This window comes from Sphingomonas sp., assembly GCF_036269755.1.
Taxonomy (GTDB): Bacteria; Pseudomonadota; Alphaproteobacteria; order Sphingomonadales; family Sphingomonadaceae; genus Sphingomonas.
This window is the reverse complement of sequence record NZ_DATBDV010000012.1, coordinates 1-57,671: the sequence shown is the minus strand read 5'-3', so window position 1 is coordinate 57,671 and position 57,671 is coordinate 1. Positions and strand designations below refer to the sequence as shown.

Here is a 57,671-nt window from a genome sequence, read left to right as displayed (position 1 = left end):
GTCGTCGATCATCACCTCGACCCCCCCCACGTCGAGGTTCATCGCGGCGGCGATCCGTTCGGCGGCGTCGACCAAGTCGGACGAAGGCTCGGCCGCGCGCATGCTGATGTTCGAATCGGCGACGCAGGCATCCGCCGGGCACAGGTCGAATGCGCCGCCCCCGGCGATGTCGATCGCGTAGAGATATTGGCGGTCGAGCGTTTCGATCCGCGTGATCTCGCCGCCGCGCGCCGGCACGTAATCCTGCACCAGCAACACGCCATCGACGCTCTTGGGCAACTCGCCCTCGTTCACCGCCCAGCGCAGTTCGGCCATGTTGTCGAACCGCATGATCCCCGCGCCCGACCCGCCGATATTGGCCTTCACGACGAGCGGGAAGGCGAGCGTCGCGGCGGCGGCTTCCACGTCGGCGGCGCGGTGGACGATTCGAGTCTCGGGGATGGCAAGGCCGAGGCTGGCGATCAGCGCGAGTTGGCGCGCTTTCGAGGCATCGATCGCCATCACGTCGGGCCCGTTGACCACCCGCGCGCCCGAGCGCCGCCAATGATCGAGCAACGCGATGGTGTGGAAGATCGGGTGCTCGTCGGCGCGCAGGAAGCTCGACATCGCGATTCGGTTGAGCACCACCGGCGCCGGGATCGCGGAATCGGCCGGGTTCCAATGCCCGTCGGCGCCGAACGCGGTGTAGTCGACTCCGCGCCGGTCGAGCGCGGCGAACAAAGGCGCGAACCACTGCGGATGTTCGTAGAGAATCGCGAGGTCGGTCATCTTTATCCGTCACCCCGGCCGCAGTGCCGGGGTCCGCGTCGCCCCGACCGACTCCGCCGAGCCTCCTGCCGGTCGCTTGCCGCTAGGCGGACCCCGGCACAAGGCCGGGGTGACGAAAAATTATTACACAGCGACCGTCACGGGTTCATCGACCGTCGCATAGGTCTGCCCCTGCCGCCACAGCAGCAGCGCGAGCACCATCGACGCCACCGACGCGCCGATCCAGAACGCGACCACGCTCGAAAAATCGTAATGGTGCGCGCCCGCGACCGTCGTCGTGCCGCGATCGATCAGCGCCCCGGATACCTGCTCCTGAATCGCCGAGCCGAGATAGGAGAACGTCCCGATCACCCCGAGCGCCGCGCCGACGACGCGCTTTGGCACTAGGTCGGTCGCGAACAGCCCGGTGGCGGTGACCAGCCCGGTCATGCCGAGCCCGAACAGCACCATGCCGAACACCAGCACGGGGGTCGTGCCCGGGCCGTAGAAGATCACCAGCATCCCGACGATCTCTACCATCGCGAAGATCAGGTTGGCGGGCGGACGGCGCCCCTTGAAGACCAGGTCGGAGCAATAGCCATAGGCAACCGCGCCGGCGATGCCGGCGAGGTTGCTGATCAGGATCAGCGTCCCCGCGCTGGTCAGCGACAGCCCATGGGCTTCCTGGAGATAGAGGATTCCCCACGAATTGATCGCGTAGCGCGTGACGTAGATCAGCGCGCTGGCGAGCCCGAGCAGCCAGATCGACGGGATCGCCAGCACCGCGGCCTGCGCCTTGAGCACGTCGATCGGCCGCGACCCGACCTCGCCGGTTCGGCGCGGATGGTGAAGATTGGGGATTAGGGCGAGGGCGAGCAACGCGGCGACTCCGCTCAAGACCGCCGCCGACCAATAGCCCCAGCGCCACCCCCACCACGTCACCGCCGCGGTCACCGCGAGGAACGTCAGTCCCTCGCCGATCGAGTGCGACGTGCTCCAGATGCCGTAGGCGCGGCCGCGCTGCGCGTCGGGAAACGCGGCGGTCAGCGCGATCACGCTGCCCGGAGCGCCGGCGCTCTGGAACCAGCCGTTCAATCCCCACAGCAATGTCGCCATCGCCACCCCGGTCGTCGCGCCCATGCCGAGGCAGCACAGGCCCGACAGCGCGAACCCGGCGACGATGAACAGCCGCACGTTGATATGGTCGGCGATGAAGCCGTTGAAGAACTTGCCGATCGCGTAAGCGAGGAACAGCGCCGATCCGATCGTGCCGAACTCGCCGGCGGTGAATACGCCGCCGTCGATCAGCGGCTTCTTGATCACCCCGATCGCGAGGCGGCACGTATAGGTCAGGCCATAGCCGAGCGTGATCGCGACGAGGATGCGATAGCGGACGGCGTTCGCGGTCTCGGTCGTCATCGAAGCCCTCCCGGTTCGACGTGTAGCGTCGCCCCTCCCAATCGTCACCCCGGGCTCGACCCGGGGTCCCGCTTCTCACCGACCGGGAAAATAGCGGGACCCCGGCTCAAGGCCGGGGTGACGAGAAGGCTTTCCTCCCCTACAGGGCGCCCAATCATGCTAAACCTGACCGACATCACGGTCCGCCTCGGCGGGCGGACGATTCTCGACGGCGCGACCGCCAAGCTGCCGCCGAAGAGCCGCGTCGGGCTGATCGGTCGCAACGGCGCGGGTAAGACCACCTTGGTCCGCGTGATCGCCGGGATGCTCGATCCCGATACCGGCAGTGCCGACATGCCGCGCGGCAGCCGGCTCGGCTATATCGCGCAGGAAGCGCCCGCGGGCGCAGCGACGCCGTTCGAAACGGTGCTCGCCGCCGATATCGAGCGCGCCGCGTTGATGCACGAGGCGGAAACCAGCCACGACCCCGACCGGCTGGGCGAACTTCACGAGCGATTGAATGCGATCGACGCCCACGCCGCGCCATCGCGCGCCGCGCGCATTCTGGTCGGGCTCGGCTTCGACGAACCGGCGCAGCACCGCCCGCTCGACAGCTTTTCGGGCGGCTGGCGGATGCGCGTCGCGTTGGCGTCCTTGCTGTTCTCGCAGCCCGATCTGCTGCTGCTCGACGAGCCGTCGAACCATCTCGACCTCGAAGCCGTGCTGTGGCTCGAGGATTTCCTGCAATCCTATCCCGCGACGATCCTGATCGTCAGCCACGAGCGCGATTTCCTCAACAACGTGGTCGACCACATCCTCCACCTCGAGCGCGGCAAATTGTGGCTGTATCCCGGCGGGTACGATTCCTTCGAGCGCCAGCGCGCCGAGCGCCAGGCGCAGATCGCCTCGGCGCGGCAGAAGCAGCAGGCCGAGCGCGAGAAACTGCAGGATTATGTCGCGCGTAATTCGGCGCGCGCCTCGACCGCCAAGCAGGCGCAGAGCCGTGCCAAGGCGCTCGCGCGGATGCAGCCGATCGCCGAACTGGTCGACGATCCGTCGCTGAGCTTCGACTTCCCCAGCCCGGCCGAGCTGCGTCCGCCGCTGATCACGCTCGACCTCGCCAGCGTCGGCTATGGCGATACCCCGGTGCTCAGCCGCCTCAATCTCCGGCTCGATCCCGACGACCGAATCGCACTGCTCGGCCGAAACGGCAACGGCAAGACCACCCTGGCCCGCCTGCTAGCGGCGCAACTCGCGCCGATGGACGGATCGATGAACGCGTCGGGCAAGATGCGCGTCGGATACTTCACGCAATACCAGATCGAGGAGCTCGACGCCGACGACACCCCGCTCCAGCACATGACGGTGCAGATGCGCGGCGCGAGTCCCGGCGCGGTGCGCGGGCAGCTCGGCCGGTTCGGCTTTTCGGGCGACAAGGCGATCACCAAGGTCGGCAAATTGTCGGGCGGCGAGCGCGCGCGGCTCGCGCTCGCTTTGATCACGCGCGACGCGCCGCACATGCTGATCCTCGACGAGCCGACCAACCATCTCGACGTCGATGCGCGCGAAGCGCTGATCCAGGCGCTCAACGCCTATTCGGGCGCGGTGGTGATCGTCAGTCACGACCGCCACATGCTCGAGATGACGGCGGATCGCCTGGTGCTGGTCGATGCCGGCACCGCGAAGGAATTCGACGGCAGCCTCGACGATTATATCGCGTTCGTGCTCGCGAAGGACGCGTCCGACACGGCGAAGGAAGTGTCCAAGCTCAACAAGAAGGATGCGCGGCGTGCCGCCGCCGAAGCGCGCGAGGCGAGCCAGGGACTGCGCAAGGCGGCGAAGGCGGCGGAGGCGGAGCTCGCCAGGCTCAACGAGCAACGCAGCGCGATCGACCGCGCTATGTTCGATCCCAAGTCTGCGGCGGCCGACCTCGCCAAGCTGACGATGACCGACCTGATGAAACGCCGCGCCGATGTGGAGGCGAAGATCGACGCCGCCGAAGCCGCGTGGATGGAAGCGAGCGAGAAGCTCGAGGCGATCGCGGCGTAACTATTCCAGGGGGGCGGCCCCTTCCCGCCCAACTCTCCCGCGCCTCGCATTGGTTAGTAAATTGTCAAAGCTTCGCCCGTACGACCGGTCGGGACTATGAAGGGATTCACGGCATGAGCGCGTTTGGGCGCCGTAACGGACTAGGCGCTGGAACCGCCGGGCGGCCGGCGTTCGGCGTCGCAAAACCGATGCAGGGCAGCGGCGGCGCGCGGTCCGAGCCAGACGTCGCGGAGCAGTTTCCGCCGCTCCCGGGTGGACAGGATCCCACCCTCGCAGCCACGCCGCCCGATATCGCCGCCGGCACGCCCGCGGGCAACATGCCGGGCGTCCAACAGGACGCGATGCAGCGCCTCGCCGATCGCCAGAACGCCAGCGCCGAATCGGGCAGCTCGCGCGGCGAAGGCTTCGAAGCCTCGGTCCATAAGATCAAGGAACAGGTGCTGCCGCGCCTGCTCGAACGCGTCGACCCAGAAGCCGCCGCCACGCTCAACAAGGACGAGCTGGCCGAGGAATTCCGCCCGATCATCGGCGAAGTGCTCGCCGAGCTCAAGCTGACGCTCAACCGCCGCGAGCAGTTCGCGCTCGAAAAGGTGCTGGTCGACGAATTGCTCGGGCTCGGGCCGCTCGAGGAATTGCTCGCCGACCCCAACATCTCCGACATCATGGTCAACGGGCCGGACCAGACGTTCATCGAACGCAAGGGCCAGCTCGAGCTCGCGCAGATCCAGTTCCGCGACGAGGAGCATCTGTTCCAGATCGCGCAGCGCATCTGCAACTCGGTCGGCCGGCGCGTCGACCAGACCACGCCGCTCGCCGACGCCCGCCTCAAGGACGGTTCCCGCGTCAACGTCATCGTCCCGCCGCTCAGCTTGCGCGGCACCGCAATCTCGATTCGTAAATTCTCCGACAAGCCGATCACGCTCGACATGATGGCCGGGTTCGGATCGATGAGCCCGAAGATGGCGACCGCGCTCAAGATCGCGGGTGCCTGCCGGTTCAACGTCGTGATCTCGGGCGGTACCGGTTCGGGCAAGACGACGATGCTCAACGCGTTGTCGAAGATGATCGACCCCGGCGAGCGCGTGCTGACGATCGAGGACGCGGCCGAATTGCGGCTGCAACAGCCGCACTGGCTGCCGCTCGAAACGCGCCCGGCGAACCTCGAAGGGCAAGGCGAGATCACCATCCGCGATCTCGTCAAGAACGCGCTGCGTATGCGCCCGGATCGCATCATCCTCGGCGAAATTCGCGGGTCGGAATGCTTCGACCTGCTCGCCGCGATGAATACCGGCCATGACGGATCGATGTGCACGCTCCACGCGAACAGCCCGCGCGAATGCCTCGGCCGCATGGAGAACATGGTGATGATGGGGGACATCAAGATCCCCAAGGAAGCGATCAGCCGCCAGATCGCGGACTCGGTCGAGCTGATCATCCAGGTCAAGCGCCTGCGCGACGGTTCGCGCCGCGTGACCAACATCACCGAGGTGATCGGCATGGAAGGCCCCGTCATCGTGACGCAGGAGCTGTTCAAGTTCGAGTATCTCGACGAGAGCGCCGACGGCAAGATCGTCGGCGAATATCGCTCGATGGGGCTGCGCCCCTACACGCTCGAGAAAGCGCGCCAGTTCGGGTTCGACCAGGCGTTTCTGGAGGCTTGCCTTTAACGAAAAGTCAGAGTCGCTTGCACTTGACCGTCTCGACGATTGCCACGTCCACGCCCCCACGAAAGATGGAGGTGAGCGTCAGCGCGTCGGTGTCCAAGCCGATCATGGCGTCGAACGGCTTTGGTCCGTCCAGCTCGACATAGTCGGCCACGACGGCGTCATCCGCAAAAGTGACCGTGCATCGCGGCGTTACTTCCTTAAGTGTGTCGCGCGCGATTTTGTCGAACCAGGCGCAGATCGGTCGACGGCCAAGCCCGCCACTCCGGCCTTCCGAAAAACTGAACTCTTTGGTGTCTCGGTCGATCTGGACGATATCGGTCTCGCCTTTGACCTTTGCACAATCGTAGCGCTCAACCACCGCGTTGGCCGCGTTGGCCGCCAACAAAACACCTGCTGCCATTGCAAAAGCGATTCGCTTCATCGCGATCCCCTCCATCGTATCGAAATTATCAGCGCCGCAGGCTCATGGCCAGCAACGCAAGAACGGGGTTAACACGCCGCTAACGCTGTTCCGGCGGCGGGCAGGCCGCGCTATGGCATGACCATGCGCCGGCTGCTCCCGCTTCTCGCCCTCCTCCCCGCGCCGCTCGGCGCGGCGATGGCGCCTGCCATGCCGCTACCGCTCCCCGACCGCACGACGCTCTCGCCCGATGCCGAGGCGCAGTGGGTGTCGTTCGACCTCACGCCCGGCAACCAGATCGCCTTCACGATGACGATCGACGGGCGCCCCGCTCTGGCGATCCTCGACACCGGGTTCAGCCAGTCGGTGATCTCGCGCCGTTGGGCGAGCGCGGCGGGGTTGCGGATCGGTGACGGCGGGCGCGGCATCGGCGTCGGCGGCTCGGTCGCGATGGGCGCGACCAACGGGCGCACGCTGGTGATCGGCGGAATGACCAAGACCGGCGGGCGATTGGGCGTGCTCGATCTGCCGACGAGCGCGACTGGGGGTACCGCCGCGGTCGACGCGGTGATCGGCAGCGACCTGTTGCGCCCCTATGCGCTCGACATCGATTTCGCCGCGCATCGCTTTCGCCTGCTGCCCAGCGGCCGGATGCCGTTCGCGGGGCGAAGCGCGCCGCTATCGCTGTCGGGCCGCGACCAGCTCTACATCAGCGAGATGCGCGTCGGCGACACGCGGCTGCGGCCGATGATCGTCGATACCGGCGATGGTGCTACGATCACCGTATCGACCGATGCCTGGCGCACGATCGACGGCGCGCGGCCGGCGACGACCACCACCGTTTCGTACAGCGTCGCCGGGCCGGTCCAGTCGGACCTCACCGTGCTGCCCGAGGTCGCGGTCGGCGACGCGACGTTGCGCGGTGCTGAGACGCTGATCGAATCGGGCGGCGGCTTTTCGACCCGGATGGGCGCGGCAGGCCGGATTGGGATCGGTTTCCTGCAGCGTTTCCGCGTGCTGCTCGATCCGCGCGCGGGGCGGATGGTGATGGCGGTCACCCCCGACACCGACCGGCCGGCGCTGCGCTCGACCAGCGGACTGCTACTCGCGACCGGCGCCGATCGCCTTCGCGTGCTCCACGTCATGCGCGGCAGCCCGGCGGCTGCGGCGGGATGGAAGCCCGGCGACGAAATCTGCAGCGTCGACGGCACCGCGATTTCCGCCGCTTATGCCGGCGAGCCGATCGCGGCGTGGCCCGCCGCGGCCCCGGGGCGCGTGGTGCGGCTCGGCATGTGCGGCGGCGGCGTCCGTGCACTGACGCTCGAAAGCTTCTACTGAGTCCGAGCGGCTCACGCCGGTTGGCGGAAGCGCATCAAAACTAAAGGTTCACCGCGACGCTGAACGCGACCACCGCCGCCACCAGCGCGAAGAACTGAACGCTGCGCCAGTCGAGCAACGCCACCCGGTCGAGATCGTCGCGCTTGCGATGCCGCCAGTCGGCCACGCCTGCGAGAGAAGCGACGACGAGCGCCAGCGCGATCGCGGCTTCGGCGATCTGCTTGCCCGACCAGTCCATGCGCTAGTGCCCGAGCTTGTCGATCTTTTCCCGCAACCGCGCGAGCTCGGCCTTGAGCGCGGCGACATCCTCATCGTTGCTCACGGGCGCGGTCTCTTTGGCGCCGGCGGGTTTGAACGCCTGCGTCGCGGCCTCAAACATCTGCATGTTGCGCTTGGCGATCTCCGCGAACGGGGAATTGGCGAACGCGCCCTCGACCGCGGTCTTGAACTGCTCGTGATTGCGGCGAAAGCTGTCCATCGAGGCTTCGAGATACCCCGGCACCATCGCCTGCATCGAATCGCCGTACATCGCGATCAACTGGCGCAGGAAATTGACCGGCAGCATCGTCTGGCCGCGGCTTTCCTCCTCCATGATGATCTGCGTGAGGACGTTGTGGGTGATGTCCTCGTCGGTCTTGGCGTCGACCACCTTGAAGTCGCGCCCTGCGCGAGTCATCGCCGCCAGGTGGTCGAGCGTGATGTAGGACGAGCTTTCGGTGTTGTAGAGCCGCCGGTTGGCGTACTTCTTGACGATCACCGGGCCATCGCCCGCCGCGTGCTTCTTCATGCGCCTGGCGCCCCTGTGCAGCTTCGCCGCCTGCCTAGAACGTTGCTTGACGCACCGCAACATGCTGCGCGGAATATCCGCAGCATGACGTAGGGGCGCTCGATAAAAATCTGTTGTGCGATTGCAGCGCGGGCGGTGCAGGCCGAACGCTCACGGCAAGCGATCGAACCGATCTCCCAGCCCGGTCAGCAATTCGTATTGCGACATGCCCGATTCAGCCGATGCGCGCGGCAAATCATAATCGAGCTCGAGCCAGTCGCCTTCCGCCACCGCCTGCCCCGTCACGTCGACCGCAATCAGGTCCATCGACACACGCCCCAGCACTGGCAGCGCGACGCCTTCGCACATCGCCCGCCCCCGCCCCGAAAAGCCCCGCCAATAGCCATCGGCATACCCGATATTGAGGATCGCAACCTCGGTATCGGCGGGCGCGGCCCAGGTCGCGTTGTAGCCGACCGTCTCGCCCGCTCGCACTCGGCGGCGCTGCAGCACCTGCGCCTCGGGCCGCGCGACCTGGACGATTGCGCCGGCAAGTTCGCGCCGCGGGACGCCGCCGTATAGCGCAAGGCCCGGTCGAGTGAGGTCGAACGCGTAATCGGTGCCGAGCGCGATCCCGGCCGAATTGGCGAGGCTCAGCCGCTCGGCGCGCACGCCGGCGGCCATTGCGACGAAGCGGCGGCGCTGGTCCGCATTCCTGGGCGAATCGTCGTCGGCCGAGGCCAAGTGGCTCATCAGCGTGTCGGTCGCGAGCCCGTCCAGCGCACCCGCCGCGAGATCCTCCGCGCTCAAACCGAGCCGGTTCATCCCGGTGTCGAGCATCACGTCGCACGCCCCGCCCCCGGCTTCACGCCAGCGCGCCACTTGCGCCGCGGTGTTGAGCACCGGCCGAGCGATCCCCGATCGCGCCGCGGCCATGTCCTCCGCGCGGACCCCGTGAAGCACCGCGAGGCCGGGCAGCCCAAGCGGCGCGAGCGCCTCGGCCTCCGCCCAGGTCGCGACGAAGAAATCGCGGCACCCGGCAGCGGCGAGCGTGCTCGCCACCCACGCGGCACCGAGCCCGTAACCATCCGCCTTGATCGCCGCGCCGCACGCCGCCGCGCCGCTCAACCGCGCCAGCGCGCGCCAATTGGCGACGAGCGCGTCCGCGTCGCGACGCAATCGAAGAGGAGCGGGAACCATCGCGGCTGCGTAGCGACAGGTCAGCCCGGATGCTAGCCGACCGGCGATACCGGCTGAATGCCCTCGCGCCTGGATGAATATGCGTCAGCGCTTATGTCCTTCGGTGATAAAATTGATACAAATTGATACAAATCGCCATATTTTGACATAAATTGAGGAGGTACGCGGCTCCATCCGCTTGCCAGAAAGGTCCGGAACGGTTTTGTGGGCCAACGCGCTTAGGGAAAAAGCGCCTTCTGGTTTGGGGGTCTCACAACAATGAAAATTTCGCACCTTTTGGCGGCGACCGCGCTTGTTTCGTGTGCAGCGCTGGCACCGGTAACCGCGTTTGCTCAGACCGCGCCGAAACCCAACGATACCACGGTCGTCCCCGATCAGGTCAGTGGGTCCACCACGCCCGGAACGACGACCGACACGGCCAATGCCGACGGTTCGGACAAGAGCGCCGGCGACATCGTCGTTACGGGCTCGCGGATCCGCAACAGCCGCTACAAGGGTGCCGATCCGGTCACCGTGCTGACGCGCGACGATGCGATCGCAAATGGTTTCAGCACAACCACCGATCTTCTGCAGAGTAATGCAGTCACCAACGGCACGTCGCAGATCAACAATGCGTATGGCGGCTATGTCACCAATGGCGGTCCGGGCGCAAACACGGTGTCGCTGCGCGGCCTCGGTACGTCGCGCACGCTACTTCTGCTCAACGGCCGTCGGCTTGCCCCATCGGGCTCGCGCGGCGCGGTGGGCGCGGCGGATCTCAACTCGCTGCCGAACGCGATGGTCGACCGGGTCGAGGTCCTCAACTCCGGATCGTCGTCGATTTACGGTTCGGACGCGGTCGCCGGCGTGATCAACGTCATCACGCGCAGGAAAATCAACGGAATCGAATTGAACGGCGAAGTGAACGTGCCGCAAGTCGGGGCCGGTGTACAAAAGCGTCTCGGGCTGCTGTTCGGCGCCTCGGGCAACCGCTTCGAGATCGATGGCTCGCTGGAATATTACCAGCGCGATGCGCTGACGTATGGCGACCGCGATTTCATGCAATGCCAGATCGGTGGCCGCTATAACGGCACCGGCGGCGGCTATGGTTCGGGCGACTTCATCGATCCCGCGACCGGTCAGCCGAAATGCTATGGCATCGTCAACGGTACCGGCGACAGCGGTCTGACGATCAACACCATCGGTCTCCCCACGGTCGCGGGCAGTTCGGTTGCGTTGGCGGCGGGCGTTCCCGCCGGATACGGGACGTTGCCGACAACCGCCGGCTACGGCACGATTGCGCAACAGGTCTGCAACCGCTTCCGTCCAAATGCGGCGGTCACGACGGGAGCCTATCCGGGCTATGAGTGCGTCGGCGGCGGCTTGCTGTCGACCAACATTCGCGACACCTTCCCTCGCAGCCTGCTCAATCAGGCCCTCATCTCGCCGACCGAAAACTATAACGGCTTCTTGTCGGGCTCCTACAAGCTGCATTCGCTGGGCGACGCCGAAGTCTATGCCGAACTGCTCGTGTCGCGTCGCAACTCGAGCCAGTTGGGTGAGCGGCAGTTCACCATCGACTATAACCAAGGCAGCCTGTTGTTGCCGACCGCCCTGCGCAACGGCAATTTCGGCACCTGCAGCCAGGCCAGCTTCCCGACGTGCATTACCGGCACGCCGGTCGCCGCGCGGGTCTTTGCGAACTACGGCAACTACAACAACTATCAGACGTCCGACTTCGTGAAGTTCGGTGGCGGCATTCGCGGCAACCTGCCGTGGAATTTCCACTATGACGCCTACGCCAGCAAGTCGTGGTCGGACTCGCGTTACACCACCGATTTGATCCTGACGAGCCGCTTGGCGCAGAGCCTGGATGTGGTGGCATCGGGGTCCGGGTTTGCTTGCCGCAACCCGACCGGCGGCTGCGTCGCCGCTCCGCCGCTGAGTGCAGCGATCATCGGCGGCGACTTCTCGCAGTACCAGTCGTTCCTCAACTACGTAGTCGCCCCGGTCACGGGAACGACGAAGTTCCGTGAGACGACCTTCGCGTTCAACATCGACGGTCCGCTGTTCAAGCTGCCGGGCGGTAGCGCGCAGATCGCCTTGGGTGCCGAGCGCCGCACGCAAAGCATCGACGACACGCCCTCGACCGAGAGCCAGAACGGCAATCTCTACGGCTTCACTTCGTCCACGATCACCCGCGGCAGCGACGCCGTGTCCGAAGTGTTCGGCGAGTTGCAACTGCCGGTGCTGCACGATCAGATCATTCACGATCTGACGATCAACGGGTCTGCGCGTTACACGAACTATCGTTCGTACGGCGGCAACACGACCTATAAGATCGGCGGCGTGCTGGCGCCAACCAAATGGTTGCTGTTCCGCGGCAGCTACGGCACGTCGTTCCGCGCGCCGCAGCTGTTCGAACAGTATCTGGGTGCGACCTCAGGCTTCCAAGCTGCCTCGAGCGACATTTGCGGCAACTTGACCGCGGCATCATCGCCAGTCCGCGTCCGCAACTGCGCAGCCGACGGCGTGCCGCTGGGCTTCACCCCGACGAACGGAATCCAGGTCAATCAGCGCGGCGGCGCCGCGTCGGGCCTCTCCGCCGAAAAGTCGCGTAACATCAACTTCGGCGGGGTGCTCTCTCCGCGGTTCGGCAACATTGATGTGTCGCTGTCGGCCGATTACTTCAACGTTCGCGTCAATAACGGCGTCAGCCAGCTGAGCTTCTCGACGATCCTCAGCCAATGCTATGACGATCCCGCCTTCCGCGCGAATGCTGTCTGCAATCTGGTGGTTCGCAGCCCTGTCGCACCGTACAGCCTGATCGTGACCACCGGCTATGTGAACATCTCGAAGTCGGTGTTGCGCGGTATCGACTATAACGCCCGCATCGGGCTGCCGCTGGGCCCCGGCAAGCTTACCCTCAACGCCGCCGTGACTCAGTACCTGCAACGTTACAACCAGACGCTGCCGACCGATCCGATCACGGAGTTGACCGGGCTGTACACAGGCAACGCGTATCCGCGCTTCACCGGTGTGTTCGACGGCACGTATGCGGTTAATCGCTGGAGCATCCACTACAGTCTCGAGTGGACGCAGCATCTCGACAGCAATGCCTATTTCGGGGGCGGTCCGACCTATAACTTCAAGACTCCCGATTACTTCCTGCACTCGCTGTCGGGCACCTATCACGGCGACAAGTTCGCGATGACGATCGGCGTCCGCAACCTGCTCAATACCGATCCGCCCAAGATTTCGTCGGGTGCAGTCAACCGTATCGGCGATTCGCCGCTGTACAGCGGGTTCGACTTTGTCGGGCGTTCGTTCTTCGTGAACGTCTCGACGAAGTTCTGATCAGGAACTGAGCGAAAAAGAAGGGCCGGGCGATCAGCGGATCGCCCGGCCCTTTTCGTGTCGGCTGTCGGCCCGACACCCCTCGGCACCGAGGATCGTCAGCCCGGGTGCGGCTCGTCCTTCCACTTCAATCCCCACAGCGCCACCAGCAAAGCGACCAGCACGACCCACCACGTATACCACAGCCCGCCATAGGGATTGCCCGTCTTGGCGACGATCAGCTGGCTGATGAACGGCAGGAACCCGCCGAAATAGCCGGTGCCGATGTGATACGGGATCGACATCGAGCTGTAGCGGATGCGCGGCGGGAACATCTCCGCGAGCAACGCCGCGACCGGGCCATAGGTCGCCCCCGCCAGCGCGCTCATCACCAGCATCGCGAACAGGATCGCGGCGATCCCGATCCAGGTCGGCTTGACCTTGTCGAGCTTGTACCCCGCCGCGGTCAGCGCGGCGTCGAGCCCGGCGGGGCTGGTGTCGGGCACCGCCTCGCCGCCGATCAGCACCACCACCGCGGGGGTCGATCCCTTGGTATAGGCAACGCCCTTCTTCGAGAAATAATCGAGCAGCTTGCCGCACTCGTCCACCTGCGCCTTGGCGAACGGATCGTAGCTGCAATGCGGCCCCGACACGATCACCGGCGCGCGCGCATTGGCATGCGCAAGGCCGGGGTTGGCCGCGCTTCCCATCACCCAGAAGATCGGGAACAGCAGCGCCAGCGTCAGCGCGTAGCCGATCACGATCGGCGCCTTGCGCCCGACGCGGTCGGACAGCCGCCCGAACAGCACGAACCAGAACAACCCGGCCAAGCCGCCCGCCCCGACGATCAGCTGCGCCGTCGTCTCGTCGACGCGCATCGTCGTCGTCAGGAACGACAGCGTGGAGAAGAGCGCGGTGTACCAGATCACCGTCAGCCCGGCCGCGATCCCGAACAAGGCGACGAACAGCCGCTTCAAATTGCCGGGATAGGTGAAGCTCGCGACGAACGGGTTTTTGACCGTCTCCCCCGCTTCCTTGAGCGCGCGGAACACCGGGCTCTCGCTCAGCTTCAATCGCATCCACAGCGACACCGCGAGCAGACCGAGCGAGAACACGAACGGGAAGCGCCACGCCCATGCCGCCCACGTGTCGCCGCTCACCACCAGCTTGGTCAGCAGCACGACCGCGAGGCTGAGGATGAAGCCGCCCGCGACGCTGGCCTGGATGAAGCTGGTGTAGAACCCCGCTTTACCCGGCGGCGAATGCTCCGCGACATAGATCGCCGCCCCGCCATATTCGCCGCCCAGCGCGAGGCCTTGGAGCACGCGCAACAGGATCACGATCCCCGGCGCCCACAGCCCGATCCGGGTCGCCGGCGGGATCAGCCCGACCCCGGCGGTGGCGATGCCCATCATCGTGATCGTGATCAGAAAGGTGTATTTGCGCCCCAGCCGGTCGCCGAGGAACCCGAACAGCACTGCCCCGATCGGCCGGAAGCCGAACCCCACCGCGAAGGTCGCCCAAACCAGCAACGTCTGCAGCGTGACGTTGTCACCGGGAAAGAACGCCTTGCCGATGATCGAGGACAAGGTGCCGTAGATGAAGAAGTCGTACCATTCGAACAACGTGCCGAGCGACGACGCCGCGATCACCAGCCGGATGTCCGACACGCTGGGATCGGGCCGCAATTCCTCGGGTGCCATCGTCGCCATGCTTTCCCCCCTGGTCCTGGTTTAGCACGGTCCTACCGTGTCGCGCGGGGGAGTGGAATATGCAGGCGGTGAGGACTGCGATCCCGCGGCGGAGCGTCAGATCGACAGCTTGGCGTCGCCTTCGAGCACGCGCTGCTCGAGCCTGGGCGGCGTGCCCGGTTGCCACAGCCGGGCTTGGTGCGACACGCGATAGCGCAGCGGGCCGCCGTCGGGGGTCGTCGCGCGAGCCACCGGCCGGACGATGCAGACGAACTCGGTGTCGATCGAGTTCGGCCCGGCGCTGACCACGGCATAGCCATGCCCCGCCATGTCGACGAATTCGAGGTGCGGCGCGACGTCGGGATTGGTCAGCGCGCGCGCCCTGGCGATGTCGCCGCTCGCGGCATATTCGAGCGCGCTCAGCACCCCGCGCTTGATCGTCAAATTGACCGTGTGCTCGGGCGCGGCGCCGGGCGTCGTGCGGACGAACAGCGGCTGCAGCGGGGACGGCTTCGAGAATTCGACCGCCTCGCCCATCCCGGGCGCGGAGATCGAGCCGGTGATGAAGCTGATCCCGACCGGCGCGAACCCGGCCGGCGGCAGATGCGGCGCGGCATAGCCCGCCCAGAAGCTGTGGCGATCGCCCGACACGGTGACGAACCCCGACACCTTGTGGTCGCGCACGGTGTCGTAAATTTCCGCGCGCTCGGCGAACGCCCCGCTGAAATCGCCGCCGCCGAACGTGCCGAAGTCCTTGCCCATCCACGGCGTCTTGACGAGCGCGGCCGGGATGTTCTGCGCGTCGGTCCGCATGTCGAGCGTGCCGTTGGTGGCACCCCAGATCTTCCACGTCGCGGTCGACCGGGTCAGCCGATCCTTGAGCCACGCTTTCTGCTCGCGGCCGAGCGCGGTGTAGGGCGGATCGTCCTTGCGGAAATTGGGGATGGTCTTGTCGCCGATCGCGATCGTCGCCGGGGGCTTGCCGCCATTATAGTCCCGCCCGCCGTCGGTGATCTCCAGCCATTCCTGCGGCAGGACCGGATACTCCCCCGAATCGAGCGCCGCCGCCTCCGGGCGATCGGTCGGGTCCGCCGCCTTGTAGCTGTGCAAGTCGGTCAGGATGAGCTCGACGTGCCGGCCATAGCGCATCGCCCGATACGCGGTCATGCTGCCGACCGCCGCGCGGTTGTTCGCCTCGGTCCCGAAGCCATGATCGTCGAACGTCGCGATCGGCGCTTTGGTCACCGCGGGCGGGCCGAACTGATCGAGCCCCGCCCCCGAAGCCTTCGCCACCCGCGACGGAATATATTCCCACCATGCCTGGTTGGCGGCGACTCGCAGCGGCTGCGCGGGCTCGACCCCGCTGCCCGGATATTTGATGAAGCTCTGCCAGCCCTGCCACGAGAATTCGTGATTGTCGCCGATGCACACGAACGGGAAGTGCGCGCGCGCGTCCTGGATGTCGGGGTCGTCGATATGCGCGCGATAGATGTGGCGATAGCCGGCGAGGTTGGTGGGAACGTAGAAATATTTGCTGACCTTGCGCGCGTCGGGGACGGGGCCGAGATCATAGACGGTGCGCGAATAGCGCTTCGGCAGCTCGGCGGGTTTTTCGAAAACCTCGTAGATGAAGTCGCCCAAGTGGAGCACGAAGCCGAGCTTGCGGTCGGCGGGCGCGCGCTCGTCCTCCCAGATCATCCGGGCATAGGCGTTCTGCGCGCCTTCGTTGACGCTGTTGCACGACACGAACGCGAAGCGGACCGGGCGCGGATCGCTGGCGCGCGGCGCGGTGATCGTCCGCCCGACCCGGCTGCCCGCGCCGCTGTCGTCGCTGAAGCGATACCAATAGGTCGTCGCCGGTGAGAGCCCGCCGACCAGGGCGCGGCACGTCCAGTCGGCCGCCGCCAGCACCGGCGCGCGCGCCGTCGCGACCACTCGGCGGAAGTCGGCATCGAGCGCCACTTCCACCGTCAGCTCGTGCCGATCGCCCCGATCGAACGGCCGCCGGGTCCACAGGATGACGCTATGCTCGTCCGGGTCGCCCGACGCGACGCCCTGCGGATAGAGCGCGCGATCCTCCCGCCATGCCACGCGCGACGGCGCCGCGGCCGATCGAGTCGCCCAGATGCCGATGACCCCGAGCGAAGCCGCGCTCGCCAGAAATTGCCGACGGTCCATGTCACGCTCCCAGCCTCTGTGGCGTGATAGTCTCGTAACACAGTCCCCAGGTCAAGCTCGTCGGTGGCCCGGCGGGCGGCATATGGGTAACAGTGCCCGGCCGGAGCGGATCGCCGGGAAGAGCGCGTTGCCGACGATCGACGACAAGGTGCCGTAGATAAAGACGTCGTACCCATTCGAACAACGTGCCCACCGAGGAGGCGGCGATCACGAAGCGGATGTTGGAAGGAGCGGGATCGGGCCACAATTCTTCCGGTGGCATCGTCACCATCCCTGTTCCCCCCGGTCTTGCTCTTGGGGCGGTCCTACCGTGTCGGGCGGGAGAGGGGAATATGGGGGCGCTGATGAGCGGACATACGTCACGCCGCGATCACCGTGCCTAATTCGCCGTAACGATCGCGGTCTTCACATGATCAATCGATTGCGGCGCATATACCGCCAGTCCCACAAGAAGGATCGTGCGGCAAACGATGCGAAGACAGATGGCAACTAACGCCATTCGCGGATGACCATTCTCGACCAGCTTGCCGATTTGCTCCGTCTCGGCTTCGCCGGGATATCTGAAAGTCACGTAGGCGCACTCCTGCTCAAAAAAAGACGCTCTTCGGCTCTTCTTGGCTGTGGCGCAGGGTCGGACTTTGCCGCGATCCCTACGGGATGGTGCACACCTTTTCTGATTCGTCGTCAAGAGGGGCGCTCTGGATATCCACCTAGTTATTCACACCCCCCTTTTTACTCGTAAGTAGCTGCAAAATAACCATTGCACGCGTCCACGCGCTGTGCGGAGGCGTTTCTATGTGCACAATAACCACGTTATCCACAGGTGGTGGCCATCGAATTTCGCGATTCACGATCCGCCACCAATGGTTCAGACGCAATCTTGAGCGCTTCGATACAAAACTCATTGCGAAAATTACTGGCAAGGTAGTTCGATAGCCAACAGGTCAATCACATGCGAATACACAACGCCATTCAAACACCGTCTACACCGCCAATTCCGCGCCAGAAAATACGTTAGGAAACACGCCAGCATATACGTCGGATATAATGTTGGAAAAACGTACGATAAAAAGTGCAATCCAATTGCAACTTCAGTACGAATTATATATGCGGAATAATAATGGTGGTTAGGAAGGCGTCCAAACGGGCCTTCTGGAAGGGCCCATCGGTTTCAACACTGGGCCTTCCTAACCACCGCCCTTCCGAAGGTTGGAATCTTCTTTCGGACCTGCTCCGCAGAGCATGTCTGATCTTTGCCTGATCTTAGTTATTACCACAAGGGCGATTTGGCCTTGGTTAGTGCCGGTGTGCATGATTTCCGGCCATTTCCATCCATTGGTCTCCCGCCTTACAGGCGGTGCGCCATGGCGAGCGCGAACATGATCGGCCCCGCCGAAGTGGTGATCAGCCATAGGGCGCCGTAGGCCAGCGCCATCCACGGGTGCCCCTTCTGGATGAATACGCTGATTGCGGTGGGCTCGATAGCGCGAATGGCCGGAAGTTTGATCGGTGACATAGGTCGGGCCTTTATGATCGGTAGCCACCCTACCCGCGGCCGTCTCGCTCGACCGGGTGGTTTGGGTGGCCCCGCGTCCTACATGGACGTGTTGGCACCGCTCTACCGACGCTTGAATCAGCCTGTCACGCCTTTGCGCGACAACCATAGTCAATCGCCGAAAGATCAGCGCAGCGTTCTCCGCCGCGCCCTTCCAGTTATAAGCTGTTCTCCAGATGACGCGTCGCGACGCTTTGCAGTTCCCCGGTTAACGCTGTGATCATCGAGAGCGCCGATTCCATCTCACCCGCCTCCCTTCCGCTTCCCCGCCGGAATATCCTCCATCCGCCATCCCCCGAACAGCGCACGGCTCGCGTCGGTCGACGGCTTGTCGCTCGCCCTCGACCATCCCGTCACTTGCGCGAGGTCGGGCAGCTCGCCCGGTTCCCATCGGTGATAGGTCGGCTCGCCGCGGGCGAGGCGCTCGGCCTCGGCGATGCGGTACTTCATCCGCTCTCGTTCGCGCCTCGCCTCGTACATTTCGCTCAGCCGGATCAAATGCGCCTCGCGGTTCTCCCCGCGGCGTCGCTTGAGGTGCGGCGGTTCGTCGAGGTCGAGCGCTTCCTTCCGGTGAAGATGCATCAGGTGCAGCGCTTGGCTCACCGTCATCGGCGGCAGCGCAGGCGAGTCGTTGCAGCGCCAGTCGTCGTCCGCGAAGGATTCGGGCAGGCCGGTTTCGAGCAACGCGAGCTTCAACCGCTCATATCCCCTTTCCAGCGCCAGCCGCCATTCGCGCGCGAAGGCGGGGTTCCTACGCCGGTGTTCATAGATCGCGTTGGTCGAATAACCCGCCGCCGCGGCCGAGAGCACCACGTTCGCCGTGGCGCTGAGCGCTGCCAGAAAGTTCTGCCGCGCGGCATGGTCGATCGTGCGAGACCGCGCCTTGCGGATATGGAGGCGGCCGGATTTGCCGCGCACGATGTGCGGCTCGCCGGTCAGCGAAATTGGCCTTTCCGGCGATGCCGGCGCCGCCCTGCCGAGCGCTCCGTGGGCAAGCGCGAGCGCGGCGTCCCATTGCAGCGCAAACCCCGGATGCTTGCGTCGGCGTTCGAGAAACCGCCCGCGCTCGAACCCCACAGCGCGCGCCGCCGTACTGGCGTTGCCGGTTCGGCGCAGGTGGCGCAAAAACTCGGCATTCTCCATCTGCTGGGCGCGGGTGAGGGGTTGAGGCACAAAGTGCTCCTGTTTTGGAACCGAAGGTTCCCGGACAGGACCGCACCGGATTAGCGCACGCTAATCCTGAGACGGCGAAGCCCGGCCAGCCTCGCGCAAGCGAGGTCCGGCGACGCGGAATCACCTCCGCGTCGAACGCGAGCCGGACCAATTCTGCCCGGAAACCCAACATTGCAAGCTGGATTACACCCCCCTCTCCCCTTTGCGGGAGAGGGTTGCGCAGACTTAGGGCGCGCTTCTTCGGCGCGGCCTTAGTCGGAGCTGGGTGAGGGGTATGCGGTCGCGCTTGCGACCGCGCGGAGCGTTGCTCCGCTCACCCTCTCCAAGCTGCGCTAGCGAGCAAGCTCGCAAGCTTCGCTATCCTCTCCCTTCAAGGGAGAGGAGGTGGTTGGATCGGGTTTTGACGAATAATCCTCCCCGTTTACGGGGAGGTGGCAGCGCATAGCGCTGACGGAGGGGGCGGGCCGCCCTCGAATCGCGCGTGGCGATCCCCCTCCACCATGCTTCGCATGGTTCCCCTCCCCATGCATGGGGAGGATTAGAGCAGCGCCACCACCTCCACCGCGTCCGGCTTTCCGGGCAGCGACACCACATCGTCCTCCCCCGCGCCGATCAGCGCACGGGCGAGCGGGGCGCTGAACGCGATCAGGCCGGCTGCCGGCTCGGCTTCGTCGTCCCCGACGATGCGGATATCGCGCTCGGTGCCGTCCATCGCGATACGCACGCGCGAGCCGAACGCGATTGCGTCGGCCGGCGGCGGCGGGGCGACGATCGCGGTGACTCGCCGCGTGTGCCAATAGCGCAAGCTCCGCGCGATCTCCGAGCGGCGCGGTTCGTCGGCGTGCGTCGCTTCCGCCTCTAGCGCGGCGATGCGCGCATCGATCAGCGCCGGGCTGTTTTCGGTGACCAGGTTCGGCCCGGCCGGGATCGGCAGTTCGAAGCGCGGTTCCTTATGCTCTTCGTCGGAATCGCGACGGAACGCGACGCTCATTCGCGCTTTCCGAGCGCGCGGATGATCGCGGAGAAATCGAGTCCGCCATTCCCCTCGTCGTTGAACGCCGCGTACAGTTCGGCAGCCTTCGCGCCCATCGGCGTGTCGGCATCGACCGACGCCGCCGCCTCCATCGCCAGCCGCAGATCCTTGAGCATCAGCGCGGTCGCAAAGCCGCCCTGGTAATCGCGGTCGGCGGGCGTTTCCGGCCCGACCCCCGGCCACGGCGCGTAGCTGGTCAGCGACCAGCTCTGTCCCGACGAAACGCTGGCGATGTCGAAGAATTTCTGCGGGTCGAGGCCCAGTTTGTCGGCGAGCAGGAACGCTTCGCACGTCGCGATCATCTCCGCGCCCAGCACCATGTTGTTGCAGATCTTCGCCGCTTGGCCGGCGCCGCTCGCGCCGGCGTGAATCACGGCCTTGCCCATGTCGGCGAGGAACGGTTGCGCGCGGTCGAACGCTTCGGCCGATCCGCCGACCATGAACGTCAGCGTGCCCGCATTGGCCGCCGCGATCCCGCCCGACACGGGGGCGTCGACCATCGTCAGGCCCTTGCTCAGCGCAGCTTCGCCGACGCGCTTGGCGGTGGCGACGTCGATCGTCGAGCAATCCATCAGGATCGCGGACGCCGGCGCGGCGCCGAACACGCTGTCGGTATAGACGCTCTCGACGTGGCGGCCCGCGGGGAGCATCGTCACCACCGCCTCGGCGCCGTCGCAAGCCTCCGTGGCGCTAGCGGCGGGCAGGCAGCCCGCCGCCTTGGCCTTCTCGAGCGCGTCGGCCGACAGGTCGAACGCGCGGACGTCGTGGCCTTTCTTGGCCAGATTCGCGGCCATCCCGCCGCCCATATTGCCGAGGCCGATAAATGCTACGCGTGCCATTTAGTGTTCTCCCAAAAAACTCCCCTCTCCCCTTGCGGGAGAGGGTTGCGCAGACTTAGGTCGGCTTCTTCAGCCGGCCTTAGTCGAAGCTGGGTGAGGGGTAAGCGGTCGCGCTTGCGACCGCGCGGCGCTTGGGCGCCGCTCACCTCTCCAAGCTCCGCCAGGCAGCAAGCTGCCAAGCTTCGCTATCCTCTCCCGTCAAGGGAGAGGAAAATAAGTGGTCAACGCCCCACCCATTTCCCCGCCCGCTTCTCGACGAACGCCGCCATGCCTTCCTTCTGGTCCTCGGTCCCGAAAAGACCGTGGAACAAGCGCCTCTCGAACTGAACGCCCTGCCCGAGCATCGTCTCGAACGCGGCGTTGACCATTTCCTTGTTCGCCTTGACCGCGAGCGGCGCCATTCCGGCGATCTGCGCGGCGACCTTGACCGCCTCCTCGACCAGATCGGCCGCCGCAACGATCCGCGACACCAAACCCGCGCGCTCGGCTTCCTCGGCATCCATGAAGCGCCCGGTCAGGCACATCTCCATCGCCTTCGCCTTGCCCACCGCGCGCGTCAGCCGCTGGCTCCCGCCCATCCCCGGCGCGACGCCGAGCCTGATTTCGGGCTGGCCGAACTTGGCGGTGTCGGCGGCGAGGATGAAGTCGCACATCATCGCCAGCTCGCACCCGCCGCCGAGCGCGAACCCGGCGACCGCGGCGATCACCGGCTTGCGGGTGCGCGTAAACATCTCCCACCCGGCGAAATAATTGTCCCCGTACATGTCGCCAAAGCTCTGCGGGGCCATTTCCTTGATGTCCGCCCCCGCCGCGAACGCTTTCTCGCTGCCGGTCAGCACTGCGCAGCCTTGCGACGGGTCGGCATCGAACGCCTGGCACGCCGCGACCAGCTCCCCGAGCACCTGGTTGTCGAGCGCGTTGAGCGCCTGCGGACGGTTGAGCGTGATCAAAGTAACGCCGCCGTCGCGTTGCTCGACCAGCAGGGTTTCGTAATTGGCCATGTTCATTCCTTCGGGGGCAGCGGCGACCACGCCTGATCGGCGGGGAGCGGCTGGAAATAGGCGTCGACCATCGCGTCGGTAACGTCCGCCGCGCTGGCCGGGTGCCATTGCGGATCGCCGGTCTTGTCGATCAGCAGCGCGCGCACGCCTTCGGCGAAATCGTGCGCCTGGTACATCCGGATCATGATCGCATATTCCATCCGCATCTCGTCGACGAAATGGAGGTGGCGCGGGCTTTCGACCAGCATCTTGAGCGAGACCCTGCACGAGGTCGGCGAGCGTTGCGCCAGCGTTGCGAGCTGCGCCGCCGCCCACTCGCCGCCGTCGACCTCAAGGTCGCGCAGGATCGTCTCGTAATCGTCTGACGCGAACAGCCGATCGATGTCGGGAAGCTGTGCTACGATCTTGGCTGGCGGCGGCGACACCGCCGCGCCGGCGAGGATCGACTCGGTCTTCTCCGGGGTCGCGCAGATCTCCGCCTTGACCTCCTCGAGCCGATCCGACGGCACGTAGAAATTCGCCAGCCCCAGCGCGACGCAATCCGCCCCGTCGAGCCGCGCCCCGGTCAGCGCCAGATACTGCGCGCTTCGCCCGCGCAGCCGCGACAGATAGCGCCCGCCGCCGACATCGGGAAACAGGCCGATGGTGGTCTCGGGCATCGCGAACACCGTCCGCTCGGTCGCGACGCGATAGCGGCATGGGCACGAAATCCCGACCCCGCCGCCCATCGTCACCCCGTCCATGAACGCCACACCCGGCTTAGGATAAGTGTACATCAGATGATTAAGTCTATATTCTTCAAAGAAAAATTCACGCCCAACGGTCGCGCCCGCTGGCACGTCGTTCGCGATCGCCACCACATCGCCGCCCGCGCAGAACCCGCGCCCCTCGGCATGGTCGATCAGCACGATCCGCACATCGGGATTGGCGCGCCAGTCGAGCAGCGCACGCGTCATTGCCTGCACCATGTCGAGGTTGAGCGAGTGCAGCGCCTTGGGCCGGTTAAGGCTCAGCCGCCCCGCGCAATGGTCGACATAGGTGCGGACGTCATCGGTCGTCATGAGGTTCACGCAAATCCCCTTAGTGCGTGATGGAAACGTAGCTGCCCGGCGCCAGCTCGATCGCGTCGGCGGGAGTGCGGGCGGGGACGCGCTTGCCTGAGCCCTGCTCGGCCAGCCACTTGTCCCAGGTCGGCCACCACGACCCTTCGTTCTTCGTGGCGCCGGCCAGCCAGTCCTCGGCGTGCTCGGGCTTGGCATCGCTGGTCCAAAACCCATGCTTGTTCGCCGCGGGCGGATTGATCACCCCGGCATTGTGCCCCGACCCGCCGAGCGCGAACGTCACAGGCCCGCCGAACAGCTTGCCGCCGTCGTACACCGCGCTCCAAGCCGAGACATGGTCGTCCTTGAGCGCGATCAGAAAGATGGGGGTCTTGACGTCGGAAAGATCGATCTCGACCCCGCCAACCGCGAAACCGGTCTTTTCCTTGAGCGCGTTGGCGGCCAGCAAACCACGATTGTAGCTCTTCAGGAACGCCTGCGGGATTCGCGCGCCGTCCTCGAACCAGTAAAGCAGGTCGCTCGGTGGTGCGGCCTTGTCGAGCAGGTAATGGTTGATCACCGACGACCAGATCAGGTCGTTCGAGCGCACCGTCGCGAATAATTGCTGAAGCTCGGTCGAATCGATGAACCCCTGCCGCTCGAGATGGCCTTCGAGCGCCTCGAGATGCGCTTCGTGAACGAACGCCGCCCAGTCGTTCATGTCGGCGAAATCGACCATGCTGCCGATCAAAGTTGCGGTGTTGACCTCACCGGCGCGGCCCTTTGCCTGCAGCCAGGCCAGCGTCACCGCGACCAAAGTCCCGCCAAGGCAGAAGCTGAACAGGTCGACCTGCTTCGCGCCACTCGCCTTGCGCGCCGCGCCGATCGCTTCGACGATGCCGTCGAGCACATATTGTTCGACCCCGCAGTCGCGATGGCGTTCGTCGGGGTTGATCCACGAGATGACGAACACCGTCCGCCCCTGATCGACCAGCCATTTGACCAGGCTCGATTTGGGCTGGAGGTCGATCATGTAGAATTTGTTGACCAGCGGCGGGACGTAGAGCAAAGGCTCGGCCGCCACATCCTTGGTCGCCGGATCGTACTGGATCAGCTGAAACAGATGGTTCTGGAACACGACCGATCCCGGCGTCGCGGCGATCGTCTTGCCCTTTTCGAACGCGCGCGGATCGGTGCGGCGGCGGACGATGCCTTTTCCTCCGGCGACGTCCTCGATCAAATGCGCGAAGCCCTGCGCGAGGTTGGCGCCGCCCGTCTCGACCGTGCGCTTCACCACATCGGGATTGGTCATTGCGAAATTGGTCGGTGCGATCGCGTTGAGATACTGATCAACCAGGAAACCGATCATCGCAGCGCTCGGCGCATCGCCCTTCTCCGCCACCTCTGCGACGCTGCGAATCTGCTTCGACGCGAGCAAATAGGCATCGCGAATGTTACGGAAATAGGGGTTCGACTCCCATTCGGACGAAGCGAAGCGGCGGTCGCGCGACTTCTCCGAATCCGGTTTGGGCAGGAACGCCGCCGACCAGAAATCGCCCCACTCGCGCGCCGCCTGCAACTGCACCTGAAGCAATTGCTGCGGATGCTGACCGAGCCCGATCGCGAACTTGGTCATCGTGTTCATCAACGCCAGCGGATCGTACGGCCGAGTCGCCTCCGCCTTGATCGGCGCGCGCGCCGCCTGCGTCATCGCGTTGGTGATGTTGGCCAGCGCGTCCTGCCAGAGTGCGGTGGGAGACTGCTCGGTCACGCTATCCGTCACTGCCGAGTCAAGTCCCGGCCGACGATCATCCGCATCACCTGGTTAGTGCCCTCCAGGATCGAATGGACGCGCAAGTCTCGCCAGAAACGCTCGATCGGATAATCGCGGAGATAGCCATAGCCGCCGTGAAGCTGGAGAGCGCGGTCGACGATCGAGCTGCCATTGTCGGTCGCGAGCCGCTTCGCCATCGCCGAGAACCGCGACTTGTCGGGCGCATTCGCGGTCACCTTGGCCGCCGCGAGGTAGAGCAACGCGCGCGCCGCTTCCAAATCGGTCGCCATATCGGCGAGCGTGAATTGGGTGTTCTGGAAATCGGCAATCGGCGAACCGAACTGCTGGCGCTCCTTGGTGTACTTCACCGATTCATCGAGGCAGCGCTGCGCGCCGCCAAGCGAGCAGGCTCCGATATTGAGCCGCCCGCCGTCCAATCCCGCCATCGCGAAGCGGAACCCGTCGCCCTCGGCGCCGACACGGTTCTCGACGGGCACACGGCAATCCTCGAAGATCACCTGCGCGGTCGGGCTCGCGTTCCAGCCGAGCTTCTTTTCGGGCGCGCCGAACGACAAACCGGGGGTGCCTTTCTCGATCACCAGACACGAAACGCCCTTCGACTTCTCCTCCGACGTCCGCACCATGCAGACGTAGATGTCGTTATACCCGGCGCCCGAGATAAACTGCTTGGTGCCGTTGAGCAGGTAATGGTCGCCGTCCAACTTCGCGCTGGTCTTGAGCGCCGCGGCGTCCGATCCCGATCCGGGCTCGGTCAGGCAATAGCTCGCGACCTTGTCCATGCTGACGAGGTCGGGGAGGAAGCGGTCCTTGATCTCCTGCCCGCCGAAGCGGTCGATCATCCACGTCGCCATGTTGTGAATCGAGATGTACGCGCTGGTCGCGGGGCAGCCATAGGCCATCGCCTCCATTATCAACGCGGCTTCCAAACGCCCGAGCCCGATCCCGCCCGATTCCTGGGCGACATAGATCGCGCCGAAACCGAGCTCGCCCGCGGCCTTCCACACGTCGACCGGGTAATGGTTGTTCTCGTCCCACTCCCCCGCGAATGGCGTGATGCGATCCGCGGTGAACCGCCGCGCGAGCTCTTGAATCTCGCGCTGGTCGTCGGTCAGGTCGAACTGGTTGGTCATTGCGCGTTGGTGCCCCCCGGCGCGTCGCCGTCATCGGCGGGGACGTCGGTGATGTTGGCGTCGTCGGGCATCGCGTTGGTGTCGAGCGTGGTGATGTTGGCGGCGGCCTCGTTGGCCGGTGCCGGCGCTTGCCCGGAATGGCACGCAGCGATCGCCAGCGCCGCGACGGCGAGGACAAAGAGGCGGTTCATAGATAACTCCCGATCTGGCCGTTCGGCCATAAACGCGCGACGCGTGTTACGCCAAGGGGAAGCGTGGCCTATCTTGTCACTGGCCATCGCCGATCCGATCCGCCAGCCAGGCATGCGCCGCGCCGGCGTCGCCGAAGATCCGGATGTGCGGCGCGACGAACACGCGGAGCGCCTGCAATCGCAGCAGCACACTTTTGGTCAGTACCGCGGTCGGCACCAGCAAGTCCTTGTCCAGCCCGCGCACGATATCCATGAACCCCAGACTGATCGGGATCGACTGCACCGGAAAGTTGGTGGCATCCGCCAACACGCCAAACGGACGCCCCTCGTCGGCGACCGAACGCAGCTTGGTCACAAGCGCGGCGGCGAAACGGTCGAGCAGCGCGCGATCCCAGAAGCCGGTCGCATATATCGTGACGAGGCGCCGGTCGCCGTCGAAGCCGAGCACGTAATCCGCGATCTCCGTTGTGACCGGCATCGCCCTAACCCATCGTCGGGATGACGAAGGCGTTGGCGCCATCGCCGACGCCCCCATCGGGCCAGCGTTGCGTCACCTTCTTGTTCTTGGTCCAGAAGCGAACGCCTTCCATGCCGTGCTGGTCGATGTCGCCAAACCCCGAACGCTTCCACCCGCCGAACGAATGGTACGCGACCGGCACCGGGATCGGCACGTTGATCCCGACCATCCCGACATTAACTCGCGCCGCGAACTCACGCGCGGCGTGGCCGTTGCGAGTGAAGATCGCGACGCCGTTGCCGTATTGGTGGTCGCTCGGAAGGCGCACCGCGGTCTCGAAATCGGGCGCGCGGACGATCTGTAGGACGGGGCCGAAAATCTCTTCCTTGTACGATTCCATGTCGGGGGTGACATGGTCGAACAGCGACGGGCCGATGAAGAAGCCTTCCTCATGGCCCTGCAATTTGAAGCCGCGTCCGTCGACCACTAGTTCGGCGCCCTCGTCGAGCCCCTTCTGGATCCAGTTTTCGACCCGCTGCTTGTGCGCGGCGTTGACCACCGGGCCGTAATGCGCCTCGGCATCGGTCGACACGCCGACCCGAAGCGCGTCGATCGCCGGGATGAGCTTTTCGCGCAAGGCATTGGCGGTCTTGTCGCCGACGGGAACTACCACCGGGAGCGCCATGCAACGCTCACCGGCCGATCCGAACGCAGCGCCCGCGAGGTCGGCGACGACTTGGTCGAGATCGGCATCGGGCATGACGATGCCGTGGTTCTTGGCGCCGCCCATCGCCTGGACTCGCTTGCCCGCCGCGACGCCGCGCGAATAGACATACTGCGCGATATCGCTCGACCCGACGAAGCTGACCGCCGAAATCGCCGGATGGTCGAGGATCGCGTCGACCATTTCCTTATCGCCATGAACGACCTGGAAGATGCCTTCGGGCAGCCCCGCCTCAAGGAACAATTCGGCGAAGCGGACCGGCACCGACGGGTCGCGCTCACTGGGCTTGAGGATGAACGCGTTGCCGCACGCCATCGCCACCGCGGACATCCACAACGGGATCATCGCCGGGAAGTTGAACGGGGTGATGCCGGCGACCACACCGAGCGGCTGGCGCATCGAATAGACGTCGATGCCGGGGCCGGCGCCATGCGTGTATTCGCCCTTGAGCGCGTGCGGAATGCCGGCGGCGAATTCGACCACGTCAAGCCCGCGCTGAACGTCACCGCGCGCGTCGGCGACGACCTTGCCGTGCTCGGACGCCAGGAGATGCGCGAGTTCCTCCATGTTCGCCTCGACCAAAGCCTTGAACGCGAACATCACGCGCGCACGGCGCTGTGGGTTGGTCGCCGCCCATTCGCGCTGCGCCGCCTGCGCCGCCACCACTGCACGGTCGAGATCGGCCTGTGTGCCGAGGTTGACACTCGCCTGGACCTTGCCGGTGTTGGGGTCGAACACGTCCGACGTGCGGCCGCCCGCGCCGCCCTGATGGCCGACGATATGATGATCGATGATACGCATGAAAATCTCCTGCCGGGGAGGGGCCGGCTCTGCCGAGCATCTGTAATTTAATTGCGCCTGATTCAATAGTCTCGCGCGGTCAACGGCGGTCGACCGGTATGCAGATCGGGTGACCGGGCACGGCGACCAGCCGCACACCGAACAGCTCGCCGAGCCGGTCGGGCGTGAGGATGTCGGGCGCGGGGCCGGCGGCGACGACTCGCCCGCCCGCCATCAGCACCGCATCGTCGGCGACTCGCGCGGCTTGCGCGAGGTTGTGGAGCACCACCGCCACCCCGGCCCCGCCCCGCGCGACGGCACGGAGGCGATCGAGCAAGTCGAGCTGGTGGGCCGGGTCGAGGCTCGCCAGCGGTTCGTCGGCGAGCAGCCAGCGCGGCTCTCCCGCCAGCACGCGCGCAAGCAGGATGCGCGCGCGCTCGCCCCCGGACAGTTCGCCGATGCGCCGGTCGGCGAGCGCTGCGCTGTCCGTGGCGGCCAACGCATTCGCGATCGCCGCCTCGTCCGCCACAACGCCGGAACGATGAGGCAGGCGGCCGAGCGCGACGACATCGCGCGCACCCATGTTCCAGACGACCTCACTCTGCTGCGGCAGGTAGCCGATCGTCCGCGCGCGGTCGCGAGTGGCCATTGCGGCGATATCCTCGCCGTCGATCGCGACATTGCCCGTGCTCGGCCGCACCAGCCCGGCCATCGCGCGCAACAGGCTGGTCTTGCCCGCGCCGTTGGGGCCGAGGATCACGGTCACGCGGCCGGGTGCGATGCTCAAGCTCACGCCGTCAAGCACGCGCTGCGGCCCGAGATCGAGCGTCACCTGGTCGAGGCTCAGCGCCATTGCCGCGTGCCTTCGCGAAACAGCAGCCCCAGAAAGAATGGGGCGCCAATCAGCGCCATCACCACGCCGAGCCGCACCTCCCCCGCGCCGGGCGCGAGCCGGCACAGGCTATCCGCGACCAGCGTCAGCGCCGCGCCGCCGAGCGCGCTTGGCACCAACAGCGCCGAGGGCCGCGCCCCAAATATCGGACGTAGCAAATGCGGCACCACCAGCCCGACGAACCCGACGACTCCGGTCACGGCCACCCCCGCGCCGACGGCCAATCCCGTGCCAAGCACGATCGTCCAGCGCAACCGCGTCAGACTCACCCCCAGCGACCGCGCGGCATCCTCACCCAACGCCAGCGCATCGAGCGCTCGCCCCGTCGTCAGCAACAGCAACGCCCCGCCCGCGATGAACGGCGCGGCGAGCAGCACGTCGTCGGTGCCGCGATCGGTCAGCGCGCCCATCAGCCAGTCGATCGCTTCGGCGACCGCATAGGGATTGGGCGCGATCGAGATCAGGAACGCGGTCAGCGCCCCCGCCAGACTGGCGAGCACCGTCCCCGCCAGCACGAACCCCACCGGGCTCTCGCCGCGCGCGGTGAGCAATGCGAGCAACGCCATCGCGCCCCCTGCCCCCGCCATCGCCCAGCCGAACTGGCCGAGCCCTGCCCCGCCCAAGCCAAGCACGATCGACGCGACCGCGCCGAGCGCCGCGCACGACGACACCCCGATTACCGTTGGGTCGGCGAGCGGATTGCGGACATATCCCTGCAGCACCGCCCCCGACAGCCCGAGCGCGCCGCCGAGCAACGCACCGAGCACCGCGCGCGGCACCCGCAACTCCACGATGATAGCCCAACGTGGATCGTGTCCCGTCCAGGCACCCCATGGCAGCCATTGCTTGCCCGCGGCGAGCGACAGCGCGAACGCCGCGACGGTCAGCGCGAACAGCAGGGCCAGGCGAACCGCGCGGCTCATCGCACCACCTTGGCACGGATCGCGGCCAGCCGAGTCATCGCATCGGCGATCGTCGGCCCGCCGCAATTGATCAGCGCGCGCGGGAAGCGCGCTTCGACGACGCGATATCCCGCCTTGCCGAGAATTTCACGCCGCAGGCTCGCGGTGCGGCTGCCCGGATCCGGGTCGAGGATGACCTGGGGCGGATGGGCAAGCAGGCGCTCGACCGACAGCGGCGTGGATTGCGTCAGCCCGAACGCTCGCCCGCTATCGCCGAACCCTGCCCGACCCAACATCTCGCCGAGCAGGGTCGGTCCGCCACTGGCGAGATTGCCCGAGATGAACAGCAAGGCGCTGGGCCGCGCGGCGCCCTTGGGTGCGGCGGCCGCCACGGCGCCGTCGATCCGCGCGATCAGCGCGTCGCCGGCAACCCTCTCACCGAGCGCGGCAGCGACAGTGCGAATCTGCTCGCGACTCGCGGCGATCGTCGTCGGCGAATCGAGCAGCAGCACCTTGAGCCCCAGCCGCCGATACGCCGCCAACGTGTCGTTTGGCGTGAAGCTCGATGCCAGCACGAGGTCGGGCTTGAGCGCAATCACTTCCTCGGCGGTGCCGGCAATCCCGCGATACCGCCGCGCAACATCGAGCGGGATCGAGCTTTCGTCGGCTTCCTGCGAATAATGGCTGATCGCCGCGATCCGCCGGGGCGGCGCCAGCGCGATCAGCAGCTGGTCGGCGCAGGGATTGGTCGACACGATTCCGCCGGTTGTGAGGGGCCGCGGTTGTCCGCAGCCTCCCAACGCCAGCGCAAGCAAGGCAATGGCGGCCCTCAATCGAACCTCACACGCATGCCGCCATAGGCCGCCCGGCCCGGCGTGCCGTAACCGCGCACGACCTGATAGTTCGCGTCGAACAGATTATCGACTCGGCCGTAGAGCGCGAACTTGTTCCCGATCGGCATTTCCGCGCGCACCCCCGCCACGACATACCCGTCGAGCCGGTTGAAATTGCCGGCATCGTCGAAGCTGTCCCCGACCATCAAGACGGTGCTGCCGACGCTGAGCCCGATCGGCGTCTTCCAATCGACCGACGCACTCGCCGACTGGCGCGGGCGGCGCGCCAGGTCTTTGCCGAAATTGACGTCCGCGGGCCCTCGGTTCTTCGAACCGATGAAGCTGTACGACGCGCTCAACGTCAGCCTGTCCGATGGCCGGACGGCCAGAGCGAACTCGACGCCTTGCGCGCGGGCGCGCAGGATATTGCCGTAGGTGAAGGTACCGAGGTCGAAGTCGATCTGGTCGCGCGTGTCGCGCTGGAACCAGGTCACGCCGGCGGTCACTCGATCGGCGAGCAGCTTTTGTTCGATGCCGACATCGTAGCTTCGCGCAATTTCCGGCCGGAGGTTCGGATTGCCGAGCCCGAAAGGGCCATAGAGCTGGTAGAGCGTCGGCGCCTTGAATCCTTGGGCATAGCTCGCGCGGAACGTGGTGGCGGTCGGCAGCGCGTACACCGCGTTGCCCCCCCACGTCGTGTGCCCGCCATAGGCAGAGTCATCGTCGTAACGCACACCCCCGGTGAGCGTCAGGCGTTCGGCGGGCGACACAATCGCCTCGCCATAGACACTGGTGACGCCGCGCGTCGGCTTGACCATACCGTCCGTGAAGCGCGTGTCCTCGCGCTCGGCGCCGCCGACCAGCCGCACCGCATCGCTCGCGCGCCAATCGCCCAGATATTCGTATCGCTCGCTTCGCCCGCGCGCGAAGAAGATCGGCGTCGAACCCGCGGCGGGGTCGAAATTGTCGCGGTCGATATCGGCGATCGTGAAAGCCACGCGGTTCCGCAGGCGGCCGAGCCGGACGTCGAGCGCGGCATAGCCATAGGCTTCTCGAGCCTTGGCATATTCGCCGTCGTCGACCGGCAGGAACGGCGGGTTAAAGTCGAACCCGTCGCTTTCGACTCGGCTGTCGGCGTAATAGCCGCGCAGCTCGAGGCTGACGGCATCGCTGATCGCTACTTGGACGCGGCCGGTCGCGCCATATTGGCGATAGCCGTCGGGCTCGGTCCCGCTAGCCGCCGCGGAGATGCCCTCGGTTCGCAGATACCCCGCGGTCAGCGCGCCCGACACGATGCCGGTCTTGCCCGACACGCCGGCATTCGCGAACACCGAGTTGAAGCTGCCATATTCGGCATTGCCGCGCGCTTGTAGGCCATTGCTCGGCTGAAGCGTGATGACGTTGACCACGCCGCCGATCGCCTGACTGCCCCACGGCACCGAATTGGGGCCGCGCAATATCTCGACTCGATCGATCGACCCCGACAGCAAATTGGCGAAGTCGAACCCGCCGCCCGGCGACGACGGGTCGTTGACTCGAACCCCATCGATCAGCGTCAGCGTCTGCTCGCCCTCCGCGCCGCGGATGCGTACCGCGCTGAACCCGCCGATCCCGCCGTTGCGCGTGACGGTGACGCCCGGCGTGGTCGCGAGCAGATCGGCCAGCACCACCGTCTGGCGCTGATCGAGCGTCGCGCGGTCGATCAGCGTTACCGCCTGGCCGATATTTTCCGCATATTGCGGCGCGCCGGACGAGACGATGATGTCGGGCGCGATGCGCTGATCGGCGAAGACGATACAGTTTTCCGGATGCGCGTCACAGTCATCGGCCGGCGCGGTTTGCGCGGCGGCGGGCGCAGCCAGGACGATCGCGGCGAGCGCCGACGATGCGAGGATGGATTGCTTCAACATTGAGACATGACCCCTTCGAGGGGCCATCGACCGGGATGCCAACATGACACCCGGCCTCCGGCCCGGTTCATGTCGTTCACGCGAGGGTGCGCCCCTCGTCCGCTCGGCACACCCCGTCCGCGCGAAGGATCGACCGTGGCGGGCAGGTCTCCTGGCTCCCGGGTCGTCGCTTTCGCGCCGCCTTCCCAGCCCGAGGGCCAGTGGCAAATGGCGCGACCGCTATCCGGTCACAGTTGCGGGGGCAGCGCCGGCCTGACACCGGACTTCCCTCTTGCTTCGCCTTGCGGCGAACCCGTCACAGGGCCGCGTCTAGGCGCAACGCTGCAGCGCGGCAAGCCGCGTTCAGAATCCAAACGACTGCTGTGGCGATTGCGGTGGTGGCGTGGGTGCCTTCGATGTTTCGACCCCCTCCAGCGCCAGCATCCGCGCCTTCGCAACCGATCCGCCCGGTGCCGAAAAGCCGCCAACCTTCCCGCCCGCGGCGAGCACACGGTGGCACGGCACGATCAGCGGGATCGGGTTCGCCGCCATCGCCTGCCCGACGTCGCGCGCGAATTCGGGGCCCGCGCCGAGCTGCTTGGCGACCGCGCCGTAGGTCGTGCTCTCGCCCCATCCGAGCGCGCGCACCGCAGCGTAAACGCGCGTGAAGAACGGCGACTGCTCGCCGAGATCGATCGGGGTCGCGTTGAAATCGATCCGCTCGCCGGAAAAATATCGCTGCGCCGCCGCGATCAGGCCCGCAATCTCGGCAGGCGGGTCGCTGCGCACCGCATCGGGCAAGCGCCGCAGCAACGCGCGTTCGGCCTCCGCCGGCGTTGCGGCCGGCAACCGAAAAGCGTTCACGCCCCGCGCGCTCCAGCCGACCGCGGCAAAGCCGTGCGCCGTCTCGAACACGTGATAGCGATGCATGCTCGGTCCTCTCGCCCGCTTGGTCGGCATAGGCCAACTCGCGAGCTGGCTGCGAGCTATACGATAACCCGCAGCCCTTCGACCGGTCTAGTGGCTCGCGGTCTCGCCTTGCTGACGCAGCTCCATATACTTGCGAGTGATCGCCGGCAGGCTCTCGTCGCAGAACCGCGCCATCGCCAGTTCCTCATCCAGCGTCTGCTGAAGCAACGGCAAGGCGTCGCCGAAGCCGCCGCTTTCGCCCATCGTGATGAGCGACTTGTAGCTCGCCACCTCGAAATTCTCGAAGGCGAAATTGGCGAAGCTGTTCTTGAGGATCTCGTCGGGTGCAAATACGTGGCCGAGCGCGGCGAGGTTGCCGACCAGGCCTAGCGCGGTGTCCTTCAGCGCCGACGCGCTCTCATCGAACCCGTGAAGGATCTGGTCCAGCCGTTCGATCTGGCCTTCGGTCTCGCGCCGATGCGCCTTCAGCCGCTGCGCCACTTCGGGATAATGACTGAGATGGTCGATCTGGCGGTCCATCAGGGCGAGCGCCTGATGCTCGACGGCATGCGCGTTGCGCAGTCCGACGACGAAGAGGTCGCGAACGACAGGGTTACGTTCGAGTGTTTCGGTCATCACGTTCTCCATTGGCTTCAGATTTGACTCAGCGTCCGCTCGGCTGCCCGGACTAGGCAGCCGCCGCCGCAAGCTGTTTGGATGGCACCTCCGGCACCTTTAGATCGTTGCTCAAGCGACGATACGCCGCCAACGCCTGACCCACGACCTGGTCCATGTTGTAGTAGCGATAGGTCGCCAGCCGGCCGACGAAGGTCACGTCGGGCTCGGCCAGCGCCAGCGCTTCGTAGCGCTTGAACAGCGCCTGATTCTCCTCGCGCGGGATCGGGTAATAGGGGTCGCCCGTATCGCTTGGATATTCGTAGGTTACGCTGGTGCGCGGGGCGTCCTGCCCCGTCAGGTGCTTGTATTCGGTGACTCGCGTGTAGGGCACCGCCTCGTTCGGGTAATTGACGACGGCGACTTCCTGGTGCTGGCGCTCGTCGAGCGTCCGGTGATCGAAGCGCAGCGACCGGTACGGCAGCTTGCCGTAGCGATGGCCGAAATATTCGTCGATCGGCCCGGTGAACACCAGATGGTCGTGCGGCCAGACCGAGCGTGCTTCGAGATAATCGACGCCCAGCAGCACATCGATATTGGGGTGATCGAGCATGCGCTCGAACATGCGCGTATAGCCCTCGGCCGGCATGCACTGGAACGTGTCGGTGAAGTAGCGGTCGTCGGTGTTGGTGCGCGTCGGGACTCGCGCGGTCACCGACTTGTCGAGGTCGCTGGGATCGATGCCCCATTGCTTGCGCGTATACCCCTGAAAGAACGTCTCGTAGAGTTCGCGCCCGACCGCCGAGACGACGACGTCGGCCGAGCTTCGGACCACGTCGACCGGCTCGGCCCTGCTCGCGAGAAACGCCGCCGCCTCCTCATCGGTCTTGAGATCGAGATCGTAGAGCATGTTGAGCGTGGTGCGGTTGATCGGCATCGGCACGCGCTTGTCGCCGAGGTCCGCCAGAACGCGATGCTCGTAGGTCCGCCACTCGGTGAATTGCGATAGATAGTCGACGATCTGTTGCGAGTTGGTGTGAAAGATGTGCGGCCCGTATTGGTGCATCAGGATGCCGGCATCGTCGTATCGGTCGAACGCATTGCCGGCGATGTGCGGGCGGCGATCCACCACCAGCACCTTCTTGCCGGACTGCGAGGCAAGCCGTTCGGCCATCACCGCGCCGGCGAACCCGGCACCGACCACCATCACATCGTAGCGACCGCTGGCTTTGGTGGATCGCTTGGACGGCGACACGATCGGCTGAACGCGGCGCGCTTCGGCGATGACGCTTTCGATCAGATCGCTCATCCGGCCATGCGTCCGGTCCCAACTCCCTTCCGCCAACAGCGCATCCACTTCCGGCCACCAGTCGCGACTGCGCGACGTTTCGAGCGCCTCGTCGCAAGCGGCGACAAACGACGCGGCGTCGCTGGCAATGCGCACCGCTTCGACCTCGCCATAATGGCGGATCACGTCCTTGATCGGCGTCGAGACGACGGGTCGCCCGGCGGCGAGATATTCGGGAGTCTTGGTCGGGCTGATGAACCGGGTCGCTTCGTTGATTGCGAACGGCATCAACGCGACATCCCAGCCGCGCAGATAGTTCGGCAACTCGGCATAGGATTTGCCGCCGAGGAAATGGAGGTTGGCGCGTTGCGGCAGATCGTCGGGGCTGATCTTGACGACGGGGCCAACGATGACGATCGACCAATCGGGCCGCGCGTCGGCCAGCGCCGCGAGCAGCTCGAGGTCCATCCGCTCGTCGACCACGCCATAGAAGCCGAAGCGCGGACGCGGCAGCGCCGTCTGGTCGGCCGGATCTCGGCCCTCTTTGCGCGCCGCAGCAAAGTGCTCGACATCGACGCCCGACGGGAACGGGTGGATGCTCGAATGGCGATCGCGCTTCGCCTCATAGAGGCTGTAGCCCCCGGTGAAGACCAGATCGGCGCAATCGAGCAGGCGCTGTTCGAGCGGAACCAGCTCGGCCGGCGCGTTCTTGAAGTTGGCGAGCTCGTCCATGCAATCGTAGACGGTGCAATCGGCCTGGATGTGCTGCGAAAACGGCAGCATCATCGGCGTATAATACCAGCGCACTACCGTCCCGCTGGCGTCCGCCATCGCACCGTCGAGCAATCGCCGCAGAACCTGCTGATCGGTGCCGCGGTCATCCTCCGCACGCAATTGCGGGACCGCGACTTCGACCCCGGTCGCCGGACACGTCGTGATCTCGAGGACGGCAGACTCCAGCCCGTCGACGATCGTCGGCTCTTCCCAGAAGATGACCCGAGCGTCGCGCGCGAAACGACTCATCAAATGCTGAGGTCGTTGAAAGACGAAGTTCCATCGCAGGTGGCTGAAACAGATAATCGTCGCCACATCCCTTTCCGCGCCGGCCGGTGTGAATGACGCTGCGGCAGAGATTTGCTGCATTTGGGTATACCTCGCTGATGGTTAAACCAGCTCAACGGCGCGCCGCCGCTGCAGGTTCCTGCTAACGCGTTGATACTAAACTCGATCAATGTGAATCATTGAAACGAACTCATTTCGGCTTCGTTGGGAGCGGTCTGCAGCTTGAGTTTTTCGTCCACGATACGGGAGAGCGGCACGATGGAGCTCTGGGGCGGCGTCGAATGTACCGTGAACCGGGTCGGGGACGGCTGGCAGGACCAATCGAAGCTCACGGGTCACGAGCAGCGGCTCTCGGATATCGACCTGATCGCCGAACTGGGCCTCTCCGCGACCCGCTATCCGATTTTGTGGGAGCGGGTCGCGCCGGACTCCCCCGACGTCGAGGACTGGCCGTGGACCGACGCTCGCCTCGCACGGCTCGCCGAGCACAAGCTGCGCGTCATTGCGGGGCTGATCCATCACGGCAGCGGGCCGCGTTACACCAATCTGCTCGATCCGGGCTTTGCCCCGGGGCTGGCGCGCCACGCGCGCTCGGCCGCCGAGCGCTACCCCTGGATCGAGGACTGGACCCCAGTCAACGAGCCGGTCACCACCGCGCGCTTTTCGGCACTCTACGGCGTCTGGTATCCCCACGCCCGTGACGAGCGCTCGTTCTGGCTGGCGCTGCTCAATCAAATCGACGCGACGCGATTGGCGATGCGCGAAGTCCGGGCGGTCAATCCCGCCGCACGGCTGATCCAGACCGACGATCTTGGCCGCACCTACTCGACCGCTCCGCTCCACTATCAGGCAAGGTTCGACAATCTGCGCCGATGGGCCGGATGGGACTTGCTGTGCGGTCACGTGACGCCCGGCCATCCGCTGTTCGGCTGGATCGCATCGTTCGGCTTCGGCGACCGCTTGCGCGCGATCGCGGACGACCCCTGCCCGCCCGACGTCATCGGCGTGAACCACTATCTGACCAGCGACCGCTTCCTCGATCATCGCGTGCAGCTTTACCCGGCGCTCCAGCCCGGGGGGAACCGCCGTCAGCGCTATGTCGATGTCGAGGCGATCCGCGTGCTCGATCCCGCACCGCAAGGGCTGGAGGGTGCGCTGCGCGAGGCGTGGGAGCGATACCGCATTCCGATCGCCGTTACCGAGGCGCACAATGGGTGCACGCGCGACGAGCAGATGCGGTGGATGGCACGCGCTTGGGAGGTCGCTCAAGCGGCGAGCCGCGACGGCATCGACCTTCGCGCCGTCACCAGCTGGGCATTGTTCGGCAGCAGCGGCTGGAACACGCTGTTGACGGGCCCCGGCGTCTACGAACCGGGCGCGTTCGACGTCAGCGGCGGAAAGCCCCGCCCGACGGCGCTGACGCGACTCTTGCGGAACCTGGCGTCAGACGGCGATCCCGGCCCGATCGCCACAGCGCTCGGCTGGTGGGAGCGGCCCTGTCGCTTGCTCTATCCCGCCGTCCAGCACGGCGAGCCCGTTGCCCGGCGATTTTCGGCGGGACGCGGCGGTGGCAAGGCCCCTCCGATCCTGGTTTGCGGCGCAACGGGCACCCTTGGCCGTGCGATCGCGCAGGCGTGCCGGCACCGCAATCTGGCCTATGCGCTGACGTCGCGTGCCGATCTCTCGCTCGACTGCGACGCCAGCATCGACCATGCGCTCGATCGGCATCGACCATGGGCGGTGATCAACGCCGCCGGCTGGGTGCGAGTCGACGATGCGGAGGCGGAAGAGGCGGCATGTTTCGCCGCCAACGCCGACGGCGCGGTCGCGCTAGCGCGTGCGTGCGCGGCCCGCGACATTCCTACCGTCAGCTTTTCCAGCGACCTGGTGTTCGACGGCGCCGCCGGGCAGCCCTATGACGAGCAGGACATGACGGCACCGCTCAACGTCTATGGCCGCAGCAAGGTGGCGGCCGAGCAACGCATCGCCGAGCTTGCCGGCAAGCATCTGCTCGTTCGAACGGCAGCATTCTTCTCGCCTTTCGACCCGCACAATTTCGCATGGGCCGTCCTCCAGGCGCTTCGCCGCGGCGAGCGATTCCGGGCAGCATCCGATTACGTCGTGTCGCCGACCTACGTCCCGCATCTTGCGAACGCGGTCCTCGACTTGGCAATCGATGGCGAGGCGGGAGTTTGGCATCTCAGCAACGGCACGGCTGTGAGCTGGACAGAGTTCGCGCGCGCGGTCGCGGCGGCTTGCGAGTTGGACGTGACCTTGATCGAGCCCGTGCCTGGTGAGGATCTCGGCTGGCGCGCGAAACGGCCGACCAACTCGGCTTTGACGAGTCGCCGCGGAAAGTTGCTCCCGCCGCTCAACGAAGCCCTGATCGCCTTCGCGCGTGACGCGGGCGTCGCCACCGCCAACCTGTCACTGGCCGCTTAGCCTATGCCGATCGATGGAACCCTGTCGGACGTTTCGATCCTGGTGATAGACGAACGGCCTTTTCGGGGCGGGTATGTCGCGGAGGTGCTCAAGGCAGCGGGTGCTCTGATTGCCGGGCCGTTCGACAATCCCGCCGCGGCCGTGGCCTGGTCTTCGGACACCGACACGCTCCCGATGCTTGCCTATATCGGCTTCACGGCGGCGCCCGACCAAAGCCTCATCGATAGACTGGATTCGCTCGGGCTGTCGTGTCTGGCGGTCTGCTCGGAATCGCTTGGCGAACGCGAAGGCATAGCGCCGCGAATGTCGCTTCGACCGCCGCTCGCCGCGTTCCAGATCGTCGATGCGCTCAGCCATTTGCATGACGCCTGCCGTGACCGTGGACGCGCCTGGATGGACATGGCTGCGAACGGCTGACACGTCCCGCTTCGCGACCATCCCCGCCGTCGATGGCTCCCGACGCATTCGGCTGCGTTATACCCCTGGGCACCCGGGAGACCTGTCATCGCTACCTTCATGTTCGCCACCGGAATCGAGAACAGCTCGCCGACGATCGACAATGGCCGCACGCGCGTCGACGAAATGGAAAGCTGCGGTCATTACCAATGCTGGCGCGAGGATTTCGAGATCGTTCAGCGGATGGGGATTGGCTACCTCCGCTTCGGGCCGCCGATCCACAAGACGTGGCTGGGCCCCGACAAGTACGATTGGGAATTCGCCGACCAGGCGTTTGCCGACCTGCAACGCCGCAACATCGTCCCGATCGTCGACTTGTGCCACTTCGGCGTGCCGGACTGGGTCGGGAATTTCCAGAATCCTGACTTCCCAAAACTGTTCTGCACGTATGCGCTGGCCTTCGCGCAGCGCTATCCCTGGGTACAGCTCTTCACCCCCGTCAATGAGATGTACATCTGCGCCACCTTCTCCGCGCGTTACGGCTGGTGGAACGAGCAATTGAGCAGCGACCGCGCGTTCGTCACCGCGCTCAAGCATCTGGTCAAGGCGAACGTGCTGGCGATGCAAGTGATCCTCGACGTCCGTCCCGACGCGATCTTCATCCAAAGCGAGTCGTCAGAATATTTCCACGCCGAAAGCCCAGCCGCGATCCGGCCGGCGGAGCTGATGAATTCGCAACGCTTCCTGTCGCTCGACCTCAATTACGGGCGGCGCGTCGATTCGGAGATGTACGAATATCTGCTGGAACACGGCATGACGCGCGAGGAATACCACTTCTTCCTCGAGCGCCGGATGAAACAGCACTGCATCATGGGCAACGACTATTACATCACCAACGAGCACCGCGTGTCGGCGGACGGGGAGACAAGGGCCTCGGGCGAGATTTTCGGGTATAGCGAGATCACCCGCCAGTATCACGACCGTTACCGGCTGCCGGTGATGCATACCGAGACCAACCTCAGCCAGGGGCCGCTCGGCACCGAGGCGGTGGACTGGCTGTGGAAAGAATGGGCCAACGTTCTGCGCGTGCGCAACGATGGCGTGCCGGTGGTCGGCTTCACCTGGTACTCGCTGACCGACCAAGTCGATTGGGACACCGCGCTTCGCGAGAAGAACGGCAACGTCAATCCGCTCGGTCTGTTCGACCTCGACCGCAACATCCGCCCGGTCGGCAAGGCGTACATGCGGTTGATCGAGCAATGGCGCGACGTCTTGCCGACCCAGAGCATGTGCCTGACGGTGCCGATCGTGCTGCCCGACGAGGCGAGCGACCAACATACCCAGCGCCAGTTGCGGCGCGCCAAGCGGATGATCAGGGCGGATGCGACCTCACCCGCCGTGCAGGAGAGCCAATGATGGAACGCCGCTTCGACGACAAAGTTGCGATCGTCACGGGCGCCGCCGGTGGGATCGGTGCCGCGATCGCCGCCCGGCTGCACGCCGAGGGCGCGGCCGCGGTGATCGCCGACCTGAAGGGCGACGCCGCACAAGCGGCCGCCGACAAGCTGGTCGCGGACGCCGGGGGCACCGCGATCGGCGTCGCCTGCGATGTCGGATCGGAGGAGCAAGTCGCCGCCGCGGTGCAGACCGCGCTCGACCGGTTCGGGCGCGTCGACGTGATCGTCAACAATGCCGGGCTGATGACGTTCAAGACGCTGGCCGAATTCACCGGGGACGATTGGCTCAAGGTGCTGCGCGTCGACTTGCTCGGCGCTGCGTTCTTCACGCGGCAAGGCTTCCTGCATTTCGGCGACAAAGGCGGGACTATCGTCAACATCGCCAGCGTTCATGCCATCGAAACGAGCGCCAACGCCGCGCCCTATTCGGCAGCGAAGGCGGCTTTGCTGTCGCTCACCCGGACGACATCGATCGAAGGACGGGACTTGAAGATCAGGGCGAACGCGGTGTTGCCGGGCGCGATCGACACGCCGATGCTATGGGACAATCCCAACGTCAAATCGGGGGCGGAGACGATCGACAAGCGCGATGTCGGGACGCCCGAGGATGTCGCGGCGGCCGTGGCGTTCCTCGCGAGCGACGACGCCAAGTTCATCACCGGCACGACCCTGGCGGTCGATGGCGGCAGGCTGGCCAAGCTGTGAGCGCGCCGCTGACGCTCCGCGCCGGGGCGCTCGAGGTGCAGCTCCTGCCCCAACTGGGCGGGAGCATCGCTCGCTTCGATCGTGTCGCGGCGGGCCGCCGGCAGCCGCTGCTGCGCGCCGCTCCGGCCGATGCGAACAGCGTGCTCGACACCGGCTGCTTTCCGATGGTGCCCTACGTCAACCGGATTCGCGGCGGGACCTTCGACTGCGACGGCCGGACGGTCACGCTCACCCCGAACATGGCGGGAGACGCCAGCCCGCTCCACGGGCAGGGCTGGCTCGGAGCCTGGCGAACAGAGCAAGCGGGCGACGATCACGCCACCCTCTCCTTCCACCACGCGGCCGGCGAGTGGCCGTGGGACTATGAGGCGACGCAGCACTTCCGGCTCGACAAGGACGGCCTGTCGCTGGCGCTATCGTGCCGTAACCTGTCCGCCGATCGAATGCCGTGCGGGCTCGGCTTCCATCCTTATTATCCGTGCGATGCCGACACGATGCTCGACACCGAGGTGGAGAGCGCCTGGACGATCGACGCCGCGGTGCTGCCGGTCGACAACGTTCCGGCGACGGGTCATTACGACCTGCGCCAGCGCTGCATTTGCGGTCAGGGCCTCGACAACGGCTTCGATGGCTGGAGCGGCACCGCGTCGATCACTTGGCCGGGGGAAGCAGCGGGGTTGCGGCTGTCGTCCCCCGATGCCCGACGTTTCCAGGTCTATTCGCCGGCGAGCGGCGGGCTGTTCGTCGCGGAGCCCGTCCAGCAAGCCAACGCCGCGCTCAACGCGCCGCAAGCGGACTGGCCGTCGCTCGGCATGAGGCTGCTGGAACAGGGCCAGTCGGTTGCCGTCCACGCGCGGTTCGACGTGATCGTTTCCTAGCGTGGGGAGGTCTGGGGCGCCGATTGCGACCGGCTCGACGGCGTGCCCCCCGCAACCGTTGGCCATCCATCGACAAAGGTCAGCGGGTCCAGAAGCATGACTCGGCGCGTGTTGACCTGATCGCTCGGGCGGCTGCGCGGCCGGGCCGCGTCGACGCCGTGATAAAGCATCCACAGCCGGCCCGCGGCGTCGGCGATCACTGCATTGTGGCCGGGCGCGATCCACGCGGCGCTCCGCGCCACCACCGGCAGCGCCAAGCCGCTAACGGGATCGCGTCGCACCGTGAAGGGGCCAGTCGCCAACCGCGAGCGAGCCACCAGCACCGCGTAATGCGCGTCGGGTCCGCAGCAATTGTCGCCCGAGAAGAACAGGTAATACCAGCCGGCACGCCGGATCACCCAGGCGCCCTCGACCAGGCGGCGGTAATTGCCCGGATCGTCGGTCGGATCGGGCGCGACGAGGTCGACCGCTCGACTGTCGGCTGCGAACGACACGCGATCCGGGGCGAGTTCGCGGACGTGGATCGGCCCGAACCCCGAGCCCCAGTAGAGCAGTCGCCGCCCGGTCGCCGGATCGTCGAACGCCATCGGATCGATGTTGACGAAGCCTTGGCCGCACTGAAGCGGCTGCCCGCTGTCGGTGAACGGCCCCTCGGGCCGACGCGCGGTCGCCACCGCGAGACAAAGCCCGCGGCTGGTGTCGGTCAGCGCCGCGTCGGGCTTGGCGGAATAATAGAGGTAATAGGTGCCGCCGTGGCGCACGACATGCGGCGCCCAGAAATCCTGCGTCCGGCTCGCCCAGCCCGGCTTGACCGGCAGCGCGTCGCCGATCCGGGTCCAGCGCACGAGGTCGCGCGATCGGGCGAGCTGGATGTTGAGCATATGCCCACCCGCTCCGCCTTGCGTCGCATAGAGGTAATAGAAGCCGTCGGGCGCGCGCAGCACGCTGGGGTCGGGAAAGTCGCTGTCGATCACTGGATTGCGATAGCTGCGCGCGCGCTGCGCCGGCGCCGACATGCCGACCGACAGCGCCAGGCAAGCGAGCAGGACGATCGAGGGTAGCAGCCGGGTCGGTCTCGTCATTGGGACGCCACTTTCCTACCCGAATAAATATGATAATTGATTGGCTATCCCGATCGCCGATGCTTCGTCAATCGGCCGCGGTTCCGAGGAGACGATGTTGCGCCCGCTGATCCTGCTTGCCCTCGCGTTCGGCCTCGCCGCTCCCTCTGCGGCGCGCGACGAACAGCCGCTGTTCGTCCCCGTGCTCGATGAAAACTTCCCCGATCCCTTCATCCTGCCGGTCGGCGATGAATTTCTCGGCTATGCGACCAACGCCGAGGGCGGGCGCGCGAACGTCCAGATGGCGCGGTCGACCGATCTCACGCACTGGCAGATGATCCGCGACGGCGTGCACCTCCACGACGCGATGCCGGTGCTGCCGCCCTGGGCGCGCGAAGGCTCGACCTGGGCGCCCGAAGTGATCGCGGTCGACGGCGGCTATGTGCTCCATTTCACCGCCAAGGAGCGCAAAAGCGGGCTGCAATGCCTCGGCGCCGCGTTCAGCGCCGATCCGCGCGGGCCGTTCAAGTCCGATGCCGCCGAGCCCCTGCTTTGCCAGCGCGACCTCGGCGGGACGATCGATTCCGACGTGTTTCGCGACGCCGACGGCCAGCTCTACCTCTACTACAAGAACGACGGCAACAATCCGCGCTTCCACACCTCCACACAAATCTACGTCCAGCGGCTGACGGCCGACGGTTTGCATGTCACCGGCGATCCGGTCGCGCTGGCGAAGAACGATCAGCCTTGGGAAGCGCACGTCATCGAGGCGCCGACGATGGTGCGGCATCAGGGCCGCTACACCTTGTTTTTTTCGGCGAACCATTTCGGCTGGGAGCCGGACCAGAACATCTCGGTCTATTCGATCGGCTATGCGGCCTGCAAAGGCCCGATGGGCCCATGCACCGACGCGGCGGACAACCCGATCCTGCACAGCTTCAACGACCGGTCGGCGGGCTGCCTCAGCGGCCCGGGGCACCAGGCGGTGTTCAATGTCGGCGACCGTCAGGTGTTCGCATTCCATGCGTGGGCGGCCACGCGCGACTGCCACCTCGCGATACCGCCGCACCGCCAACTCTATCTGGCGCCGCTGGGTTGGGACGGCGATCGCCCGATCATCGGCCGGAGCCTGCGCCCCGCGTCGCGGTGAAGCGCGGCCCTCCCGCCGGGCGGGAGGGCCGTGAGCTTACTTCCCGAAGCGGAAGCGGATGCCGAGCGAGACGGTTTCTTCGTCGAAGCGCACATAGCGCGGATATTCGGCGCGAGTCGCGCCCGCACGCGCCGAGCTGAAGTCCTGCCTGAACTTCGAGTGCGTGATGTTGGTCCAATCGGCGAAGATCGTGAAGCGCTTCAACAACTCGTAGTTGAGCGACAGATCCAGCCGGTCGGCGGGATGCGACGTCTCGATATAGACATCGTCGCCGCGATATTGGCGCGTGCCAAGGAAGCTCGACCGCCCGCTATAGGTCAGGCGCGCCGACAGCCCACCGGACTCGTACATCCCGACCACCGCCCAGTTCCACTTCGACGTGCCGTTGAGTTCGTCGGTGATGGGGAGGTAGGCCAAGCCGCCTGCCCCGTTATCCTGTTGGAGCTTGGCATCGAGATAAGTGACGTTCCCTTGAACGCCGAAACCATGCAGCCAGCGGGGCAGCCCGCCGAAGTCGAGGAACGTCTGCGCCTGGAACTCGACGCCGTTGATGTAACCCTTACCGGTATTGATCGGCCCCGAAATCTGGACGACGCCCAGCGTCGGGTCGGTGAACCGATACGTCCTGTTCAGGATGAAGCCGTTGAGATCGCGGCGAAACCCGGTAACCGAAGCAAAGCCGGCGCGCGAGAAATAGAATTCCAGCGCAGCGTCGTAATTCCACGACGTGTAGGGCTGGAGGAAGGGATTGCCGCCCTGTCCGGTGCGGGGCTGCTGATCGGTACCCACCGCGGGGCCGTTGCCCTGCGAATTGATGGTGACGAAAGGCTCCAATTGGGCAAAGTCCGGCCGAGTCTCGGTCTTGGATACCGCCAGGCGGACCTGCACCTTGGGGTCGACCCGCCACCGCAAGCTGGCATTGGGCAAGAACTCGGTATGTTCATTGCCATTGTCGACCGCAGGGATTCCCGTGGGAGGTCCCGGGAAAGTCGTGCGAATGCGGTTCACGCGAAGCCCGATCACGCCGCCCAGCGCATCCCCACCGAGATTCAGCTGCCCGTAACCGGCAAGCGTCGTTTCGTTCGCGCGGAACTGCGTGCCGGCGACGAGCGGCGTGGTGGTATAGCTGGCACAACCGTTGCCAGGATCGGTCGGCAAGATCGCCGCGCAATGGGAGATAACATACTGCCGCAGCTGGACTAAATTATCGCGAATGCTGTCGTAGGTCGGGGCGGTCCAGTTATACGTTCCGTTCGATCCCTCGACCCCCCGGAAGACGTCGAAGGTGACCGGCAGCGTGCTGGCATTCAGCCCGAGCGGGAGCAGATAGGCATAGCGGCTGCCAAAGTCGCGCTCAGCCTTTCGATCCGTATAGCGCACGCCGATCTGGATGTTGCGCAGGAACGATGTGTCGAAATCGTACTGCAAATCGGCGCGGAGCTGCCAATCCCGCCCGATCGCACGCTGATCCTCCTCGTACAGGCCTTGGAAGGTCTGCGCAGTCGGATCGGTGAAGTTGATCCCCGTAACCGTGAACGACGGATCCTCGAGGTTGAAGTTGATCGTGCGCGCGCCCGGGAAGATGCGGTCGATCGATTCCGTCGATCCGCGGAATGTCGACCGAGTACGCGCAACGTCCGCACTGATGTGCCAACGATCCTGGTTGAACTTCAGGCCGCCGGCATACTGGAAGGTGTCGGTCCGGTTGTACGTCCCGCCCTGGTAGGAGAACAGGTTCCCCCCCGGGTTGGTCACCGTACCGCTGCTGACCTGATTGGTGCCGTCGCGCAGCACGAGGTTGCTGTACGCCGCACCACCATAGAGCGGCGATTCGAGGAAGTGGTCGTCGATCTGGTTGCGGAAGCCCTGCCACAGGAACTCGCCATAGACCTCGAGCGAGCTGCTCGGCCGCCACTGCAGCGCGGCGTTGACGGATGGGCGTTCGCGGCGGCCCGAGCGGTAGTAAAGCCGCTGGATGTCCGGCAGGCGGACGTGCTGGCCGCTCGGCGGGACGGTCGGGTCGGCGATGAAGTCGGTGTTGGAAATCTCTGAGTCGAGATACTTCATTTGATCGTAGGAGGCGTTGATCAGGAATCCGATCTCGCCGATCCCGGTCTGCCAGCGATCGGTCGCCAGCAGGTTGAAGTTCGGGCGCACCGAATTGCCCTGGCGCGTGTAGAGTTCCCAAACCGAGCCCGCGAACTGCGCGCCGGTGAAGTCGAACGGGCGGCGTGACCGGACATTGACCAGCCCCGCGAGCCCCGGCTCGACGAGGTCAGCGGTCGACGTCTTGTACACTTCCAGCGCGGCGATGTTCGCGGAGGGGAAGTCCTGAAGCGCGACGACGCGCGTTTCCGCGGTGAAGATCTCGCGACCGTTATAGGTCGTGGTGAAGAACGGCAGGCCGCGCACCAGCACGTTCGACGCTTCGCCGCCCTGACGATAGACCTGCACGCCCGGAATGCGCGCCGCGGTTTCGGCGGTGTTGAGGTCGGGCAGCTTGCCGATATCCTCGGCAACCACGGAATCGATGATCTGGGTCGAATTGCGGCGAATGTTCTGCGCCGATTGCAGCGACGCCCGAATACCGGTGACGATGATGTCCTGCCCATTGTCCGCTGCGTCGGTGTTATCGACGCCGGGTGCGGGGGTGGTCTGGGGAGGAGTAGCGGCGGGCGTGCCGGGATCGCCATCCTGCGGCTGCGTCTGCGCGAACGTCGGCGTCGCCGAAAATGCGAGGACCCCCAACGAGGTCGTGCAAAGAACCAGGGTCTTCAGGCGCATCGGTCGGTCTCCCCCAATAGCGGTTATGGCCGCTGGCGCGGCTCTCGCGCCGACCGCTACACCCGCGTATGAGCGGGTGACAAGCCAATTATAAGATTAATCAGATGGTGTGGCGAAGCGACAACAGCATGGGTTAGTGGCGCCCGCGCGCTTCACCACTCGGCGAAGCTGCCGTCCACCTGCCGCCAGATCGGATTGCGCCAGCGATGCGGCTCCGCCTGCGCGGCGCGCACCTTGTCCTCGTCGATCTCGATACCGAGGCCCGGACCGGTCGGGATCGGCAGGAATCCGTCGACCGGGGTGAGCACGTCCGGGTTCGCGCAAAAGCTCAACAGATCATGGCCGCCCTGATTGTAGTGGATGCCGATCGACATCTCCTGCAGCACGACGTTGGGCGTGCAGCCCGCGAGCTGCAGGCAAGCCCCGAGCGCAAGCGGCCCCAGCGGGCAATGCGGCGCCACCGCGACGTCGAACGCCTCCGCCATCGCTGCGATCCGCCGGCATTCGGAGAGCCCGCCGGCATGGCTGAGATCGGGTTGCAGGATGTCGACCGCGCCCGACGCGAGGAACGGCTTGAAGTCCCAGCGCGAGTAGAGCCGCTCGCCGAGCGCGATCGGCGTCGCGACGAGGTGCGAGATTTCGGACAGCACTTCGGGGTTCTCCGACAGCACCGGCTCCTCGATGAACAGCAGCCCGAGCGGCTCGAGCGCCTTGGCGAGCTGCTTCGCCATCGCGCGGTGGACTCGGCCGTGGAAGTCGAGGCCGACATCCATTCCCGCCGCCTGCGCTGCGCGCACGCGCTCGCTCACCTCTTCCAACGCGCGCGGCGAGGCGAGATAGTCGAGCTCCGCCGTGGCGTTCATCTTGACCGCGGAAAATCCCTGCTCGCGCCGCGCCTTGGCGGCGTCGGCGATGTGCTCGGGCCGGTCGCCGCCGATCCAGGCATAAGCGCGCACCTTGTCGCGCACGCGCCCGCCCAGCATTTCCCAGGCGGACAAGCCGTAGTGACGTCCCTTCAAGTCCCACAGCGCCTGATCGAGCCCCGACAACGCCGACATCATCACCGGGCCGCCGCGGTAGAACCCGCCGCGATAGGCGATCTGCCAGATATCCTCGATCCGGCGGGGATCGCTGCCGATGAAGCGGTCGCGGACCGGCTCGAACGCGCCGAGCACCGCCTCGGCATGCCCCTCCAGGCTCGCTTCGCCCCAGCCGAACGTCCCGTCATCGGCCTCGACGCGCACGAACAGCCATCTCGGGGGAACCAAGAAGGTCTCAATACGCGTTATTTTCATGAGAATTTTTCTACCCTCGGCCGTCGCCCGAACATTTATATTATAAATTTGGAGCCGCAAGGATAATGCTGGCGCACGACCAACGAAGCGGCGAGCGATCGGCTCCCCACAACGATTACACGGAGCGAGCATGACTTGGCGTGACGGCTATATCGCGGTGGATTGGGGGACCACCAATCGGCGCGCCTGGCGGGTCGCGGCGGACGGCAGCATCACGCAATCGTTCGAGGACGATCTCGGTTTGCTCGCGGTGCCTGCGGGAGGTTTCCCGGCGGCGGCGGCGGCGATCCGGCAGCGGCTCGGCGACCATCCGATGATGCTCGCCGGAATGGTCGGCTCCAATCGCGGCTGGCGCGAGGCGCCCTACGTCCCCTGTCCCGCCGGGGCGGATGCGCTGGCGGCGGCGGTCGCATGGATCGAGCCCGAGCGCACGGGCATCGTGCCGGGCGTCTGCCAGCGCGGCGAGGCGGGCGCCGACGTGATGCGGGGCGAGGAAGTCCAGGTGCTCGGCGCCGTGACGCTCGGCCAGGCTCCGCAGGACAGCTTGGTCTGCCATCCCGGTACGCACGCCAAGTGGATCCAGCTTCAGGCAGGCCGCATCGCGCATTTTCGCACGACAATGACTGGCGAAATGTTCAACCTGCTCAAGACGCACAGCATCCTCGCGCCGCAGCTACAGGGCGACGTGTCGCCCGACGATGCCGGATTCTCCGCCGGAGTCGCAGCGGCGTTCGCCGGCGAGAACATGTTGTCGGATCTGTTCCGCATCCGTGCGCGGCACCTTCTTGGCGGAAGCGTCGGCGAACCGGCGTCGTACGCCAGTGGATTGTTGATCGGGAGCGAGGTTTGCGCGGCCGTCGCAAAGGCTGGCGGTTCGGCGCGCGAGGTCGTGCTGATCGGCCGGCCCGATCTGTGCGCGCTGTACGAAGCTGCGCTGACGACTCGCGGCGTATCGACGCGCCGCATCGACGGCGCCCAAGCGTTCCTCGCCGGTATCCGGCTTATAACGGAGATGCTGTGATGGACGCGCTCGCCACCTTTCAGCGCCACTTCGCGGCCTGCCCGCTCATCGCGATCATTCGCGGTGTAGCACCCGATGAGGTCGAGGCCGTCGGCGCGGCTTTAGTCGAAGCGGGCATCCGGATCATCGAGGTGCCGCTCAATTCCCCCGAGCCGTTCGACAGTATCGCGCGGCTAGCGCGGGCGTTCGGCGACCAGGCACTGGTCGGCGCCGGGACCGTCCTGCGCGTCGAGGACGTCGCGCGCGTGGGCGACGCGGGGGGCGGCATCGTCGTCTCGCCGGGCGCCAATCGCGACGTGATCGCTGCGACCGCGCGCGCCGGTCTGGTTTCCGCGCCCGGCTATTTCACCCCGACCGAAGCCTTCGCCGCGTTCGATGCCGGCGCGGACGTGCTCAAGCTTTTCCCCGCCGAGGCGGCACCGCCGGCGGTGGTCAAGGCGCAGCGCGCGGTGCTTCCGAAGGACGTGCCGCTGGTGATGGTGGGCAGTGTCACGCCCGACAAGATGGCCGCGTATTTCGATGCCGGCGCGAACGGGTTCGGCCTGGGTGGCGCGCTCTACAGGCCTGGCCGGAGCGCCAGCGAGGTCGGGGCGCAGGCCCGCGCCTTCGTCGCAGCATTGGGCGCGCGCGCGTGACGATCCGGATCGCCATCGTCGGCTATGGCAAGATCGCGCGCGACGAGCACGTTCCCGCCATCGCCGCCAATCCGCGGTTCGAGCTTGCCGGCGTCTCGACACGCAGCGGCGACCCTGGCCTGGGCGTGCCGTTCGACACGGAGCCCGCCGCGCTGTTCGAGGCGCTGCGCGGGCGGCTCGAAGCGGTGGCGATCTGCACGCCGCCTTCGGTACGCCACGACATCGCGCGCCATGCGCTCGAAGCGGGACTGGCCGTGTTGCTCGAAAAGCCCCCCGCCGCGACCTTGGGCGAAATCGAGGACTTGCAGCATATCGCGGAGCGGGCGAATCGTCCCCTCTTCACCGCCTGGCACTCGCAGTTCGCGCCCGGCGTGGCGCCGGCCGCCGGAGCGCTGCGGAACGAGACGGCCAGTCGGCTACGGATTTCGTGGTTCGAGGACGTCCGCAAATGGCATCCCGGTCAGGAATGGATCTGGGCCCCGGGCGGCTTCGGCGTGTTCGATCCCGGCATCAACGCGCTCTCGATCGCCAGTCGAATCCTGCCGGTGCCGTTGTTCGTGCGCGGGGCCGCGCTGACCTATCCCGAAAACCGGCAGGCGCCGATCGCCGCGCACATCGATTTCGTCGGCGGGAGCTTCGCGGCCGATTTCGACTGGCGCCATGCCGAAGGCGAAAGCTGGACGATCGAGGTCGACACCGCCTCGGGCCGCAAGCTGGTACTCGAAAATGGCGGACACCGGCTCAGCATCGACGGCGCCGAGCAGAGCCTCCCGGACCAGCGCGAATATCCCGCACTCTATGAACATTTCGCCGACCTCGTCGCCGCCGGCCGCAGCGAGGTCGACCGTGAGCCGCTGCGCATCGCCGCCGACGCTTTCCTTGTCGGCCGTCGCGACGTCACCGCGCCGTTCGTCTGACTTGATCGATGATGCCGCACGATGACATAGGGAGCGGGGGAGATTTTTCGTTGGCGAGCGGCGCTCGAATGCAATCGGCCATGGGTTCCGGCAGCAACCTGACCTACGGCATGGTCGATGCCCTCGGGCGATCGATCGTCACTGGCCAATTCGATGACGGCGGTTTCCCGACCGAAGCCGAACTGGCGCGCCAGCATGCGGTCAGCCGATCGGTGACTCGCGAGGCGGTGAAAATGCTGACCGCCAAGGGGCTGCTCACCGCCCGCCCGCGCAAGGGCACCAGCGTGCAACCGGCTGCGCAGTGGAACCTGTTCGATCCCGACGTGCTGCGCTGGCTGCTCGAGCGCAAGTTCGCGCTCAGCCTGCTTCGCCAGTTCACCGAACTGCGCATCGCGATCGAGCCCGCCGCCGCAGCGCTCGCTGCCCGCGCGCATGACGAAGACGGGATCGGCGCGATCCATGCCGGCTTCACGCGCATGGTCGCGGCGGAAAGCGGCGACGACGATCCGCTCGAAGCCGACATCGCCTTCCACATCGCGATCCTCCACGCCTCGGGCAATCCGTTCTACCGCCAGTTTCGCGATGTCGTGGAGACCGCGTTGCGCACGTCGATCCGCTTCACCAACCGCTTCAAGGGGCGCACCGCCAGCCTGCCGCAGCACGAAGCGGTGCTGACCGCGATCGAACAGCGCGACGGCGACAGCGCGAGCGCCGCGATGACCGCGCTGATCGCAGACGTGATGGTACTGATCGCCGACGCCGAACGGAAAGACTGAGATGGAATGCATTGCCGACGTTCAAGCCATTCTGGGCGAGGGGCCGACCTGGGTCGCGCGCGAGGCAGCGCTCTATTGGGTCGATATCGTCGGCAAGAAGATGTTCCGCTGGTCCGAAGCGGAAGGCACGCGGATCTGGGACGTGCCGGTCCATGTATCGACGCTGGCACCGCGGGCCGGCGGCGGGTTCATCGGGGCGGGGCATGACGGTTTCCTCGCGTTTGAGTTTGGCGCCGGGGTCACGCTGCTCGGAAATCCCGAATCCGGGCGGGAGAGCAACCGCTTCAACGACGGCAAGGTGGATCGCGCGGGCCGGTTCTGGGCCGGGACGATGGACCGCCACGAGCAGCAGACGAGCGGCGCGTTGTACCGGCTCGGCTCAACGCTCGAATCGGCACTCGTCGACGACGGCTACCACGTCACCAATGGCCCGGCGTTCAGCCTCGACGGGCGGAAGATGTACCACACCGATTCGGCGCTGCAGCGGATCTACGCCTTCGATCTGGCTGATGACGGCGGCGTCACCAACCGCCGCGTCTTCGCGCAGTTCGGGGAAGGCCAAGGCTATCCCGACGGCATGACCGTCGACGCCGAGGATTGCCTGTGGATCGCGTTCTGGGATGGCTGGTGCGTGCGGCGGCTTTCGCCCGCGGGCGAACCGATCGCCGAGCTCGAGGTACCGGCACAGCGCCCGACCAGCGTCGCGTTCGGCGGGCCCGATCTCGACCGGCTGTTCGTCACCAGCGCGCGGCGCGACCTGACGGCGAAGGAACTGGAGTCGCAACCTTGCGCGGGCGGGCTGTTCATGACGGTGCCCGGCGTGCGCGGAGTCGCCGAACCGCACTTCGCCGGCTGAGCCCGCTAGGGGATTTCGGCCAGCAATTCGTCGACTCGCCGCTGCGCATCGGCCAGCGCCTTGTCGACCGGCTTGATGCCGTTGACCGCCGCCTCCAGTTCCTCGCCGATCACCCCCTGGATCGCCGACTGCCGCCGCACGTAATCGGGCAACTGGGCGCCGGTCGCGGCCATCGCCGCGATGTCGGCGCGATGCGGCAGGGCGCGGAATTTGGGCATCGCGAGCACCGCGCGGAACGCCGGCAATTGCCCCGTGCGAGTCCATTCGAAATTGTTCGCGGCCATGAACCGGAGGAAGCGCGCGATGACCTGTAGTTCCGCGGGGCTGCGCGATCGTTTGGGCATGATCCAGCTATGCCCGTCGACGAACGCCGCGTCGTGCCCCCACAGCCGCGGGAACGGCAGCGCCGCATAATGCCCGTTGAGCGGCCGGCCCGGGATCGCCGCTTCCGCATCGTACGGCCCGATCATCCAGGTGCCGGTCGGAAAGATGCCGCCCTCGCCGTTCATGAACGCCGCGGTCGCCGCCGGGAAATCCTGGTTGCGCGCGGTCAACCCCTCCTGATTGAGCGTGCGATAAAGCTGCACGATCGCGCGCGCCTGCGGCGTGTCGAGCCGGACGTGCCGCGCGTCCGGAAAGATCACCGCATCCTGCGCGAGCAGATAGGTGTAGAGATTGGCGACGTAATAATCCGGCGCACCGACTTGCGCCTGGAGCAGATACGGCTTGCCCGTCCTCGCGCGGAACTGCCGTGCTTGCGCGAGCAATTCCTGCGGGCTGGTGGGGAGTACCGGGCGCCCATTCCGCATCAGCCCGGCCTGCGCCATCAATTGCGTATTGATGTGCCACAGCCGGCCGATCGTGTCCCACGGCATGGCGTAGATTCGCCCGTTCTTGATCACCCCCCGTTTGCCGGCGTCGCTGAAGTCATCGGCACTGATCCCCGCGTCTTTCAGCACGCCTTCCATCGGCTCGAGCAGCCCGCGCGCCGAATAGTCGGAAATGACCGACTGATGCATCACGACGAGGTCGGGCGGATCGCCAGCCGCGATCTGCGCGGAGAGTTGCGCGTAGCCCGGCCAGGCGACGACGTTGACGCTGACCCGCACGTCGGGATTCTCCGCCTGGAACTTGTTGATCAGCGTGGTGAGAATGCCGCATTCGGTATCGGCGGCGGCGACGTCGGTGCTCTGGTCATAGACCGCGCCGCATTCGCCGAAGAAGCGCTGGAGCACGATCTCGGTGCGGTGGTCGGACCGCGTGCAACCGGTCAGGCCGATCAGCGCGAACAGGAGGAGCGCGAGTCCCCTCATCGCACCGCTGCCCCGGCCATCGCGCGCACGATCTGCTTCTGGAAGATGATGTAGACGATCAGGATCGGGATTGACGCGAACACCGCCTGCGCCATCAGGAAGCCGAGCCCGCTGGTCTGCGCGTAATTCATCTGCGAGGAGGCGAGGCCGACGGTGAGCGTGAAGCGCTCGCTGCGCGTCGCCGAGATGAGCGGCCACCAATAATCGTTCCACGCGCCGAGGAAGGTGAACACGCCGAGCGTCGCCTGGGCGGGCCTGGTCAGAGGCAGCAGCACCTTCCAGAACAGAGTGAAGCGCGAGGCCCCGTCGAGCAGCGCCGCTTCGTCAAGCTCGCGCGGGATGGCGCGGAAATATTGGGTCATGAAGAAGACCCCGAACGGTGCGACGAGGCCGGGCAGGATGAGGCCCGGATAGCTATTGTGGAGGTGGAGCTGGGCGAAGAGCTGGTGGCGCGGGAGGATCACCGCCTGCTCCGGAATGGCGAGGCCGAGCAGGACGAAGACGAACAAGGTGCGGCGGAACGGGAATTCGAGCCGGGCGAAGCCGTAGCCGGCGAGCGAGCAGAGGATGAGCACGCCCGCCGTCGTCCCGAGCGCGACGATCAGGCTGTTGAGCAGCCAGTGCGGGACCGAGGAGGCAAGCACGATCGCCCGGTAATTTTCGAGCGTGTAGGGTCCCGAAAAGGCGGTCGCGCTGTCGCGCATCAGCTCGGCATTGGACTTGAGCGAGAGCAAAAGGGTCCAGACCAGGGGCGCGACCATGATCGCCGCGCCGATCAAGACCCCGGCCCAGGCGGGCGCGGAGAGCCGCGCGCGCGGCGTGCCGGCGCTCATCGCTCGGGCTCCTGCCGGGTCACCGTCCAATATTGGATGAGGGTGACCGAGAGGACGAGGAGGAACAGGATCTCCGCCGCCGCCGCCGCATAGCCGAGCTCCCAGCGCCCGAACGCGACCTCGTAGATGAACAGGACGACCGGCCGCGAGGCGCCGCTCGGCCCGCCCGCGGTGAGCAATTGCGCCTGGCCGAACAATTGCAGCTGCGCCGCGGTCTGCAGCATGACGACGAGGAGCAGGGTGCGGCGCAGGCTCGGCAGGGTGATCCGGCGGAAGGTCGTCCAGCGGCTTGCGCCGTCGAGCGCGGCCGCCTCGTATATGTCCGCGGGAATCTGCTGCAGCCCGGCCAGGAACAGCATCATCGGCAGGCCGATGCACCACCAGATGGTGGTGATCGCAAGCGCCGGGATGGTGAGGTTCGGATCGCTGAGGAAGGGAGGCGGATCTCCGCCGAACGCCCGGACGAGCTTCGCGACGAGGCCCGCATCCGGGGTGAGGATGAAGCGCCAGATCAGGGTGACGATGGTCACCGAGAGCACCGAGGAGGAGAAGAAGATGCCGCGGAACACGGAGGCGATCCGGCTCGGCCGGTTGAGCGCGAGCGCCAGCGCCAGCGCGATCAGGGTAAGCGCCGGGACGATCAGCAGGGTGAGCTTGAAGGTGTTGACGAGCGCCTGGTGGAAGATCGGATCGGCGGCGAGCCGCGCATAATTGTCGAGGCCGACCCACTGGCGCGCGCCGAACGGATCGGCCCGGTTGAGGCTGATCCCGATCCCCATCAGCAAGGGATAGATGAGCAGGAAGAGGTAGAGGAGGAGGAACGGCCCGACGAAGAGGAAGCCTTCGAAGCGGCGCGCCGATCTCCTCACGCGCCCGGCTCCGCATGGCGGCCGCTGCCGTCCGCCGTGAACAGATGGGCGGCGGCGCCGTCGATCGCGAGGCCGATCTCGTCGCCCAGCCGGACCCGGCTATTGCCTTCGTCCTGCGCGGTCACCGCGGCGCCGTCGGCGAGCCGCGCATAGACGAGGGTGCGGTCGCCGAGCCGCTCGACCAATTCGACGCGGGCATTGGTCGTGCCGGCGCCGGGGCCGGTCACGGTCACGCCTTCGGGGCGCAGGCCGAGCTGGACCGCGCCGTCGCCGGACAGGCTCGCGCGCGCCACGCGGGTGTCGAGCTCGGCGCCGTCGCCGAGGCGGACGCGCGCGAAGCCGCCCTCGCCGGGGAGCAGGCTTGCCGGCGCGAGCGTCATCGCCGGCGAGCCGACGAAGCGGGCGACGAAGCTGTTGGCGGGGCGGCTGTAGACCTGCATCGGCGCGCCGATCTGCTGGATCCTGCGGTCGCTCATCACCACGATCCGGTCGGCCAGGGTCATCGCCTCGGCCTGGTCGTGGGTGACCATGATCACCGCCGCCTCGACCCGCTGGCGCAGCTGGGCGAGCTCGACCCGGGTGCGGGTGCGCAGGGCCGCGTCGAGGTTCGAGAGCGGCTCGTCGAGCAGGAACAATCTGGGCTGCTTGACGATCGCGCGGCCGATCGCGACCCGCTGCCGCTGCCCGCCCGAAAGCTGGCCGGGCTTGCGGTCGAGCAGGGCCTCGATCTCGAGCACGCCGGCCGCCTGCGCCACCCGCACGGCGATCTCGTCCCGCGCCACGCCCGCATTCCTGAGGCCGAAGGCCATGTTCTCGCGCACGCTCATATGCGGGTAGAGCGCATAATGCTGGAAGACCATGGCGACGCCGCGCGCCCCGGGCGGGAGCAGGTCGATCCGGCTTCCGTCCAGCCAGACCTCGCCGCGGTCCGGCGTCTCGAGGCCCGCGACGATGCGCAGCAGGGTCGATTTGCCGCTGCCCGAGGGCCCGAGGAAGGCGACGAACTCGCATGCCTCCATCGTCAGCGACACGTCGTCGAGGACAGGCGTGTCGCCATAGGCCTTGCTGACGTTGCGGAGCTCCAGGCTGGCCAAGGGCATCACTCTTTTATCATATTTATTCGCTTGTGGGCGATCCGGGGCGGCGGCGTCAATGGCGGTCAATAGGCCGGCTCGAGCAGGCCCTGGATGACATGGTGCTGGACCACGGGCTCGAGCGTGTCGACCAGCCGGCAGGTCAGATGGTCGCGGACGCGCGGGGGCAGGGTCCGCGCATAAGCATGGGTGGCCTGGAGATCGTGATGCGCGGCATTGGTCGCATCGGGCGCGTCGACGCCGACGACGAGCGCCGGCCGCGCTTCGCTCGAGCGATTGGCGGTGCCGCGGTGGACGGTGAGCGCGGAGCGCGCCGAGATGTCGCCGCGCTG

49 protein-coding genes, 1 pseudogene and 1 riboswitch (1 of these 51 running past the window's edge) are annotated in these 57,671 nt (G+C 66.2%); of the genes and pseudogenes, 15 read left to right on the top strand and 35 right to left on the bottom strand.

The features are described 5' to 3' along the window. Together VH326_RS09225 and VH326_RS09220 are read right to left on the bottom strand one after the other, a co-directional pair. A protein-coding gene (locus VH326_RS09225; protein ID WP_329631525.1) for an alpha-L-glutamate ligase crosses the window boundary here: on the bottom strand, positions 1-768 show its 5' portion. Its footprint begins 135 nt before the window's first position; 768 of the gene's 903 nt are visible here — the first part of the coding sequence; the start codon lies at positions 766-768; its stop codon lies off the left edge, out of view. A 123-nt stretch (positions 769-891) separates the two neighbouring features. Continuing rightward, the gene (locus VH326_RS09220) at positions 892-2,166 is read right to left on the bottom strand and encodes an MFS transporter (RefSeq protein WP_329631524.1); all 1,275 of its coding nucleotides are present in this window, start codon (positions 2,164-2,166) and stop codon (positions 892-894) included. Positions 2,167-2,322: 156 nt separating this feature from the next. Between VH326_RS09220 and VH326_RS09215 the strand changes: the two genes are divergently transcribed. Both VH326_RS09215 and VH326_RS09210 read left to right on the top strand, forming a co-directional pair. Continuing rightward, a complete protein-coding gene (locus tag VH326_RS09215) occupies positions 2,323-4,194 on the top strand; it encodes an ABC-F family ATP-binding cassette domain-containing protein (RefSeq protein ID WP_329631523.1) in 1,872 nt (623 codons plus the stop codon). A 113-nt stretch (positions 4,195-4,307) separates the two neighbouring features. Then, a complete protein-coding gene (locus VH326_RS09210; RefSeq protein WP_329631522.1) occupies positions 4,308-5,861 on the top strand; it encodes a CpaF family protein in 1,554 nt (517 codons plus the stop codon). Positions 5,862-5,868: 7 nt separating this feature from the next. On the opposite strand, the gene VH326_RS09205 is transcribed toward VH326_RS09210, so the two are convergent. Continuing rightward, complete coding sequence (locus VH326_RS09205; protein WP_329631521.1) at positions 5,869-6,297, bottom strand: hypothetical protein; 429 nt, start codon at positions 6,295-6,297, stop codon at positions 5,869-5,871. 102 nt (positions 6,298-6,399) lie between these two features. Between VH326_RS09205 and VH326_RS09200 the strand changes: the two genes are divergently transcribed. Further along, positions 6,400-7,599 (top strand): aspartyl protease family protein, encoded by a 1,200-nt coding sequence (locus tag VH326_RS09200; RefSeq protein ID WP_329631520.1) that lies wholly within the window; start codon positions 6,400-6,402, stop codon positions 7,597-7,599. Between the two features lie 40 nt (positions 7,600-7,639). On the opposite strand, the gene VH326_RS09195 is transcribed toward VH326_RS09200, so the two are convergent. From VH326_RS09195 to VH326_RS09185, 3 genes are all read right to left on the bottom strand, one after another. Continuing rightward, positions 7,640-7,837, bottom strand: a complete 198-nt coding sequence (locus tag VH326_RS09195; RefSeq protein WP_329631519.1) for a hypothetical protein — start codon at positions 7,835-7,837, stop codon at positions 7,640-7,642. 3 nt (positions 7,838-7,840) lie between these two features. Then, on the bottom strand, positions 7,841-8,386 hold the full coding sequence (phaR, locus tag VH326_RS09190) for a polyhydroxyalkanoate synthesis repressor PhaR (RefSeq protein WP_329631518.1): 546 nt from the start codon (positions 8,384-8,386) through the stop codon (positions 7,841-7,843). Positions 8,387-8,536: 150 nt separating this feature from the next. After that, positions 8,537-9,565, bottom strand: a complete 1,029-nt coding sequence (locus tag VH326_RS09185) for an alanine racemase (protein WP_329631517.1) — start codon at positions 9,563-9,565, stop codon at positions 8,537-8,539. Positions 9,566-9,823: 258 nt separating this feature from the next. Here VH326_RS09185 and VH326_RS09180 point away from each other — a divergent pair, with 258 nt between their 5' ends. Further along, complete coding sequence (locus tag VH326_RS09180) at positions 9,824-12,901, top strand: TonB-dependent receptor plug domain-containing protein (RefSeq protein ID WP_329631516.1); 3,078 nt, start codon at positions 9,824-9,826, stop codon at positions 12,899-12,901. A 98-nt stretch (positions 12,902-12,999) separates the two neighbouring features. On the opposite strand, the gene VH326_RS09175 is transcribed toward VH326_RS09180, so the two are convergent. From VH326_RS09175 to glf, 21 genes are all read right to left on the bottom strand, one after another. After that, on the bottom strand, positions 13,000-14,592 hold the full coding sequence (locus VH326_RS09175; RefSeq protein WP_329631515.1) for an MFS transporter: 1,593 nt from the start codon (positions 14,590-14,592) through the stop codon (positions 13,000-13,002). A gap of 96 nt (positions 14,593-14,688) precedes the next feature. Continuing rightward, complete coding sequence (locus VH326_RS09170; RefSeq protein WP_329631514.1) at positions 14,689-16,749, bottom strand: alkaline phosphatase D family protein; 2,061 nt, start codon at positions 16,747-16,749, stop codon at positions 14,689-14,691. 379 nt (positions 16,750-17,128) lie between these two features. Continuing rightward, positions 17,129-17,320 carry a hypothetical protein gene (locus VH326_RS09165; RefSeq protein ID WP_329631513.1) on the bottom strand — a complete coding sequence of 64 codons (192 nt, stop codon included), beginning with the start codon at positions 17,318-17,320 and terminating at the stop codon, positions 17,129-17,131. 777 nt (positions 17,321-18,097) lie between these two features. Beyond that, positions 18,098-18,265, bottom strand: a complete 168-nt coding sequence (locus VH326_RS09160) for a hypothetical protein (protein ID WP_329631512.1) — start codon at positions 18,263-18,265, stop codon at positions 18,098-18,100. 282 nt (positions 18,266-18,547) lie between these two features. After that, positions 18,548-19,477 (bottom strand): hypothetical protein, encoded by a 930-nt coding sequence (locus VH326_RS09155; protein ID WP_329631511.1) that lies wholly within the window; start codon positions 19,475-19,477, stop codon positions 18,548-18,550. 538 nt (positions 19,478-20,015) lie between these two features. Continuing rightward, positions 20,016-20,468 (bottom strand): GreA/GreB family elongation factor, encoded by a 453-nt coding sequence (locus tag VH326_RS09150; protein WP_329631510.1) that lies wholly within the window; start codon positions 20,466-20,468, stop codon positions 20,016-20,018. Continuing rightward, complete coding sequence (mmsB, locus tag VH326_RS09145) at positions 20,465-21,349, bottom strand: 3-hydroxyisobutyrate dehydrogenase (protein ID WP_329631509.1); 885 nt, start codon at positions 21,347-21,349, stop codon at positions 20,465-20,467. Before mmsB ends, VH326_RS09150 begins: the two co-directional genes overlap by 4 nt. A 221-nt stretch (positions 21,350-21,570) precedes the next feature. Then, positions 21,571-22,350, bottom strand: coding sequence for an enoyl-CoA hydratase (locus VH326_RS09140; RefSeq protein ID WP_329631508.1), 780 nt, complete (start codon positions 22,348-22,350; stop codon positions 21,571-21,573). Between the two features lie 2 nt (positions 22,351-22,352). Further along, positions 22,353-23,411 (bottom strand): enoyl-CoA hydratase/isomerase family protein, encoded by a 1,059-nt coding sequence (locus VH326_RS09135; protein WP_329631542.1) that lies wholly within the window; start codon positions 23,409-23,411, stop codon positions 22,353-22,355. A 19-nt stretch (positions 23,412-23,430) separates the two neighbouring features. Continuing rightward, complete coding sequence (locus VH326_RS09130; protein ID WP_329631507.1) at positions 23,431-25,173, bottom strand: hypothetical protein; 1,743 nt, start codon at positions 25,171-25,173, stop codon at positions 23,431-23,433. Beyond that, positions 25,170-26,315: an acyl-CoA dehydrogenase family protein gene (locus VH326_RS09125; protein WP_329631506.1), complete on the bottom strand. Its 1,146-nt coding sequence runs from the start codon at positions 26,313-26,315 to the stop codon at positions 25,170-25,172. Before VH326_RS09125 ends, VH326_RS09130 begins: the two co-directional genes overlap by 4 nt. Beyond that, the gene (locus VH326_RS09120; RefSeq protein WP_329631505.1) at positions 26,312-26,506 is read right to left on the bottom strand and encodes a hypothetical protein; all 195 of its coding nucleotides are present in this window, start codon (positions 26,504-26,506) and stop codon (positions 26,312-26,314) included. The genes VH326_RS09125 and VH326_RS09120 overlap by 4 nt, the downstream gene beginning before the upstream one ends. 76 nt (positions 26,507-26,582) lie before the next feature. Next, positions 26,583-26,984: a hypothetical protein gene (locus tag VH326_RS09115; protein ID WP_329631504.1), complete on the bottom strand. Its 402-nt coding sequence runs from the start codon at positions 26,982-26,984 to the stop codon at positions 26,583-26,585. A 4-nt stretch (positions 26,985-26,988) separates the two neighbouring features. After that, complete coding sequence (locus VH326_RS09110) at positions 26,989-28,488, bottom strand: CoA-acylating methylmalonate-semialdehyde dehydrogenase (protein ID WP_329631503.1); 1,500 nt, start codon at positions 28,486-28,488, stop codon at positions 26,989-26,991. A gap of 79 nt (positions 28,489-28,567) precedes the next feature. Further along, positions 28,568-29,320, bottom strand: a complete 753-nt coding sequence (locus VH326_RS09105; RefSeq protein ID WP_329631502.1) for an ABC transporter ATP-binding protein — start codon at positions 29,318-29,320, stop codon at positions 28,568-28,570. Next, entirely contained in the window at positions 29,311-30,282 is a 972-nt protein-coding gene (locus tag VH326_RS09100) for an iron ABC transporter permease (RefSeq protein ID WP_329631501.1), read from the bottom strand. The genes VH326_RS09105 and VH326_RS09100 overlap by 10 nt, the downstream gene beginning before the upstream one ends. After that, positions 30,279-31,016, bottom strand: coding sequence for an ABC transporter substrate-binding protein (locus VH326_RS09095; RefSeq protein ID WP_329631500.1), 738 nt, complete (start codon positions 31,014-31,016; stop codon positions 30,279-30,281). Before VH326_RS09095 ends, VH326_RS09100 begins: the two co-directional genes overlap by 4 nt. A 74-nt stretch (positions 31,017-31,090) precedes the next feature. Further along, positions 31,091-33,004: a TonB-dependent receptor plug domain-containing protein gene (locus VH326_RS09090; protein ID WP_329631499.1), complete on the bottom strand. Its 1,914-nt coding sequence runs from the start codon at positions 33,002-33,004 to the stop codon at positions 31,091-31,093. 124 nt (positions 33,005-33,128) lie between these two features. Further along, positions 33,129-33,315: riboswitch (cobalamin riboswitch) on the bottom strand. Positions 33,316-33,346: 31 nt separating this feature from the next. Next, a complete protein-coding gene (locus tag VH326_RS09085; protein WP_329631498.1) occupies positions 33,347-33,913 on the bottom strand; it encodes a methylated-DNA--[protein]-cysteine S-methyltransferase in 567 nt (188 codons plus the stop codon). A gap of 87 nt (positions 33,914-34,000) precedes the next feature. Further along, entirely contained in the window at positions 34,001-34,528 is a 528-nt protein-coding gene (locus VH326_RS09080) for a ferritin-like domain-containing protein (protein WP_329631497.1), read from the bottom strand. 52 nt (positions 34,529-34,580) lie between these two features. Next, a complete protein-coding gene (gene glf / locus VH326_RS09075) occupies positions 34,581-36,818 on the bottom strand; it encodes a UDP-galactopyranose mutase (protein WP_329631496.1) in 2,238 nt (745 codons plus the stop codon). 297 nt (positions 36,819-37,115) lie between these two features. On the opposite strand from glf, the gene VH326_RS09070 reads away from it, so the two are divergent. The 5 genes from VH326_RS09070 (at position 37,116) to VH326_RS09050 (ending at position 42,735) form a co-directional block, all read left to right on the top strand. After that, positions 37,116-39,299, top strand: coding sequence for a sugar nucleotide-binding protein (locus VH326_RS09070; protein ID WP_329631495.1), 2,184 nt, complete (start codon positions 37,116-37,118; stop codon positions 39,297-39,299). A gap of 3 nt (positions 39,300-39,302) precedes the next feature. Further along, positions 39,303-39,716, top strand: coding sequence for a hypothetical protein (locus VH326_RS09065; RefSeq protein WP_329631494.1), 414 nt, complete (start codon positions 39,303-39,305; stop codon positions 39,714-39,716). 99 nt (positions 39,717-39,815) lie between these two features. Beyond that, positions 39,816-41,111 carry a family 1 glycosylhydrolase gene (locus VH326_RS09060; protein ID WP_329631493.1) on the top strand — a complete coding sequence of 432 codons (1,296 nt, stop codon included), beginning with the start codon at positions 39,816-39,818 and terminating at the stop codon, positions 41,109-41,111. Continuing rightward, positions 41,111-41,857: a glucose 1-dehydrogenase gene (locus VH326_RS09055; RefSeq protein WP_329631492.1), complete on the top strand. Its 747-nt coding sequence runs from the start codon at positions 41,111-41,113 to the stop codon at positions 41,855-41,857. The genes VH326_RS09060 and VH326_RS09055 overlap by 1 nt, the downstream gene beginning before the upstream one ends. Beyond that, a complete protein-coding gene (locus VH326_RS09050) occupies positions 41,854-42,735 on the top strand; it encodes an aldose 1-epimerase (RefSeq protein ID WP_329631491.1) in 882 nt (293 codons plus the stop codon). The genes VH326_RS09055 and VH326_RS09050 overlap by 4 nt, the downstream gene beginning before the upstream one ends. On the opposite strand, the gene VH326_RS09045 is transcribed toward VH326_RS09050, so the two are convergent. Further along, positions 42,732-43,817 (bottom strand): glycoside hydrolase family 43 protein, encoded by a 1,086-nt coding sequence (locus VH326_RS09045; RefSeq protein WP_329631490.1) that lies wholly within the window; start codon positions 43,815-43,817, stop codon positions 42,732-42,734. The genes VH326_RS09050 and VH326_RS09045 overlap by 4 nt on opposite strands. A 94-nt stretch (positions 43,818-43,911) precedes the next feature. Between VH326_RS09045 and VH326_RS09040 the strand changes: the two genes are divergently transcribed. Next, positions 43,912-44,946 carry a glycoside hydrolase family 43 protein gene (locus tag VH326_RS09040; protein ID WP_329631489.1) on the top strand — a complete coding sequence of 345 codons (1,035 nt, stop codon included), beginning with the start codon at positions 43,912-43,914 and terminating at the stop codon, positions 44,944-44,946. A 36-nt stretch (positions 44,947-44,982) separates the two neighbouring features. On the opposite strand, the gene VH326_RS09035 is transcribed toward VH326_RS09040, so the two are convergent. Then, the gene (locus VH326_RS09035) at positions 44,983-47,730 is read right to left on the bottom strand and encodes a TonB-dependent receptor (protein WP_329631488.1); all 2,748 of its coding nucleotides are present in this window, start codon (positions 47,728-47,730) and stop codon (positions 44,983-44,985) included. Between the two features lie 152 nt (positions 47,731-47,882). Then, a complete protein-coding gene (gene dgoD / locus VH326_RS09030) occupies positions 47,883-49,025 on the bottom strand; it encodes a galactonate dehydratase (RefSeq protein WP_329631487.1) in 1,143 nt (380 codons plus the stop codon). A 130-nt stretch (positions 49,026-49,155) separates the two neighbouring features. On the opposite strand from dgoD, the gene VH326_RS09025 reads away from it, so the two are divergent. From VH326_RS09025 to VH326_RS09005, 5 genes are all read left to right on the top strand, one after another. After that, complete coding sequence (locus tag VH326_RS09025; RefSeq protein ID WP_329631486.1) at positions 49,156-50,046, top strand: 2-dehydro-3-deoxygalactonokinase; 891 nt, start codon at positions 49,156-49,158, stop codon at positions 50,044-50,046. Continuing rightward, a complete protein-coding gene (locus VH326_RS09020) occupies positions 50,046-50,681 on the top strand; it encodes a 2-dehydro-3-deoxy-6-phosphogalactonate aldolase (protein WP_329631485.1) in 636 nt (211 codons plus the stop codon). The genes VH326_RS09025 and VH326_RS09020 overlap by 1 nt, the downstream gene beginning before the upstream one ends. After that, positions 50,678-51,598, top strand: coding sequence for a Gfo/Idh/MocA family oxidoreductase (locus VH326_RS09015; RefSeq protein WP_329631484.1), 921 nt, complete (start codon positions 50,678-50,680; stop codon positions 51,596-51,598). The genes VH326_RS09020 and VH326_RS09015 overlap by 4 nt, the downstream gene beginning before the upstream one ends. 80 nt (positions 51,599-51,678) lie before the next feature. Next, the gene (locus VH326_RS09010) at positions 51,679-52,374 is read left to right on the top strand and encodes a FadR/GntR family transcriptional regulator (protein ID WP_329631483.1); all 696 of its coding nucleotides are present in this window, start codon (positions 51,679-51,681) and stop codon (positions 52,372-52,374) included. 1 nt (position 52,375) lies between these two features. Beyond that, entirely contained in the window at positions 52,376-53,230 is an 855-nt protein-coding gene (locus tag VH326_RS09005) for an SMP-30/gluconolactonase/LRE family protein (protein ID WP_329631482.1), read from the top strand. Positions 53,231-53,235: 5 nt separating this feature from the next. Here VH326_RS09005 and VH326_RS09000 read toward each other — a convergent pair whose 3' ends face one another. The 5 genes and pseudogenes from VH326_RS09000 to VH326_RS08980 all read right to left on the bottom strand — a co-directional run. Continuing rightward, entirely contained in the window at positions 53,236-54,543 is a 1,308-nt protein-coding gene (locus VH326_RS09000) for an ABC transporter substrate-binding protein (RefSeq protein ID WP_329631481.1), read from the bottom strand. Beyond that, entirely contained in the window at positions 54,540-55,376 is an 837-nt protein-coding gene (locus VH326_RS08995; protein ID WP_329631480.1) for a carbohydrate ABC transporter permease, read from the bottom strand. Before VH326_RS08995 ends, VH326_RS09000 begins: the two co-directional genes overlap by 4 nt. Beyond that, complete coding sequence (locus VH326_RS08990; RefSeq protein WP_329631479.1) at positions 55,373-56,245, bottom strand: sugar ABC transporter permease; 873 nt, start codon at positions 56,243-56,245, stop codon at positions 55,373-55,375. Before VH326_RS08990 ends, VH326_RS08995 begins: the two co-directional genes overlap by 4 nt. Next, entirely contained in the window at positions 56,242-57,339 is a 1,098-nt protein-coding gene (locus tag VH326_RS08985; protein WP_414714266.1) for an ABC transporter ATP-binding protein, read from the bottom strand. Before VH326_RS08985 ends, VH326_RS08990 begins: the two co-directional genes overlap by 4 nt. Before the next feature lie 65 nt (positions 57,340-57,404). Beyond that, a pseudogene (locus VH326_RS08980) lies at positions 57,405-57,671 on the bottom strand (phytanoyl-CoA dioxygenase); the annotation flags it as partial.

What these genes read in the sequence shown, in the direction of transcription:
- VH326_RS09005 (WP_329631482.1), top strand. Translation starts at nt 52,376, where the DNA reads ATGGAATGCATTGCCGACGTTCAAGCCATTCTGGGCGAGGGGCCGACC.
- VH326_RS09020 (WP_329631485.1), top strand. Translation starts at nt 50,046, where the DNA reads ATGGACGCGCTCGCCACCTTTCAGCGCCACTTCGCGGCCTGCCCGCTC.
- VH326_RS09045 (WP_329631490.1), bottom strand. Translation starts at nt 43,817, where the DNA reads ATGACGAGACCGACCCGGCTGCTACCCTCGATCGTCCTGCTCGCTTGC.
- VH326_RS08995 (WP_329631480.1), bottom strand. Translation starts at nt 55,376, where the DNA reads ATGAGCGCCGGCACGCCGCGCGCGCGGCTCTCCGCGCCCGCCTGGGCC.
- VH326_RS09125 (WP_329631506.1), bottom strand. Translation starts at nt 26,315, where the DNA reads ATGACCAACCAGTTCGACCTGACCGACGACCAGCGCGAGATTCAAGAG.
- VH326_RS09065 (WP_329631494.1), top strand. Translation starts at nt 39,303, where the DNA reads ATGCCGATCGATGGAACCCTGTCGGACGTTTCGATCCTGGTGATAGAC.
- glf (WP_329631496.1), bottom strand. Translation starts at nt 36,818, where the DNA reads ATGAGTCGTTTCGCGCGCGACGCTCGGGTCATCTTCTGGGAAGAGCCG.
- VH326_RS09035 (WP_329631488.1), bottom strand. Translation starts at nt 47,730, where the DNA reads ATGCGCCTGAAGACCCTGGTTCTTTGCACGACCTCGTTGGGGGTCCTC.
- VH326_RS09170 (WP_329631514.1), bottom strand. Translation starts at nt 16,749, where the DNA reads ATGGACCGTCGGCAATTTCTGGCGAGCGCGGCTTCGCTCGGGGTCATC.
- VH326_RS09070 (WP_329631495.1), top strand. Translation starts at nt 37,116, where the DNA reads ATGGAGCTCTGGGGCGGCGTCGAATGTACCGTGAACCGGGTCGGGGAC.
- VH326_RS09160 (WP_329631512.1), bottom strand. Translation starts at nt 18,265, where the DNA reads ATGTCACCGATCAAACTTCCGGCCATTCGCGCTATCGAGCCCACCGCA.
- VH326_RS09115 (WP_329631504.1), bottom strand. Translation starts at nt 26,984, where the DNA reads ATGCCGGTCACAACGGAGATCGCGGATTACGTGCTCGGCTTCGACGGC.
- VH326_RS09040 (WP_329631489.1), top strand. Translation starts at nt 43,912, where the DNA reads ATGTTGCGCCCGCTGATCCTGCTTGCCCTCGCGTTCGGCCTCGCCGCT.
- VH326_RS09080 (WP_329631497.1), bottom strand. Translation starts at nt 34,528, where the DNA reads ATGACCGAAACACTCGAACGTAACCCTGTCGTTCGCGACCTCTTCGTC.
- VH326_RS09105 (WP_329631502.1), bottom strand. Translation starts at nt 29,320, where the DNA reads ATGGCGCTGAGCCTCGACCAGGTGACGCTCGATCTCGGGCCGCAGCGC.
- VH326_RS09220 (WP_329631524.1), bottom strand. Translation starts at nt 2,166, where the DNA reads ATGACGACCGAGACCGCGAACGCCGTCCGCTATCGCATCCTCGTCGCG.
- VH326_RS09055 (WP_329631492.1), top strand. Translation starts at nt 41,111, where the DNA reads ATGGAACGCCGCTTCGACGACAAAGTTGCGATCGTCACGGGCGCCGCC.
- VH326_RS09120 (WP_329631505.1), bottom strand. Translation starts at nt 26,506, where the DNA reads ATGAACCGCCTCTTTGTCCTCGCCGTCGCGGCGCTGGCGATCGCTGCG.
- VH326_RS09025 (WP_329631486.1), top strand. Translation starts at nt 49,156, where the DNA reads ATGACTTGGCGTGACGGCTATATCGCGGTGGATTGGGGGACCACCAAT.
- VH326_RS09000 (WP_329631481.1), bottom strand. Translation starts at nt 54,543, where the DNA reads ATGAGGGGACTCGCGCTCCTCCTGTTCGCGCTGATCGGCCTGACCGGT.
- mmsB (WP_329631509.1), bottom strand. Translation starts at nt 21,349, where the DNA reads ATGGCACGCGTAGCATTTATCGGCCTCGGCAATATGGGCGGCGGGATG.
- VH326_RS09085 (WP_329631498.1), bottom strand. Translation starts at nt 33,913, where the DNA reads ATGCATCGCTATCACGTGTTCGAGACGGCGCACGGCTTTGCCGCGGTC.
- VH326_RS09180 (WP_329631516.1), top strand. Translation starts at nt 9,824, where the DNA reads ATGAAAATTTCGCACCTTTTGGCGGCGACCGCGCTTGTTTCGTGTGCA.
- dgoD (WP_329631487.1), bottom strand. Translation starts at nt 49,025, where the DNA reads ATGAAAATAACGCGTATTGAGACCTTCTTGGTTCCCCCGAGATGGCTG.
- VH326_RS09215 (WP_329631523.1), top strand. Translation starts at nt 2,323, where the DNA reads ATGCTAAACCTGACCGACATCACGGTCCGCCTCGGCGGGCGGACGATT.
- VH326_RS09210 (WP_329631522.1), top strand. Translation starts at nt 4,308, where the DNA reads ATGAGCGCGTTTGGGCGCCGTAACGGACTAGGCGCTGGAACCGCCGGG.
- VH326_RS09060 (WP_329631493.1), top strand. Translation starts at nt 39,816, where the DNA reads ATGTTCGCCACCGGAATCGAGAACAGCTCGCCGACGATCGACAATGGC.
- VH326_RS09175 (WP_329631515.1), bottom strand. Translation starts at nt 14,592, where the DNA reads ATGGCGACGATGGCACCCGAGGAATTGCGGCCCGATCCCAGCGTGTCG.
- VH326_RS09200 (WP_329631520.1), top strand. Translation starts at nt 6,400, where the DNA reads ATGACCATGCGCCGGCTGCTCCCGCTTCTCGCCCTCCTCCCCGCGCCG.
- VH326_RS09100 (WP_329631501.1), bottom strand. Translation starts at nt 30,282, where the DNA reads ATGAGCCGCGCGGTTCGCCTGGCCCTGCTGTTCGCGCTGACCGTCGCG.
- VH326_RS09140 (WP_329631508.1), bottom strand. Translation starts at nt 22,350, where the DNA reads ATGGCCAATTACGAAACCCTGCTGGTCGAGCAACGCGACGGCGGCGTT.
- VH326_RS09135 (WP_329631542.1), bottom strand. Translation starts at nt 23,411, where the DNA reads ATGACGACCGATGACGTCCGCACCTATGTCGACCATTGCGCGGGGCGG.
- VH326_RS09110 (WP_329631503.1), bottom strand. Translation starts at nt 28,488, where the DNA reads ATGCGTATCATCGATCATCATATCGTCGGCCATCAGGGCGGCGCGGGC.
- VH326_RS09090 (WP_329631499.1), bottom strand. Translation starts at nt 33,004, where the DNA reads ATGTTGAAGCAATCCATCCTCGCATCGTCGGCGCTCGCCGCGATCGTC.
- VH326_RS09195 (WP_329631519.1), bottom strand. Translation starts at nt 7,837, where the DNA reads ATGGACTGGTCGGGCAAGCAGATCGCCGAAGCCGCGATCGCGCTGGCG.
- VH326_RS09185 (WP_329631517.1), bottom strand. Translation starts at nt 9,565, where the DNA reads ATGGTTCCCGCTCCTCTTCGATTGCGTCGCGACGCGGACGCGCTCGTC.
- VH326_RS09010 (WP_329631483.1), top strand. Translation starts at nt 51,679, where the DNA reads ATGGGTTCCGGCAGCAACCTGACCTACGGCATGGTCGATGCCCTCGGG.
- VH326_RS09205 (WP_329631521.1), bottom strand. Translation starts at nt 6,297, where the DNA reads ATGGAGGGGATCGCGATGAAGCGAATCGCTTTTGCAATGGCAGCAGGT.
- VH326_RS09150 (WP_329631510.1), bottom strand. Translation starts at nt 20,468, where the DNA reads ATGAGCGTCGCGTTCCGTCGCGATTCCGACGAAGAGCATAAGGAACCG.
- phaR (WP_329631518.1), bottom strand. Translation starts at nt 8,386, where the DNA reads ATGAAGAAGCACGCGGCGGGCGATGGCCCGGTGATCGTCAAGAAGTAC.